We start from the raw sequence: 55,933 nt of genomic DNA, 5'->3' as shown, positions 1-55,933 counted from the left end.
GCCTCGCCGCCGCCCTGACCGCCGTCCTGGTCGGGGTGAGCGGCATCGCCGTACCGCGGACGGCCTCGGCCGCGGTGGTGGACCCCGACGCCTCCTACGTGCTGGTCAACCGGCACAGCGGCAAGGCGCTGGACGTGTACGACCTGGCCACCGGCGACGGGGCGCGGATCACCCAGTGGTCCCGCAACGACGGCGCCTGGCAGCAGTGGCAGTTCGTCGACTCCGGTGACGGCTGGTACCGGGTCAGGTCCCGGCACTCGGGCAAGGTCCTCGGCATCGAGGGCGGCTCCACCGCGGACCGGGCTGGACTGGTCCAGCAGACCGACCGGAACAGCGCCGGCCAGCAGTTCCGCCTGGCCGACTCCGACGGCGGCCATGTGCGCCTGATCAACCGCAACAGCGGCAAGGCGCTCGACGTCCTCGACTTCTCCACCGACGACGGGGCCGAGATCATCCAGTGGCCGGACACCGGCGGCGCCAACCAGCAGTGGCAGCTGGTCAGACCGGGCCCCGGTGCCGTCGGCACGTTCACCAACCCGGTCAAGCGCAACGGCCCCGACCCGTGGCTGCAGTACCACGACGGCCACTACTACCTGGCCACGACCACCTGGAACTCCACGGTCACCATGCGGCGCTCGACCACCCTGGCCGGCCTGTCGACCGCACCCGACACCGTGGTGTTCGACCTGTCCGGCAGGCCGAACGGCTGCTGCAACATGTGGGCTCCGGAGTTCCATCTCCTGGACGGCCCCGACGGCCCGCGCTGGTACCTGTACTACACCGCCGGGCAGAACGTCTCCGACTACAACCCCACCCAGCGGCTGCACGTGCTGGAGAGCGAGGGCACGGACCCGATGGGGCCGTACCGCTTCAAGGCGGACCTGGGGAACACCTGGGAGCTCGACCCGAGCATCCTGAAGACGAACGGCAGGCTGTACCTGCTGGGCAGCGCCATGGACGGCACGCAGAGCCTGTCCATCACCCCGCTGAGCAACCCCTGGACCCCCAGCGGCCCGCGCCGCACCATCAGCTCGCCGACCCTGCCGTGGGAACGGCAGACCGGTGCGGTGAACGAGGGCGCCGAACCGCTCCACCACAACGGCAGGACCATGCTCGTCTACTCGGCCAGCGCCTGCTGGGGCCCGGACTACAAGCTGGGCCTGCTCACCCTCACCGGCACCGATCCGCTCGACCGGGACCACTGGACCAAGTCGCCGAACCCGGTGTTCCAGCGCAGCGACGCCAACGGCGTCTTCGCGCCGGGGCACAACGGGTTCTTCAAGTCCCCCGACGGCACCGAGGACTGGATCGTCTACCACGCCAACGACTCGGCGAGCGGCGGCTGCGACATGAACCGGTCCACCCGGGCTCAGAAGTTCACCTGGAACGCCGACGGCACCCCCGACTTCGGCACCCCGGTCAGGACGGGCGTCCCGCTCACCGCGCCGTCCGGCGAGTAGGGAACCGTCCCGTCCTCATCCCCACACCGGAACAAGGAGACTCCGGCGGTGAACGACAACACCGGAACGACCGAAGCAACCGGAAGGACGGCACCGGCGGCGCCCGCGGGCCGGCCGGGTCCGCGCCCCGCGCCGCGCCCCCGGCGACGCCGGACCGGCCGGACCGTGGGAGCACTGCTGGCGGTGTGCGCGCTGGCCGCGACGTCCGTCGTCGGCACGGCCGGACAGCGGCCGGCGGCGGCCGGCACCGTCACCGTCGCGGAATACCCGGGTCCCGGCCACGTCACCGGGGACATCGGGGTGCACGACCCGACCTTCGTCAAGCGGCCCGACGGCGGCTACCTGGTCGCGCACACCGGCGACGGCATCGCCCTGAAGACCTCCACCGACCGCACCGCTTTCCGCGGCGCCGGGTCGGCCTTCCCCGGCGGAGCGCCCTGGACCACCGCCTACACCGACGGCAGCCGCGACCTGTGGGCACCGGACCTCTCATACCACAACGGCCGCTACCACCTGTACTACTCGGCCTCGACCTTCGGTTCCAACCGTTCGGCGATCTTCCTGGCGACCAGCACCAGCGGCGCCGCCGGCAGCTGGACCGACCACGGCCTGGTGGTCGAGTCCCGGGAGACGGACGACTTCAACGCCATCGACCCCGACCTCGTCGTGGACGACCGGGGCCGCTGGTGGCTGTCCTTCGGCTCCTTCTGGTCGGGTGTCAAGATGATCCGGCTCGACCCGTCCACCGGGAAGCGGAGCGGCACCGCCTTCCACTCCCTCGCCGGGCGCGGCGGCGGCGCGATCGAGGCCCCCACCATCGTCAGGCGCGGTACCCACTACTACCTGTACGTCTCGTTCGACCTGTGCTGCCGGGGCGCGTCCAGCACCTACCGGATCGTGGTCGGCCGCTCCACCGACGTCACCGGCCCGTACCGCGACCGCGACGGCGTGGCGATGACCTCCGGCGGCGGGACCGAGGTGCTGGCCGGTCACGGCGGCATCCACGGTCCCGGCCACCAGGACGTGTTCACCGACACCGACGGCGACATCCTCGGCTACCACTACTACGCGGACAACGGCGCGGCGTTGCTGGGTGTCAACCTGCTGGCCCATGACTCGGCCGGCTGGCCCTACGCCCACTGAATCCCGGGGCCCGGCAGGGCGCGGCACCGGTGTCATCGGTACGGACGGCGACCGGGCCACCGGCGACCGGAGGGCCCGACGGCCACACGCGGACCGCGCCCAGACCGCGGTGCGGGACTTCCCGAACGGATTCGGCGACACGGCCATCGCCCTGGCGGACTCCGACCGCGACCGCCTGTTCGAGGGCGCCGCGGTCCACCGGATCGGCTGCACCGGCGAGTACCTGCTGCTCCGGGAGGCCGTCGGGCCCGACGGCCGCCGCCTGGTGCCGGTCCTTCGCCTCCGACCGCGTCGAGGGCCCGTGGAGCCCGTCGGCCGACACCGAGTCCACCCCGTTCGCCCGGTCCGGCAGCGTGACCTTCCCGGCGTGGACACGGGACTTCGGCCACGGTGAACTGAACAGGGCGGACAACGACCAGACACTCACCATCGACCCGTGCCGTCCGCAGTTCCCCCACCGGGGGCTCGGCCCGAATGCCGGCGGAGACCACAGCGCACTGCCCTGGCGGATGGGGCTGCTCACCCAGACCGACTCCACCTGCCGATCCCGCCCGGCGTCCCCGCCCCTCGCGGGGGCGCCGGCCACATCGCGGGCGAGGACGTCAGGCGCAGGACGGGCACAGCCCGCGATAGGTGATCTCCGCCTCCGACACCGTGAAGCCGAACCGCTCCTCCGCCGGGAGGTCGGCCAGCGGGTCGCCGGTCGGGTGGACGTCGCGGATGGTGCCGCAGCCGGAACACACCAGGTGCTGGTGCGGACGGTGTGCGTTGGGGTCGTAGCGCTTGGCGCGGCCGTCGGTGGAGACCTCCGTGACCTCACCGAGGGAGACCAGCTCGCCCAGGGTGTTGTAGACGGTCGCCCGGGAGATCTCGGGCAGCCGCTGCGCCGCGCGGACGTGCACCTCGTCGGCGGTGAGGTGCACGTGGTCGCCGTCGAGGACCTCCGCAACGACACGCCGCTGGGAGGTCATCCGCCAGCCGCGTCCTCGCAGTCGCTCCAGCAGGTCGCTCATGTCGGTTCACCTATTCGGGGTTGGCGGGATGTCCAAAGTTTACAGTGGACGTCCGGGTTTCGACCAGATATGCGCCTGGCGCGTTTCTTGACTTGGACTCTGTCCATTGTAGGATCGGTTCCGGTGACAGCCAAGGGACAGGAAAACTCCAGTACGGCAGGGGAGAGACGTGACGGGACCACCGCCCGGGAGCTGCGCGGTGTCGGCCCGCGGATGACAGCCACCCGACAGCCACCCGTGCCACGCCGTCCGAGACCGCCCGGGGCGGCGACCACTCCGGCACCGGGGTGACCGTGCCCGGGCCGCCCGGGAGGGAGGCCGGGGCCACTCACTGGAGTTCGTACCTCGACCGTTCCACCACCCGCAGCTCCCGAGCCCGTGATCTGCCCAGTCCGGAAGGATTCCCAGTTGTCCGAGAACCATGACGCAATCGTCACAGACCCGAAGACGGAGGGCGAGACCGGCGGTTGCCCGGTTGCGCACGGACGCGCCCCGCACCCGACCCAGGGCGGCGGAAACCACCAGTGGTGGCCCGAGCGGCTCAACCTGAAGATCCTCGCCAAGAACCCGGTGGTGGCCAACCCCCTCGGCGAGGACTTCGACTACGCCGAGGAGTTCAAGTCCCTCGACCTCGCGGCCGTGAAGCGGGACATCGCGGAGGTGCTGACGACCTCGCAGGACTGGTGGCCGGCCGACTACGGTCACTACGGCCCGCTCATGATCAGGATGGCGTGGCACAGCGCGGGCACCTACCGGATCAGCGACGGCCGCGGTGGCGCCGGGGCCGGCCAGCAGCGTTTCGCCCCCCTCAACAGCTGGCCGGACAACGGGAACCTCGACAAGGCCCGCCGTCTGCTGTGGCCGGTCAAGAAGAAGTACGGCCGGCGGATCTCCTGGGCCGACCTCATGATCCTCACCGGCAACGTCGCCCTGGAGACGATGGGCTTCGAGACCTTCGGCTTCGCCGGCGGCCGTGAGGACGTCTGGGAGCCCGACGAGGACGTCTACTGGGGCCCCGAGACCACCTGGCTCGGTGACGAGCGCTACAGCGGCGACCGGAACCTGGAGAGCCCGCTGGCCGCGGTCCAGATGGGCCTCATCTACGTCAACCCGGAGGGCCCGAACGGCAACCCGGACCCGGTCGCCTCGGCCCGCGACATCCGTGAGACGTTCCGCCGGATGGCGATGAACGACGAGGAGACCGTCGCCCTCATCGCCGGCGGCCACACCTTCGGCAAGACCCACGGCGCGGGCCCGGCGGAGAGCGTCGGCCCCGACCCCGAGGCCGCCCCGATCGAGCAGCAGGGCCTGGGCTGGAAGAACACCCATGGCACCGGCAAGGGCGGTGACACGATCACCAGCGGTCTGGAGGGTGCCTGGACGGCCACCCCGACCCGGTGGGACAACAGCTTCTTCGAGACCCTGTTCGGTTACGAGTGGGAGCTGACCAAGAGCCCCGCCGGGGCGAACCAGTGGCGGCCGAAGGACGGCGCCGGCGACGGCACCGTCCCGGACGCCCACGACCCGGCCCGGAGCCACGCGCCGATGATGACCACGGCCGACCTCGCGCTCCGCTTCGACCCGGTCTACGAGCAGATCTCGCGGCGCTTCCTGGAGAACCCCGACGAGTTCGCGGACGCCTTCGCCAAGGCGTGGTTCAAGCTGACGCACCGCGACATGGGGCCGGTCGCCCGCTACCTCGGCCCGGAGGTCCCGGCCGAGACGCTGCTGTGGCAGGACCCCCTGCCCGAGCGGACGTACGAGCTCGTCGACGCCCAGGACATCGCCTCCCTCAAGGCCGACGTCCTCGCCTCGGGCCTGTCGGTGTCCGACCTGGTGTCCACCGCCTGGGCGTCGGCCTCGTCCTTCCGCGGCAGCGACAAGCGCGGCGGCGCCAACGGCGCGCGCATCCGGCTGGAGCCGCAGAACGGCTGGGAGGTCAACGACCCCGACCGGCTGGCGACGGTGCTGCGCACCCTGGAGGGCGTCCAGGAGGCCTTCAACACCGCCCAGACCGGCGGCAAGCGGATCTCCCTCGCCGACCTGATCGTGCTCGGCGGATGCGCCGCCGTCGAGAAGGCCGCCAAGGAGGCCGGCTTCGACGTCGAGGTCCCCTTCACCCCGGGCCGGGTGGACGCCTCGCAGGAGCAGACCGACGTGGAGTCGTTCGCCGCGCTCGAGCCGACCGCCGACGGGTTCCGCAACTACCTCGGCAAGGGCAACCGGCTGCCGGCCGAGTACCTGCTGCTCGACAGGGCGAACCTGCTCAATCTGAGCGCCCCTGAGATGACGGTCCTCGTCGGCGGCCTCCGCGTCCTGGACGCGAACCACCGGCAGTCGCCGGCCGGTGTCCTCACCTCGGCCCCCGGGACGCTGACCAACGACTTCTTCGTCAACCTGCTCGACCTGGGCACGGAGTGGAAGCCGGTGTCCGAGGACGCGACCACCTTCGAGGGCCGCGACGCTGCCACGGGTGAGGTCAGGTGGACCGGCACCCGCGCCGATCTCGTCTTCGGGGCGAACTCCGAGCTGCGCGCGGTCGCGGAGGTCTACGCGAGCGACGACGCGAAGGAGAAGTTCGTGACGGACTTCGTCGCGGCGTGGGACAAGGTGATGAACCTCGACCGGTTCGACCTCGCCTGACGCGCGACGCGCGACGCGCGACGCGCGACGCGTGACGTCTGACGCCTGACGTCCGGGCCGGCCCGCGCGGGCCGGCCCGGACGCCTCCGGCTGCTCCGGTCAGCGGTCCTGGAGCGCGTCCAGAGCCACGGCCTGCGCGATGGCGAGCCGGCGGTCGACGTCGGGCGAGGCGACCTCCAGCACGTAGCGGTCGCGCAGACCGAACTTCTTGTCCACCGACAGCACCTGCCTGCCGCCCAGCGTGAAGTCGAAGTGGTACGGCCACGCGAACGGCAGCAGATCGGTGAACGGGATCACGCCCCAGACCCGCCGCAGCACGGCCACGAAGCGGCTGCGCTCCAGTCCGGTCAGCTCCGCCCTGCCCGGCTGCTCCAGCTGCCAGGTCGAGCGCAGCAGGGAGGCGGCGAACTTCTTGCGGAACGACCCGATGACGTCGCCCGCCTCGTCCGTCACGTCGTAGACGGTCCCGAGGTCGAGGATCTTGCGGGCCTTGAAGGAGCACAGAACCCGCTGCCTGGACTCGTCGGTGTAGCAGGTCACCTGTTCCTTGAACGCCAGGCGCTTCTGCTGGGCGAAGGCGACGACCTCGCCCTCGGAGCCGTCCGGCTCCTCCGTGGTCACCACGTACCGGTTGACAGCGAAGGTCACCTTCTGCCGGATGTGGAAACGCTCCTGCGTCTGGAACCGCGAGTTGTCCACGAGTGTTCTCAGTCCTCATCTGGTGCCTGCGCACCGCTGTGCTGCCCGCTCCGTGCGGGTGCCCGGGGCCGCTGCCTGTCGTCCTCCGCGGACGCGCGGCGGAGACAGCCATCCCTCGGAACCTGTCACGTACCAGGATGCCGCCCGGTTCACACGGGCGGCGGACGGCTCCGCCGGCCGCCCGTGCCCCGCCGCCGGTCCCGGCATACGATTCCCTCCGCGCCCGCCGTGCCGTCCCCGCACCCGTGGCCGCCCCTCCGCCCGGCGGGGCGGACCGGCGCCGGACGCGGCCGGCATCCGCCGGATGCCGGAACACCCCGTGTGAGCGGGCGGCAACGGGGGCACCGGTCCTGCATGCGCATCGTGGTCACCGGGACGACAGGGAACACCGGCTCCGCCGTCGTGCGGCGCCCGCATGCCGGGGGCGGACACGCCCTCACCGGCCCGGCCCGGCGGTCGCCGGACGGCTTCACGGACCGCGGTGCAGGGCGGCGCCCGACCGGCCTCGGCACCGAAACCCGCCGTGAGACGTTCGCCGAGGTGCCCGTGCCGCGTCCCCGCACCGTGCGCGGCGCGCCCGGCGACGCGGTCCGCCGCGGGCCGGTCGCGGTGCGGCGGCGCCCGTGACCGCCGACACGGCCGGGACGCGCCCCGGACCGCCGCCCGCGCTCGCGCTGCTCGCCGCCGCCCACGGCGGGCCTGCCCTGGCCGTCGCCGCCATCGCGGGCCTGCTCGCGCTCCGCGGGGACCTGCGCCCGCTCGACGCCGCCGTCGTCACCGGGGCGGTGCTCACCGGCCAGCTCACCATCGGCTGGGGCAACGACCTGCGCGACCTTCCGCGCGACCGCGCCGTCGGCCGCGCCGACAAGCCGCTGGCCACCGGAGCGCTCCCGGTCGGGTGGGTGGTGCGTGCCCTGGTGGTGGCCGCGCTCGCCTGTCTGGTGCTGTCCGCGCTCGCCGGCTGGCGCAGCGCGCTGGTCAACATCGTCCTGGGCGCCGGCGCGGGCCACGCCTACAACCTGGCGCTCAAGTCGACCCGGTGGTCCTGGGTGCCGTACGCCAGCGCCTTCGGCACGCTGCCCTCGGTCGTCACCCTGGCCGGCCCCGCCCCGGAGTGGGCACCGCTGTGGATGACCGCCGCCGGCGCCGCACTCGGTGTCGGGGCCCACCTGCTCAACACGCTTCCCGACCTCGCCGACGACGAGCGCACCGGCGTCCGCGGCCTGCCGCACCGGATCGGCGAGCGCCCCTCGCGCGTCCTGGCCGCGGTGCTGCTGCCCGCCGCCTCGCTGCTCGCCGTGTTCGGCCCGGCCGGAGCCCCTCCGGGGTGGGCGTGGGCCGCCCTCGTACCGGTGGCCGTCCTCGCGGTGCTCACGCTGGTCGCCCGCGGCCGCACCCCCTTCCGCGCCGCGGTGGCCATCGCCCTGCTGGATGTCGTCCTGCTCGTGGCGGCCGGCTGATGGGGCCGGCACCCGCCCACTGGGACCTCGCGGTGGTCGGCGCCGGACCGGCCGGCGCCGCCACCGCCCTGGGGGCGCTGCACGCCGACCCCCGCCTGCGCGTCGCCCTCCTGGACCGGGCGGACTTCCCGCGGGACAAGGCCTGCGGCGACGGCGTGGCCCCCCATGTCCTCGATCTCCTCGCCGAGGTCGGTGCCACCGGTCTCGTCGAGGACCGGGTCCCGGTCGGCCGCCTCCGCATCGGCCGCGGCGGCCTGGCCGCCGAGCGGCGGACGGCCCGTCCGGCCTGGGTGGTGCCGCGCCGGATCCTCGACGCCCGGCTGGTCGACGCGGCGCTCGCCGCCGGCGCCCGGTTCCGGCGGCACCGGGTGCGCGAACTGCGGCAGCACACCGGCGCGGTGGTCCTGGACGGGGAGATCTCCGCCGCGGTCGTCGTCGGCGCCGACGGCGCCCACTCCGCCGTGCGGCGCGCGCTCGGCCGGCCCCGCGGTCCGTCGGCCCTGGCGCTGCGCGGCTACGCCCCGGTCGCGCCCGGACGGCGCGGCGCGCAGGTCATCGAGTTCGGCACCCGGCACCAACCCTCCTACGCCTGGTCCTTCGACCGCGGTGACGGACACGCCAACATCGGGTACGGCGAGGTCCTCCACACCGGCCGTCCGGCACCGACCCGCGCCCAGCTCCTCGAACGCCTCGACGTGCTCCTGCCCGGCGCGGCCGAGGGCGGGCGGGACTGGACCGGCCACCACCTGCCGCTGTCGACGGCACACTGGCGCCCGCCGGCCGGCCGCGTGCTGCTCGCGGGCGACGCGGCAGGCCTGGTGAACCCGCTGACCGGCGAGGGCATCTACTACGCGGTGGCCACCGGCATCGCGGCCGGCCGGGCCGCGGCCGCGGCCCGGCACGAGGGGCGGCCCGAGCGGGCGGGGGAGTGGTACGCCCGCGCCACCCGCCGGATCCTGCTGCCCCATCTGCGCCACACCGCGCTGGCCGCCCGCCTGGCCCGCGGCCGTCTCGTCCTCGCGGCCGGGCTGCGCGCCTCGGCCGCCGACCAGCGCGTCTTCGACGACCTCGTCGAGCTCGGCCTCGCCCGGGGCCGGCTCACCCCCACTGTCGCGTTCGGCCTCGGCCGGGCGCTTCTCGCACCCACCCGCCCGACCGGCCGATCCAGGGAGCCAGCATGACCATGCGCGTCCTCAGCGTCCGCGGCGTCCTGCCCGAGCACCGCCACCGGCAGGAGGAGATCACCGAGGCCTTCACCACCACGCTGGTCGAGGGCACGGTCGACCGCGGCGTCGCCGAACGGTTCCACCGCAACGCGTGCGTCGAGACCCGGCACACCGTGCTCCCGCTGGCGGAGTACGCCCGGCTGGAGGACTTCGGCCGGGCGAACGACGTCTTCATCCGGGCCGGCACCGAACTGGGCGCCCGCGCGGTCGTCGACGCGCTCAAGGGCGCCGGTCTGACCCCGGCCGACGTCGACTGCATCGTCTCGTGCACGGTGACCGGTCTGGCCGTCCCCTCGCTCGAGGCCCGTGTCGCGGCGGAGATCGGGCTGCGCCCCGACGTGGTGCGCCTGCCCCTGGTCGGCCTCGGCTGCGTCGCCGGCGCGGCCGGCCTCGCCCGCCTGCACGACCTGCTGCGCGGCCGTCCGGACGGGGTCGCGGTGCTGATGTCGGTGGAACTGTGCTCGCTCACCTTCCAGCGCGACGACACCTCCGTCGCCAACCTGGTGGCCGGCGGCCTGTTCGGGGACGGCGCGGCGGCGGTGGTCGCCGTCGGGCCCGAGCACCCGCTCGCGCGGTCCGGGGACCTCGCCCGCCCCGAGGTACTCGCCTCGCGCAGCCGCCTCTACCCCGACTCGGAGCGGGCGATGGGCTGGGACATCGGCTCCGGCGGGTTCAGGATCGTGCTCGACACCTCGGTTCCCGGTCTGGTGCGCCGCCACCTCGGCGACGACGTCCGCGGCTTCCTCGCCGACCACGACCTGACCGGCGACGACATCGGCTGGTACGTCGCACACCCCGGCGGCCCCAAGGTCCTGGAAGCGCTGCAGGACGCCCTCGGGGTCGGGCGGGACGCCCTGAGAGTGACCTGGGACTCGCTGCGCCGGATCGGCAACCTGTCCTCCGCCTCGGTACTGCACGTCATGGCCGACACGCTCGCCGCCCGGCCGCCGGGTCCCGGCTCGTACGGGCTCATGCTCGCCATGGGTCCGGGCTTCTGCTCCGAACTGGTGCTCCTGCGCGCCCCGGGAGGCGAGGGATGAGCGGCGAGGTCCTGTTCACCGTCCTGGTCCTGGCCGTCGGCCTGGAGCGGATCGCCGAGCTGGTGGTGTCCAAGCGCAACGCCGCCTGGAGTCTGGCGCGCGGCGGTGTGGAGTCCGGGCGGGGGCACTACCCGTTCATGGTGGTGCTGCACACGGGCCTGCTGGCCGGGGCGCTGGTGGAGGTGTGGGTGCGCCGGCCGGAGGCCGTGCCGGTCCTCGCCTGGACCATGTTCGCGCTCGTCGTGGCCTCGCAGGCGCTGCGCTGGTGGTGCATCGCCACCCTGGGCCGGCAGTGGAACACCCGGGTGATCGTCGTACCCGGCGCCCCGCGCGTGACCGGCGGTCCCTACCGGTGGATCCCGCACCCGAACTACGTCGCCGTCGTGGTGGAGGGGATCGCGCTCCCGCTGGTGCACTCGGCCTGGATCACGGCGGCCGTCTTCACCGTGCTGAACGCCTTCCTGCTCGCCACCCGGGTCCGGACCGAGGAAGCCGCCCTGGCGCGGCTGGCCTGACGGGACACGACGTGCGCGATGTGGACCTGCTCGTCGCCGGCGGGGGCCCCGCCGGCCTCGCCACGGCCCTGCACGCGGCCCGGGCGGGGCTGGAGACCACCGTTCTCGAGCGACGCGCCGGCACCGTCGACAAGGCGTGCGGCGAGGGACTGATGCCGGGGGCCGTCGCCGCCCTGGCCGCGCTCGGCGTACACCCGCCCGGGCGCGACCTGCGGGGCATCCGGTACGTCGCCGGGGCACGCCGGGCCGACGCCGCCTTCCGGGCGGGCCCGGGCCGCGGGGTGCGCCGCACGGTGCTGCACACGGCGCTGTGCGAGGCGGCGCTGGCCGCGGGCGTGGCGATCGAGCAGCACACCGTGCGCCGGGTCGCGCAGGATGGGGACGGTGTGGTGGTCGACGGCATCCGGGCCGGTCACCTCGTCGCGGCCGACGGCCTGCACTCACCGGTCCGTCATGCCCTGGGCCTGCACCGGCCGTGCCGGACCCGTCCGCGGCACGGGCTGCGGCGCCACTACGCGCTCGCCCCCTGGGGCGACCGTGTCGAGGTGCACTGGGCCCGCGACGCGGAGGCCTATGTGACCCCGGTGGCCGGCGGCCTGGTGGGCGTCGCGGTGCTCACCACCGTCCGCAGGCCCTACGACGAGCACCTCGCCGCCTTCCCCGGACTGCGGGAGCGGCTGGCCGGGGCCCGTCCGGCCGGACCGGTGCGCGGGGCGGGCCCGCTCCGCCAGACGGCGGGCGCGCGTACCGCCGGCCGGGTGCTGCTCGTCGGCGACGCCGCCGGTTACGTCGACGCGCTGACCGGTGAGGGCGTCGCGCTGGCGCTCGCGCAGGCGCCTGCGGCGGTACGGGCGATCATCGCCGGCGACCCGGGAGCGTACGAACGGGAGTGGCACCGGCTCACCCGCCGCTACCGCCGGCTGACCCGTGCGCTGCTCGGCACGGCGGGAGTGCCCTGGACCCGGGCGGCGCTGGTGCCCGCGGCGCAGCGGCTGCCGTGGCTGTTCTCGGCGGCCGTCGACGCGCTGGCGCGCCCGGTGGGGGAGTCCGCCTGAGCGGACCGGACGGGGCGGGGGTCAGACGTCGCTCTCCGTCCAGGTGTAGTCCGGGGGCCGGTAGTCGGCGCAGCGCTCCAGCAGGCGGTCCAGGTCCGGCTCCACGAGGAGCATCCGCCGATAGGGGGCGCGCAGGAATCCCTCGGCGACCATGTGGTCGACGAAGCGCAGCAGCAACATCGCCCACGCACCGTGCTGCGGCGGGGCCCACCGCCCGCGCCGTCCGCGGTGGCGGTCCGGCGCCGGGGCGGAGCCGGCCGGGGCGGTGCCCTCGCCCCTGATCCGGCGGACGCCGCCGGACGGCTTCGGCATCGTGTCCATCGTGTTCCCCTCCCTCGGCCGGCGCACCGCGTCGCGCGTCCGCCGCCGGTGAGCGGCTTCCCGTCCCCGCGCCGGTTCGTGAACGTAGTCCGGGACACGGCCGGGCACATGGGCCGTTCGGGCCTCCCACCGGCCCCTTCGCCCTCGCCGCCGGTTGGTGTCCCTCCGCGTGCGGGCTCGGGGAACGACTCGTCGGGGCACGGCAAGGGTGGGGCATCCGGCGGTGCCGCCCCGGCCGGAACACGGCCGTGGTGTTCCGTCAGCCCACGTGCCCCGGTGACCGGTGCTCTTCGTGCGCCGTCCCGTCCGCCGGGTTCCCGGGTTCCCAGCGCAGCAGGTCCCCCGGCTGGCACTCGAGCGCCTCGCAGAGCGCGGCGAGTGTGGCGAAGCGCACCGCCTTGGCACGGCCGTTCTTGAGCACCGCCAGGTTGGCGGGTGTGATCCCGACGCGGTCCGCGAGCTCGCCCACGGACATCTTCCGCCTGGCCAGCATCACATCGATGTCGACGGTGATCGGCATCAGATGACCTCCGCCAGTTCGGCGCGCATCCGCGTCGCCTCGACATCGCGTGCGACGGCCTGGGCGAGCAGCATCCGCAGCACGAGCACGACGAGCGCGACCCCGAAGACCGCCAGGGAGACCCCGCACAGCAGGAGCACGACCCCCGGGGCCACGGCCTCGCCCGGTGCGAGGACGACCGCGAGTGCGAACACCAGGAGCGCGGCCGCCGTGAACGCACCGATCACGATGTGCACGTACCGGAAGGCGGCATGGGAGAAGACGGTTCCGTGCCGCACCATCGTCACCAGCCGCCATACGCAGACCAGAACGACCTGGACCGTCACCACACCCAGGAAGAAGATCACGAGGATCGGGGTGCGCAGGTACGCGAACTCCGCGTCGAGTTCCTCCAGATCGATGGCCAGCAGCGGCACCATCACCGCCTGGACGAACACCGAACCGGCGAGCAGCGCCACGAGCACGGCCCGCAGCGCGAGCACCGTCAGCTTTCCCATCGTCTCTCCTTCAATCGAGCAACGATGGAAACCTATCGATATTCGATAGGTTGAGCAAGGGGTGGGCACGCCGAGGAAGGGAGCCCGGTACGGACGCGCGGCCTGGTGCCGACGGTGCCGGGCGGTGAACACCCCGCCGCGAACCCGCGGCGGGGGTCTTCCGGGAGCCGGCGGGTCTCAGCCGCCGCACAGCTCGGCGAAGCGCCGCGCGCTGATGTTGCCTCCGGAGAGGATCACCCCGACGCGGCGCGGGAGCCGTTCGAGGCGGCCGGAGAGCAGGGCGGCCAGCGGTGTGGCGCCGCTGGGCTCCAGGACGGTCTTCAGCCTTTCGAAGGCGAACCGCATCGCCGCGCGGATCTCGTCGTCGTCGACCAGCGCGATCTCGTCCACCAGGCGCCGGTTGACCGAGAAGGTCAGCTCGCCGGGGGCCTCGGCGGCCTGGCCGTCGGCGATGGTGCGCGGCACCGGGATGGTGACGCGCTCGCCCGCGGCCAGGGAGCGGCGGGTGTCGTCCCCCGCCTCCGGCTCGACGCCGATCACCCGGGTGGCGGGGTGCAGTCCCTTGGCGGCGGTGGCGCTCCCGGCCATCAGTCCGCCGCCGCCCACCGGCGCCACCAGGGCGTCCAGCTGCCCGGTCTCCTCGATCAGTTCCAGCGCGGCGGTACCCTGCCCGGCGATGACGTGCGGGTGCTCGTACGGCGGGATCAGCGCCAGCCCGCGTTCGGCGGCCAGCGCCTCGCCGAGGGCGGTCCGGTCGCCGGTGTAGCGGTCGTAGGTGACGATTTCCGCGCCGTAGCCGGCGGTGGCCTCCATCTTGGACTTCGGGGTGTCCTCGGGCATGAGGATGACCGCGGTGGTGCCCATCTCCCGGGCGGCCAGCGCGACGGCCTGGGCGTGGTTGCCGGAGGAGTAGGCGGCGATGCCCCGGGCCGCCTGTTCCGGGGAGAGCCGGGAGGCGGCGTTGTAGGCGCCGCGGAACTTGAAGGCGCCCACGCGCTGGAAGTTCTCGCACTTGAGGAAGACCTCGGCGCCCACCAGGGCGTCCAGGGTGCGCGAGTGCAGCACCGGGGTGCGGTGGGCGACGCCCTTGATCCGCGCGGCGGCGTCGCGCACGTCGTCCAGGGTGACCGGAGGCCGGTTCGTCATGGTTGCTCTCCTTGCGGGGCGGTGTGGCCGGACCCGGCGTCGTCCCGCGCGGACCGGGCGCGTACCTCGGCGAGGTAGTTGTAGGCGGAGGCGCGGGAGATGCCGAGCCGGGCGGCGACCTGCGGGACCGAGCGGCGCACGGCGAACACCCCCCGCTCGTGCAGGCGGGTGAAGAGATCCAGACGCTCGGTGCGGCTGAGGTCGGACCAGGGTTTGTTCTCCCGCAGCTGGTAGGTGTCGACGACGGCGTCCACCACGGAGCCGATGTCGTCACCGAAGGTCGTGGTCGGTACGGCGGCGGGGGTGGTGACACCGGCGAGACCGCCGATCAGGGCGTGGACCTGGTTGACCGCGGTGATGTCCAGGTTCACGCACAGTGCCCCGAACACCGTGCCGGTGGAGTCGCGCAGCACCATCGTGGAAGACTTGACCAGCTTCCCGTCGCGGGTCCGGGTGACGTAGTTGAGTTCGTCACGCGCCTCGTCGCCGCGGGCGAGTATCCCCATGCCGATCTCGCTCATCGAGCCGCCGACGGTGCGTCCGGTGACCGAGCCGGCGATGGCCGCCACGGAGCGCTCGGGGCGGCGGAAGTCGTGCACGACCACCTCGCAGAACGACCCCAGGGTCGCGGCGATCCCGTCGACCACCGGGGCCAGCGCGGCGATGATCGCGTCCTGCTCCCGGGCCGGCGCCTCACACGCCCCCCGGGACTTCCCGCACCCTGCCTCCGCCGGGCGGGAAGGCGGCACCGACGCACCGGGCCCGCCCGCTCCCGGCCACCCGTCGCCGGTGCGCCGCCCGCCGGGGCCGCGATCGGGGGACGGGCCGGGCGGCATCGGTCCTCCAGCTTGTCGGGGCCCCTCCGGGCCGAGGTCTTGGACGTAAAGTACATCGACTGGACGGAAAATCCAACCTGCTTCGCCGCGGTGCCGGCCCGGCTCGCCCGGGGCCCCGCCCGGCGGGGGAAACCCGCACCGGTGCCGCGGAGGACCTTGCGGAGGACCCCGCCGTCAGCGATCGGCGCCGGTGCCCGTGATCCGGATGTGGCCGATGCCCTCGTCCAGGAAGGCGGCCAGCTCCCGGGCCTCGGCGTGGACGGCTTCCTGTTCCGGGGCGGTCAGGGGGCGCAGCGGCGTGATGTCGAGCCGCCCGTCGCGTACGGTCCAGACGGCGGCCACCCGTCCGTCGACGAGGACGGCGCGCTGCCCGGCGACGGACAGGCCGAGGTGGGCTCTGTCGATGATGCGTCCGCGGTCGTGGTAGCCGAGGATCGCGTTGTCGAACGCGGGCAGGAACCGGACGGGCGCGGGGGTGTCCGGGTGCGGGCGCGGCGCGTCGGGCAGGTCCAGGAGTTCACGGCCGCGTTCGTCACGGAAAGCGATCAGTTCCCCGCGGACGGCCCTGACCGCGGCGGGCAGTCCCGCCAGACCGCACCAGGCGCGCAGGTCGGCGCTGGCGGCGGGCCCGTGGGCGGCGAGGTAGCGCCGCACCAGACGCTGCCCGACCGGGTCGGTCCCGTCGTCCGGGGGGAGCGGGTCGATGTCGCGACCGAGCCAGGCGGCCAGGGGCAGGTTGCGGACCCCCGCCCTGATGCGCCACAGGCCGCGGGGCGGGAGCTGGACCATCGGGACCAGGGCGGCGACGAGCAGCTCGCCCAGGGCGCGGCGCGGGAAAGCGGACCAGCGGTCCTCCAGGGCCCCGACGAGTTCGGCCATGGTGCGGGGCCGCCCGTCGGCCAGCACCGCCCGCCCGGCCGCGGTGAGCTCGTCCATGTCGATGCCCGCCAGTTCGCGGCGGTAGGTGGCCAGCACCCGCTGGCGCAGCATCGCGTCGTGGCGGGCCCGCCAGGCCAGCGCGTCACCGGCGGTGACGAGGTGGACGGTGCGGCGCATCAGGTGCGTGCGCACGACCTCGCGTCCGGTCAGCGCGTCGTCCAGTTCCCGCGGCTGGAAGGCGCGCAGCCTCGACCACAGGCCGACGAAGGGCTCCTGGGGTTCCTGGGCCTGCAGACCGCACAGGCGCGCCACGGCGTCGCGGACGGGTACGGCCGCGCGGTCGAGCAGCAACTGGCGGGCCAGGGTGGCGCGGTTGAGGGCGCGCGTGCCGAGCACGGTCATGACGGTGTTCTCCTCCCAGGCCGCCGCGCGACCGCGGCGGCCTGGTGTCGGCCGGCAGGTCAGCCGTTGTACGGGGCGGCGACGTCCAGGACCCAGGTCACGCCGAACCGGTCGGTGAGCATGCCGTACAGCGGCGCCCACTGCGCGGGCTCCAGCGGCCGCACGACCGTCGAGTCCCCGGCGGCGAGCTTGTGCCACAGGGCGCTGATCTCGTCGGTGTCGTCACCGCGCACGGAGACGAAGAACGGGTTCTCGCCCTGGTTCCAGGGCAGTCGCGAGGGCACGTCGTAGGCCATGACGTGGAAGCCGTTGCCCGCGGTCACCTCGCCCCACATCACCCAGTCCGCCTCGTTCTCGTCCTGCACGGCGCCGGCGTCCTTGTACGTGACGGCGACGGCGCGTCCGCCGAAGACGGACTGGTAGAAGTCCAGCGCTTCGCGCGCGGCGCCCCGGAAGTTCAGGTGGGTGGTGGTCGTGACGGACATGGTCCGCTCCTTGCCTTCGAATCGGTGAACGAGTGCCGCTGTGCCGGACGAGCCCACGGCGCGGCGGACCGTGTTCCAGGAGTGGTGCCTGCCTGGTGACCTGCGGACCAGCTTTCCACCGGTAGAGGACAGAGAGTGTCCTCTACCGCGCCGCGATGGACGACATGCGGAAGACCTCCTCGCGGCTGCTCGCGCTGCTCCGGACACGCCGCCGGTGGTCCGGCGAGGAAGTGGCCGAACGACTCGGCATCACCCCGCGCACGGTGCGCCGCCACATCGGCCGCCTGCGCGAACTCGGTTACCCGGTCGCGTCCCTCGAGGGGACCGGCGGGGGATACCGCCTCGACGTCCTCGGACCTCCGCGCCCGGCCGCCGCGTTCGGGGATCCCGCGGCCCGCTGTGCCCGGGCCGCACGGCCTCGACGCCCCGTCCGGTCGACGCCCCGTCCGCGGGGAAGGACCCCGGTTCCGGGCCCTGACGGCCACCGCAGACGGGCCGACCTGCCACGGCACCCGGTCACCCGCCGGGCGCCGACAGATGGGTGCGTTCCCCCTGCGGACCGAACAGGGTCAGCAGCTCCGCGGGCTGGTTTCCGGCGCTGCCGATCCAGTGCGGCAGACGGGTGTCGAACTCGGCGGCCTCCCCGGGACCGAGCCGGAACTCCTGCTCGCCGAGCACGAACCTGACCTGTCCGTTGAGGACGTAGAACCACTCGTACCCCTCGTGGGTCTGCGGCTTCATGGTGGGCGCCCGCCCCGCGGGCGGATAGACCACCTTGTACGCCTGGACGCCCCCGGCCCGCCTGGTCAGCGGCACCAGGACCAGCCCGGCACGCCGCACCGGCCGCAGATGGATGCGCGGGTCGCCGGTCGGCGGCGCCTGGACCAGATCGTCGAGCGGGACGCCGTGCGCCCGGGCCAGCGGCAGCAACTGCTCCAGCGTGGGGCGGAGTCTCCCGTTCTCGAGCCGGGACAGCGTGCTCGGCGTGAGGCCGGTCTCGGCGGCCAGGGCCTTCAGCGTCGTGCCCCGCGCCTGTCGCAGGGCGCGCAGCCGCGGCCCGACTCCCGCCAGGACGTCCTCTCCGGTTCTGCTCATCCGTCCATGGTGCGGATCCGCAACTTTTCTTGCAAGTGCGGAACGGCGCTGGTGATGCTGTCCGCGGAGGTGACCCCCTATGGTCGTGAGAGCAGCAACAGTTCACAGAAGCGGGACAGCCGCCGTCCGCGGGGCCGGAGCACGGTGGAGGCGGGGCGCGGGGACAGCCGTGGCGGCACTCCTTCTGGCGTCCGCGTGTGCGACGGGCGGCGGACAGCCGCCGGGTGAGGCACCACGCCGGCCGGCGGCCGAGGCCGCGACCCCGGCAGCTCCCGCCTTCGACTCCGCCACCCGCGGCGACGCCGAGTTCAACCGCCTGTTCCGCCACGAGTTCGCCGACGTCGACGGCGTGCGCATGCACTACGTCACCGGCGGGACCGGCGAGCCGCTCGTCCTGCTGCACGGCTGGCCGCAGTCCTGGTACGAGTGGCGCGGGATCATGCCGGAACTCGCCGAGCGGTACACGGTGTACGCGCTGGACCTGCCGGGGCTCGGCGACAGCGGGGGAGCGCCGTCCGGCTACGACAAGGCCACCCTCGCCCGCCATGTGCACGGCCTGGTCGCCGGCGAACTGGGCCTGCGCGGGATCAACCTCGTCGGACACGACCTCGGCGCCGGTGTCGGTTTCCAGTACGCCGCGCAGTACCCGGACGAGGTCGCCAAGTACGCCCACCTGGACTACCCCCTGCCGGGCCCCGCGCTCAGCGCCGACCGGTACCGGTCGCTGAGCTGGCACATGGCCTTCCACGACCAGGACGCCTTCCCGGAGACGCTCGTGGACGACGACGTGCGCGAGTACCTCGCGCTGTTCTTCCCGTACGTCGCCCACGGCGGGACGGCCTTCGGCGGGCCCGGCGCGAAGTCCCCGTTCACGAATGAGCAGATCGACGAGTTCGCCCGCACCTACCGCCGACCACAGGTCCTGACCGGCGGGTTCGAGCTGTACCGGACGCTGGAGAAGGACGAGCGCGACAACACCGCCGCCGCGCCGATCACCATGCCGGTGATGCTCATGACCGCCGAAGGCATGCTCGAGTCCACCCGGTCCACGGTCGAACCCCGCATGACCCGCATCACGCGGGCCGTCGAGGTGCCCGGAGCGGGCCACTGGCTGCCCGAGGAGAACCCGGAGTTCGTCACCGCCGAACTGCTGAGGTTCTTCGGCGGCCGAGCCGCCCGGTGACCGCGGGCCCGCGCACCGCGGCCCCGCCGGCAGGCGGACGACACCCCACGAAGGAGCCACCCCGAATGGACACCACCCGAAACGACCACGCACACGCCGACCCCGCGGGCGAGGAGGCCGGACTGTTCTGGGAGAAACACCACGCCGCCCGGCACGGCCGGAGCGACCGCGTGAACCCGCTGCTCGCCGAGACCGCCGGACCACTGCGCCCCGGCGCCGCCCTGGACCTGGGCTGCGGCGCGGGCGGTGACACCCTCTGGCTCGCCCGGCGCGGCTGGCAGGTCACCGCCGTGGACCTGTCCGCCACCGCCGTCGAACGGTTGCGCGGGCGGGCCCGCGAACTCGGCCTCGGGGACCGCGTCACCGCCGAACGGCACGACCTGGCCCGGACTTTCCCGGGCGGGGAGTTCGACCTCGTCTCCGCGCAGTACCTCCACACTCCGTTCCCACTGCCCCGTGACCGGATACTGCGCACCGCCGCACGGGCCCTGCGGCCCGGCGGCCTGCTGCTGATCGTCGACCACGGCTCCACCGCGCCCTGGTCCTGGAACCAGGACCCCGCCCCACGCCGTCCCACCCCCGCCGAGATCGCCGCCGGACTGGACCTCGACCCCGGGCAGTGGCGGGTCCTGCGCGCGGACACACCCCGGCGCCGGGCCACCGGACCCGCCGGCGAGACCGCCACCGTCACCGACCACGTCCTCGTACTGCGGCGGACCGCCGGATGAGCACGCGACCGCACGGCACACCCCGTGCCGCACGGGACACGGTGCCGCCCACCCGCACGCGGAAAGCCGCGTCACGGACGGGGGACGCCGGACCTCCGCGGACCGGAGCCGGCGAGAAGGCCACCCTCCTCGGCTTCCTCGACCACCTCCGCGACGCGGTCGCGGACAAGGCCGCAGGGGTGCCGGAACCGCAGGTCCGCACCGGCGGGGTGCCCTCGGGAACCAGCCTCCTGGGCCTGGTCAGGCATCTGGCGGCCGTCGAGCGGTTCTACTTCCTGGGCGAGGAGCCCGAGGACTGGGACCGGACCATGAGGCCGTCCCCCCAGGAGACGGCCGAGGACGTGCTCGCCGACTACCGGGAGGCCATCGCGCGGGCGAACCGGGTCATCGAGGCCTGCACCGACCTGACCCGCCCCGCGCCCCGGCCCCCGCGCCGCGGCTCGGCGCCGTCGATGCGATGGGTCCTGGTGCACATGATCGAGGAGACCGGCCGGCACGCGGGCCACGCCGACATCCTCCGCGAGCGGATCGACGGCTCCACCGGGCGCTGACGGCAGGCGGCAGGCGGGCGTCCCCTACGGAGTCCACCGCTCCACCGTCCTCTCCGAGGGGTCTGAGGAGGCAGCGGAGCCGTTGCCGGACCAGCGCCCAGCACCTCCGTCCGCTCAGCGGTGGGGCCAGATCGACTTCGTACGCGTGGAGCGACTTCTCGTCCGTGGGACGGAGCCCGAAGAAGCGCTTGCAAACGGCGGCCGCGCAGGACATCACCGGGCGGCGGGTCTGCCGAACGAGCGGCTCCGTCCCGTGATTCGGTGGTGTCTGTGGTGATCACGCGAGAAGGAAGCGGCGGCGCATTCGAGCGGATCGACACCCTGTCGAGCAGTCCGCGGACCTGCTGTCGGCGTTCGCGGGTGGTCCGGATATCCGTGGGTGGCGTCCCCGGCGCTGCGGCGGCCGGCGGCTCGGGACGCCGCGGCGTCAAGGGTTCGGACCCCGGACCACCCCAAGGGGGCTCTTGGCGGGAGGTGGGACGGCAAGTCGGCGACCGGCCGGACTGCCGACCCGCTCGGACCGGCTCCTGCGCTCCGGCCGCGGTGGCGGTCCCGCAAGGACGCCGTGCCGATCGTGGACGACAGGCCGGTGCCCACCTGCTACCGGGGCGTAGCGGCCTCCGGCAGGAGGAACCGCCGCCGCTCCACCGGCCATCAGGTCGTCACCGTCACCGTCACCGACACCGGCCTCCGGCCGGCCGTCGTCGTAGGGAAGCCGTGCCGGGCAACGCGGGGCGACTGCCGGGCCCGGGGAGCCCGGTGCGAGGACCGCCGTCGGCGCAAGGGCGGGAGCCTGCCGACTAGGAAGGGGGAGCACAGTGCCTCCGTGAGTTGCCGGGCGCCCCGGGAGGGTTCGGTGTGGATGGCAACGCCTTGCCGGACGTGGCTCGGCGAGCACGGCGGTGCGCCAGGGGGCCTGGACGTCACCGTGCATGTCCCGCCGCGCCGGGCAGGGGCTCACCCGGCCGCATCGGTGTCCTCGCCTCCGGCGGCGCGGGCCGATCGAGTGGCTGCGACGGCGAAGGCGCGACGGAGGGCCGGGCAGTCCACCACCTCGATGTCGGCGTCGAACCGCAGCAGCCATGCTGCCAGGCCGGCCCAGGACCAGGAGCCGACTCTGACACGGCAGCGGTCGGGCTCTGTCGCCAGGACGATGCCGTCCCCGATGAAGGGGAGGACCCGGCCGGGAGGAAGACCGATGACGACATCGGCCCGGCAGGGCCAGGCGCCGGTGTCCTGTGCGCCCTTGAAGCGGGCGGCCAGGAAGGACGCCACGTCGCCGCCGGGCAGCTCGCGGGGGGTGAAGCGGGGGCCGTTGGGGCTGCGTACCGTCATCCGGTCGACACGGTGGACACGCCAGTCCTGGCGTCCGGGGTCCCATGCGACGAGGTACCAGCGTCCGGCACGGGCGACGAGGTGATGGGGCTGCACCTGCCGGGGCGGCCGGAGGGGCTCGTGGTCCTCCGGCCGCCCCGGCGTGCGGTAGTCGAAGCGCAGCTCCTCACGGGTGCGGATGGCGGCGCCGATGGCCAGCAGCGCCCGAGGATCCGCCGGCCGGCCGTCCCCTTCGGTGTGTGCGACCGGGGTGACGTCGAAGCCGTCGACGCGGGCGCGCAGCCGGGCCGGCAGGACCTGGCTCAGCGTGACCAGCGCGCGTCCGGCCGCCTCCTCGATTCCGGCGCCGCTCACCACGGCCGTCCGCAGGGCGATGGTGAGAGCGACGGCCTGGTCGTCGTCGAAAAGCAGGGGCGGCAGCCGAGTACCGGCCCCGAGCCGGTAACCGCCGTCGGGTCCTTTGGTCGCGGTGATGGGGTAGCCCAGGTCACGCAACCGGTCGATGTCGCGGCGCAGGGTGCGCGGGCTGACGTGCAGGCGTTCGCTGAGGACCGCGCCCGGCCAGTCCCGGCGGGTCTGGAGCAGGCTCAGGAGGTCGAGCAGGCGCCGAGATGCTGCCGGTGCCGAACTGGTGGGCACATTCCCGTCCTCTCTCACGCTCCCCGGACTTGTCGACCACTGCCCCGCGGCAGGGCGCCGGTCCGGTCCGTCCCGGTGTCGTTCACCCCGTACCCGGTGGGTGGACCGGGTAAGGGCAGTACCCGCCGCGGGAGTCGTCTCCCCTCCGGCCGGGCGGTTCTCACCCGGCCGGGGCCGCCGCCCGCTCGGCGGCGGGACGGCGGCGCAGCGCGGGGTCCCGCAGCGCCGGCGGTCGGTAGGCGATGTCCATCGTCGCGACGTCGGTGCCGGGCGGGACGAGCGCGTCGATGCGGTCGAGGAGCGCGTCCTCCAGCACCACGCCCGCGCCCGCCAGCAGGTCCTCCAGGTGTGCGAGCGTACGCGGGCCGATGATCGCCGAGGTGACGTCCGGGTGGTTCACGGCGAACGCCATCGCCAGGTGGGTGATCGGCATCCCCGCTTCCCGGGCCAGGGCGATGAGCCGCTCGACCAGGTCCAGGGCCCGCTCGTCGGTCAGGTACTTCGGTACCCACTTCAACCGCCGGCTGTCCGTCGGCCGCCCCTTGCGGTAGCGGCCGGCGAGCATGCCCGAGGCGAGCGGGCTCCACACCAGCGTGCCGATGCCGTACCGCCGGCACACCGGCAGCACCTCACGCTCGATCGCCCGGTTGAGGACGGAGTACGTCGGCTGCTCGGTGCGCAGACGGGCCAGCCCGCGCCGCTCGGCGAGCCACTGCCCCTCCACGATCTCCGAAGCGGGGAGGTTCGATGAGCCGATGGCCCGCACCTTGCCACTGCGCAGCAGGTCGGTGAGCGCCGACAGCGTCTCCTCGAGGTCCGTACCGGGTTCGGGATGATGGATCTGGTAGAGGTCGATGTGGTCGACCCTCAGCCGGCGCAGGGAGTCCTCGACCGCGGTCATGATCCAGCGCCGTGAGCTTCCGCGCCGGTTCGGATCCTGTCCCATCACGCCGTTGAACTTGGTGGCGAGGACCACGTCGTCGCGCCGGCCCTTGAGGGCCTTGCCGATGATCTCCTCGGTCTCGCTGTACCCGTAGACGTCGGCGGTGTCGATGAAGTTGACACCGGCGTCCAGGGCCCGGTGGATGATGCGGGCGCAGTCCTCGTGGTCGGGATTGCCGAGTTTCCCGAACATCATGGTGCCCAGGCAGTAGGGGCTGACCTGGATGCCGGTCCGCCCCAGTGCGCGTGTCCTCACGTCCGTGGTCCCCGTGCCGTTCAGGAGGGGGCGTCGAAGGCCATGAGGTGGAAGCCCGCCGGCGAGGTCACCTGACCCCACGAGAGCCGGCCGGCCTCCTCCGGCTCGGTCACCGCCCGAAGGCCGCCGCAGGTGACGGCGACGAGGTCGCCACCGAAGACGGACCGGTGGAACTCCAGCGCTTCCCGGGCGTTGCCGCGCAGGTTGATGTGGGCGACGGTCTTGATGCTCATGCCGTTGGTCCTGTTCCTCTTCGCGGCCCTCGCGGGCCGCTGGGGCCGTGTGCCCCGGCAGGGGAGACATTCACAGGGGTAGAGGCCAGGGAATGGCCTCTACTCCGGGGATGATGTCCCACCTGCCGACAACTCTCCCCCGCCGGTCACCGGACGCCGCCGGCCCGCCCGTGCGCCATGTCACCGACGCGGAACGCCGCGCCCGGCTCGCCGTCCGGCACCTGCTGGTCCCTTCGTTCCGCGCCGGATCACCGCAGGACGTCACCCGGGCGATGACCGTCCTGCACGCCACCGAACCGGCCACCGTCCACCTCTCCTGCCACGCCCGCATGAACGCGCTGACGACCGCCGACGTGGACCGGGCTCTGTTCACCGACCGCGGTCTGGCCAAGCAGCTCGCCGTGCGCCGCACCCTGTTCGTCTTCCCCCGCGACCTGCTCCCCGCGGCCTGGGAACGACCCGCCGAGCCCCGCCGCCTCACCCCGCCCGGGTCCGCCGGGGGTTTCGCAACATCCGCGCGACGGGGCCCGCCCGGCGGCCGCACCGAAACCGTCCAAACCGGGCCCGGGACGGCCTCCCGGCTCGAAGGGCAAGCACCGGGCCAAGCGCCAGGACGTCGGCAAGACGGTCAAACGCGTCGAGTCGATCAAGAAACACCGAGCCCGCCAACGTTAAACGCCAAGCTCAGAGCCATGCGGAATCCGGCGTACCTGGGACCGCCGCAGCACACCCTGCCTGCGGCATGGGTGAGGGCTTCACCCGGTGCCGCCGGTCGATATCCCCGACTCGCCGGGCGCGATTGCCCACTGCCCGTGACCCGGCCCCACCCCGCGCAACTCGTGCACCCGGCCGGCGCACGCGGAGCGCGCCTGCCGAGAACCCGCGCCCGGCCCCGCGGCCGGGCCGTTTCCGCCGGGCCGGCCCGGGTGATCAGTCACGCCTGAACGGGCGTCCCGGGGACCGGGACGCCCGCGCCGGGATATCCGGAGTGACTTCTTCCTCCTTTTGAGGAGTGACATCTTCTCGGGTGTTCCTGGGGGAACAAGTTCGCGACACCTGGTCAGTGATCAGGCCATCTGCCTATCATGTCAGAGGAGTTACAGAATGGATTCGCTGGGACTCATCTGCCGAGAAGGAGCTGAAGTCAGGTCGTGTTCGAAGAAAAGAACAATTCCACCAGCCCGGCCGTCGCTCGTCCCCGCCGGGCATGGCGCGTGCTCGCCGGTGCCGCGTTAACGGCGCCGCTCGTTCTCATGGCCGGTCCGGCCACCGCCGACTCCTCCGGGGCGAGCGCCGCGGAGTGTCCTCCCGGCGGCTCTCTGTGCCTCTACGAGGGCACGGACTTCACCGGGGAGCGGTTCACGGTCAGCTCGCTCGGCCCGGGTGGCGTCTGTGTCAGCCTGGTGGACCACGGCTGGGGCGACCGCGCACGCTCGGCGATCAACACCCACAGCGGTCACGCTGCCATGTTCCTCAACGACGACTGCCTCGGCGGCCCCTACCAGGTGCCCGGCAACTCCAGTCTGGCCGACTTCGGCTCCTTCGTCCCCAAGAGCGTCTGGGTACCCGCCGACTAGGGGCTGCTGCGGAAACTGATCTTACTCGTCGGTGATCGTTCTTGTGGGGCATGGGGATCTGACGAACGGGCAGTGGACCCGGCTTGCGCCGTTGTTGCCGCGGGGCGTCGAGCCGGGCCGTCCGCCGGTGTGGACGCGGCGGCAGTTGGTGGACGCCATACGTGGCGGGCTCGGACTGGTGCCTTGCGGCGGGACGTGCCGGAGCATGACGGGCCGTGAAGCCGGGCTCATGGCCCTGTTCCGGCGCCGACGGTGCGATGGCACCCGGCAGGGAGTCCTCACACGGCCCCGGGCCACCTCCGGCCGAGCCGGTCGGACCATCCCAGGGTAACGACCGCTGTGGTGCGTGGACCTGCGAGTTCATGAGCGACGGCCTGGCCGCCGCCGATGCTGTCGGATGTGAGACAGAGCCGGACATCCCGCAGTCCCGGCTCAGTGGTTCACCTTGTGCCGAATCGGCCAATGTGCGCCAACTGGATAAACGGGATGGGCTGGGAGTACGGCGCCCGCCCAGTGCGCTGTCGTCACCAGTCTCCGGGGGCTCCTCATCGCCTGGTCGGTCGCCTAGCATGAGCGGACCATGAGAGGAGCGTTTTCGGCCGGCATCGGTAAACCCGGCATCGAGGCCGAAGTCGGCGGCGACACCGACCACGGCGCGCACGGCGGAAGCAGTGCTCCCGGGTCGGTCGGGGCCGGCCTTCGTCCCGGCGGGCTGCGCACCGAGGGCTGCGGCGCAGTCGCCGTCCAGGTGCGGCGCACCGCGTCCGGATTCGCCGCCAAGCTGTGGGAAAGGAGCGCACGTAGCCGGTTCCCCGTCCCGGCCGAGCAGGGCCACGCTCCACCGTCTCCGCTGCCTGCCTGCCGGGCGCACGTCTCGTGCGGACCGGCGCCCCGTCTCCCAGACCTCAGAGGGCCTCTCGCATGAACGCACTTCCCCTGCTCCTGATCGGCCTCGCGATGTTCGCGGGCGGGTATGTCCTGTACTCGAGATTCCTGGGCAACCGGGTCTACAAGCTCGATGCGTCCTTCCGGACGCCCGCGCACGAACTGCAGGACGGCGTGGACTACGTCCCGACCAACAAGTTCGTGCTGTGGGGACACCACTTCACCTCGGTCGCGGGCGCAGCGCCCATCGTCGGCCCCGCAGTCGCCGTCATCTGGGGCTGGCTGCCCGCGTTCCTGTGGGTCACCCTCGGCACGGTCTTCTTCGCGGGCATGCACGACCTGGGTGCCCTGTGGGCCTCGGCGCGCAACAAGGGCCGCTCGATCGGCACGCTCTCCGGCCGCTACATCGGCGGCCGGGGCGCCAATCTCTTCCTCGTCGTGATCTTCCTGCTGCTCCTGATGGTGGTCGCGGCCTTCGCGGTGGTGATCAAGAACCTGCTGATCTCCACGCCCACGGCGGTGATCCCCGCCTGGGGCGCGGTCGCGGTGGCGCTGCTGATCGGTCAGGCGGTCTACCGCTACAGGATGAGCCTCGGCCTGGTCACCGTGGTCGGTGTCGCGGCGCTCTACGGCCTGATCCTCCTCGGCGACGCCGTCCCGGTGGAGCTGCCCGACCCGGTCCTGGGCATGTCTCCGGCGACCTTCTGGATCGTCGCCCTCTTCGTCTACGCCGGCATAGCCTCCCTGCTGCCCGTGTGGGTGCTGCTCCAGCCCCGTGACTACATCAACGGCGTCCAGCTCTTCGTCGGACTCGGCATCCTGTTCGTCTCCGTGCTGCTGAGTGCTCCGACAATCGTCGCCCCGGCCTTCAACGACGCCGTGCCCGCGGGCACCCCGGATCTGGTGCCGCTGCTCTTCGTCACCGTCGCGTGCGGCGCGATCTCCGGCTTCCACGGCATGGTCTCCTCCGGCACCAGCTCGAAGCAGCTGGACAAGGAGACCGACGCCCGTTTCGTCGGTTACTTCGGCGCGGTCGGCGAGGGCCTGCTCGCGCTCGGCGCGATCATCGCCGCCACCGCGGGCTACCGCACCCTGGCCGACTGGGAGGCCGTCTACAGCGCCTTCGGCGAGGGCGGCGTCACGGCGTTCGTCGAAGGCGGCGGCGCGATCCTCAACAGCGGCCTGGGCCTGCCCGTATCGCTGAGTTCCACGGTCCTGGCCACCATGGCGATCCTGTTCGCCGCCACCACCATGGACACCGGCGTGCGTCTGCTGCGCTTCGTCGTCCAGGAGGCCGGCGAGGTCGCGAAGGTGAGGATCAACAATGTCGCCGGCACCCTCATCACGCTCGCCGTCGGTATGGGACTCACCTTCAGCCAGGGCGCCGGAGGCGAGGGAGGTCTGCGCATCTGGCCGCTGTTCGGCACCAGCAACCAGCTGCTGGCCTCCCTGACGCTGTCCATCGTCGCCGTCATGCTGATCCGCAAGCGGCGCAATCCGGCGCCTGCGCTGATCCCGCTCGCGGTCGTGTTCGTCATGGCGTTCTGGGCCGCGGTCGTGCAGCTCGGCGACTTCTACGACGCCCGGGACTGGCTGCTGCTGATCATCGACCTCGTCATCATCGTCGCCGCCCTGTGGGTCGCCTTCGAGGCGGCCGTCGCGATGCGGCGGGCGTCCCGGGAGCCGCCGGAGGCTCTCGACGCCGATGTGACGGAGAAGACCGAGCTGACGAAGTGACGTCCCGCTGGGCCTCGCTCCGGGCCGGACTGGAGGAGTTCTACGCCGGTCCCTACCGGCGTACCCTCGCCCGCGCCCGGCGCGAGGAGGACGACTTCTTCACGATGGTGGTCCTCGCGGAGGCACTGGGCGTACCGGACCCGGCGGCGTACTACACCGCCGAACTGATGCCCGCCCTCTACGAGGACTTCCACGGCTGGCACCGCCGCATGGGCATGGACCGCTCGCCACTGGAGCATGTCGGGTGCTGCTAGACCTCGTCACCGCGCGCAGGACCGTCTTCGTCGGCGGCAAGGGCGGAGTCGGCAAGACGTCCGTCGCCGCGGCGCTCGCCCTCGGCCGTGCCCGGTCGGGCGCCCGCGTGCTGCTGGTCTCCACCGACCCCGCACACAACCTCGGCCACCTCTGGGGCCGCCCCGTGGGCGACGAACCCGTGCGCCTGGTCGGCCCCGAGGATCTCGTCTCCGGGAGGGGGACGGGGACGGGGACGGCCGGCCACGTCGACGGGCTGGAGGTCGACCCGGAGCGCACGGTCGAGCAGCACCTGTCCGCGGTCGCCGAGACGATGCGGCGGCTGCTCCCCGAGCGGATGCACGCACCGGCCGCCCGGCACCTCCAACTGGCCCGGCAGGCGCCCGGCACCCACGAGTCGGCGGTACTGGAGCGGATCGCCGAGGCGGTGGAACTCGGGGAGGAGGCCTACGACCTGGTCGTCTTCGACACCGCGCCGTCCGGCCACACACTGCGGCTGCTCGCGCTGCCCGAGCAGCTCGTCTCCTGGACCGAGGCCCTGCTCGCCAACCGCGACCGGTCCGAGCGGTTCGGCGCCGCGGTGCGCGGTCTCGGCGGCGGCAGGGAGACCGGCCACGACGCCGAGCTGCGCCGCGTCCTGCTCCGCCGCCGCAACCGCTTCTCCCGGCTGCGGGAGGTGGTGACGGACCCGGCACGCACTGGATTCGTGCTCGTACTGACCGCCGAACTGCTCCCGATCGCCGAGACCATGGAGGTGTACGAGAAGCTCACCGGCCTCGGTGTCGACGTGGCCGCACTCGTCGCCAACCGCCGTTCTCCGGCGGACGCCGGTGAGCTGCTCGACCGCCGCCGCAGGCAGGAGGACGAGCACCTCGTCCGGCTGCGGCAGCGGGTCCCGGACGTCCCTCTCCTCGACGTGCCGCTGCTGCCGGGGGAGCTGGTGGGCACGCAGGCCCTTGCCGCGCTGGCGGACCGGCTCGGGCCCTCCCCTTCCTGAGATCCCGGACTTCCCGCCGGCCCGTGGCGCGCACCGAGCACCGGCGGCTTCGCGCCGCAGGTCAGCACCCACCCGACGGCGGCCCCCGCCCCGGGCCGCCAGACGTTCAGCGACCCGGACAAGTCCGACCACTTCGAGGGCCGAGGGGCCCAGGACACCACCGAACACCCCGGGGGACGGCCGTACGACGGCCGTCCCCCGGTCGCGTTGTGAGGGGCGTTGTGAAGGGGAGGCGAGCAGACGGAACGGGAGGGGACGACCGGCGGCACCGCCGCCGGGAGCGGAACGGAGACCGAAGGACTCGCAGGCGTCCGCCGGGCTCTGGACGTGCTGTCCCCGCTGCTGGCCGCGGAACCGGGCTCGGTCGCGGTCTCCGCGCGCACCGGGGACGGTATCGAGGCACTGCGGGACTTCATCGACGTCCTGCTGCCGCGTCCGGAGGTGGAGACCGAGGAGGCCATGGCGCCCTGCACCCCGGGCGGCCTGGTCTCCCGGGCCCACAGGGAGCGCGAGTGCCCGGCGCCCGCGCGGACACGGCCACCGGGCGCTCGCGGGCGTGACAGGTCGTGTGGCAGGCGCCTGCCACACGGGCCGGTGGCCGCACTCGCCCGCGCTGTGTGGGGATGCCGGCCGCGTACGCGGCCTCGGGCCGGTCAGCGGAGGTCGGCGAGTTTGTCCTCCAGCACCGATCGCTCGCTTTTGTTGCCGCACCGTCGTATGGCGAGGTCCAGCTCGGAGCTCGCCTCGTCGGTGCGTCCCAGGCGGGCGAGCAGCTCCCCGCGGACGCTGGGCAGCAGGTGGGAGTTCGACAGCGCCTTGGCGGTCCTCAGCCCGTCCACGATGGACAGGGCCTCGGCCGGCCCCTGCGCCATGCAGACGGCCACCGCCCGGTTGAGGTCGACCACCGGTGAGGGCGCGAGCCGGCCGAGCGCCTCGTACAGGAGCACGATGCGCTCCCAGTCCGTCGCCTCGACCGAGGGGGCGACGGCGTGGCACTCGGCGATGGCGGCCTGCAGGCCGTAGGGGCCCAGGCCCCGGCCGGCCCGCTCGGCGCGGGCCAGGGCGGCTCGTCCCCGGTGGATCGCGGCACGGTCCCAGCGGCGGCGGTCCTGGTGTTCCAGCAGCACCGGCCGGCCGTCCGGCCCGGTGCGGGCGGGGAAACGCGCCGCGGTCAGCTCCAGCAGCCCCAGCAGACCGTGGACCTCGGGCTCGCCCGGCACCAGCCGGCTGAGCACCCGCGCGAGGCGCTGTGCCTCGCCGGCGAGGTCGAACCGGATCAGCTCTTCGCCCGAGCCGGCCGAGGACCCCTCGGTGAAGATCAGATAGAGCACGCTGAGCACCGAACCGAGCCGCTCGGTCCGCTCCCCGGCCGGTGGCACCCCGAACGGCACCCGGGCCGCCTTGAGGGTCTTCTTCGCCCGGGTGATCCGTGCCTGCACGGTGGCGGTCGGGACGAGCAGCACCCTGGCGATCTCGTCGCTGGTCAGGCCGCCGACCACCCGCAGGGTGAGCGCCACCTGCGCCTCCCGTGACAGTACGGGGTGGCAGGAGACGAACATCAGCGCGAGGGTGTCGTCGTCGATCCGGTCCGGATCCCACAGCACCTCCTCGGCGTCCCGGACCGGATCGGCCGGCGTCCTTCCCGAGACGGCGCCGCCCTCACCGAGGCCGTGGGTGAGGGCGGCGTACTTCTCGTCGAGGGTGGAGCGGCGGCGGAAGGCGTCGATGGCGCGGCGCCGGCCGACGGTGAGCAGCCACCCGGCCCGGTCGCGCGGCACGCCGTCGCGCGGCCAGGTCACCAGAGCCTCGGCCAGCGCCTCCTGGGCGCAGTCCTCGGCCAGCGCGAAGTCGCCGGTGTACCGGGCGAGGGCACCGACGATCCGCGCGGACTCGATCCGCCAGACGGCGGCGACGGCCTCCCGGCCGCTGTGATCAGTCATCTCCTGCAGACTCCGCTCAGAGCTGGCCGGTGGCCTCGCGCCAGGCCCGTTCCTTCCGCACCCACTGGTTGTCCTGGGGGAACTCGTCGATCGTGGTGACCCGGCGGATCTCGGTCCTGAAACCCGAGCCGGTCATCGGTGACCGCTTGGCCCACTCCACGGCCTCCTCCTTCGAGGCCACGTTGAGGATGTAGAACCCGCCGAACAGTTCCTTGGTCTCACCGTACGGGCCGTCGGTGACCACCGGCGGCTCCGAGGAGTGGTCGACGACCACGCCCTCGGCGGCGTCGTCGAGTCCCTCGGCGGCGACCAGCACGCCGGCCCGGATCATTTCGTCGTTGTACCTGCCGACGGTCTCCAGCATCTCGGCGAAGTCGGTGCCCGCCATCCCCGCGAGGGCCTCGTCGGTGGCACGCATGATCAGCATGTACTTCACGGCGCTGTCTCCCTGGATGCTCCGGGCCCCTGTCTTGGACCCTCTCACTCCCAGGTCGAACGGGACATGCCGCGGATCGACACGGCCGCCGAATCTTTTTCCGGGCACCGTGCTCCGCGGACGCCCCTGACCGAAGTGGTGACCTGTCCTGCCCGGTACCTCCATACCCGCGCCCGCCTCGGCTGTGCCACTCCTGGGGACCCACCGGCAGTCTCACGAGTCCTCCGGTCCCGTCCCGCTCGCGGTCGCGCGAGCCCGGCCGTCCCGTCACCGGCAATCGTTCCCCATGTCGTAAATGGCGTGAGTGAGGTGTGCTCCGGGAGTTGCCGGCGGCCGGGAAGGCCAGGTCGGCGCGGGTACGCCGGGCGGCGCGGTACGCCCCGGTGGGCTGACGGTGCCGAGGATTCTCCCTGGCCGTTGAGTGCCGGAGTCTTACGACGAGACGGTGGGGAGCCGGCCACCGTGCGACTGCCGCGCGAGCGGGTGTGTTCACACCAGGAGCGCAGGAAGCCCCGTCGGGGCAGGGTGACCAAACGGGTCCCCTGCCCCGACGGGGCTCGGTCGGCCGGGCGGCGGGTTACCGGCGCCCGGCAGAGGTCGGTGCCGTGTGCGGCGCTCTCCGGCTCAGCCGAAGTTCACGTCGCTGCACCACATGTAGGCCTGGTCGAGGTGCGAGGCCTGCCAGATCACGAACAGGATGTGGTGTCCGGTGTAGCCGGAGGTGTTGACGTTGAAGCTGATGTCCTGCGCCGGGGCGAAGCGGCCGGTCTGCGTGATGAAGTCGAGGTTGCCCCAGCCCAGGGTCTGGGTCTTGGGGTCGAAGCCCTGCTTGCTCACGTAGACCCTGAAGTAGTCGGCACCGTGGGACGCCTGGTCGTGCAGCCGGACCGTGAAGTTGTTGCTGACGTTGGTCGTCTTCCACGCCCCGGGCCTGTTCAGGCTGGCGTTCCTCGAGAGGTTGTTGCTGCAGAGCGTCCCGTCGGGGGTCCGCGCCTGGAACTGACCACCGAGGCCGTCGCGGAGCGCGCTCATCCAGTTCCACATGGTGTCGGTGTTGGCCTGGAACGCCTGGTAACACATGGGGTCTTCGGTCTGCATGGCCGGGCTCGTGTGGTTGCTGCCCCACGTCTTCCAGCACTGGTAAGCGCGGGAGGCGGGGTCGACGATGGTGCCGTGAGCCTGGGCGGGAGCCGACCAGGTCAGTGCGCCGACAACCATGGCGAACAGCATGACGAGTGCCTGGAGAGGCCGGCGGAGGGCCGACCGGGAACGCCCGGTCGATGGGTTCTGCTTGCGCATGTGGGGGGAACTCCTTCCAGCTGCGAAGCATTATGGGAGCGCTCCCAACGGTACGACTTCTGAGTGAAATGTCAACGAAACAAACAGAGTTGATTACAAGGGCGGGCGGCGAGCAGGGAATCCGCCGAGAGCCGGGAGCCAGACCCCTTCCCGCAGCCGGAAAGCGAGGGCGCGGCCCGGGCCGGCGTGCGGGGCGATGCCGGGGAGGGATGTTCGCGGCACGGCAACGGGACCTGGTTCTGGCGTGGGGGCTGTCTGGTTCCACGACACGCGAGATCCCGGGGCCCGTTGGTGCGGTTCCGTACATCCGAGTCGGCCTCGCCGGGCAGGTTGCCTGGTGGGGAGCTGTGACTGTGTGGCGCATCGGGCGGGGAACGCGGCCGACGGCACGCATGCGTCGGCCGGCTCACCTTCGCTGAGCCAGAATCGAGCCGGCGAACCCTGCCACGGCGACACCGGGAACAGGCCTCACCAAAGAAGCCCAACCGTCACATCCGGAGGGACGACGGCGTACCATGACGCCGCGCCAATTCGCGGTCTTGCAGATCCGGACCAGCAGGGGAGGCTGCCCCTACGACCGGGTCCGCCCGGTCCCCGGCAGCACCACGCCAAGCAGGTCGGTCCCCCGTCACTCCACCGAGACGAGGTCTCATGAACCGAAACCGGGCCACCGTCAGCGCGGTCGCCGTAACCCTGTTCACCGCCGGCCTCGCCGTCGGCCCGGCAGCCGCCGCCACCGCCGCCGAGGCGAAGGCCCGCGTCGGAGCCGACTGGGCGACTCAGTCGATCGTCCTCACCGCCGCCGCAGGACAGACCAACGACCTCGACATATTCTCCATGTACACCAGCGACGGGATCCGGCGGATCGGCTTCAGCGACGTGGTCCCGCTCGAACCGGGCGACCACTGTGCGTACTCCAGACCCGAGGACACCACCTCCGTCGTCTGCGAACTGCCCGCCGACAGCCCCCGGCCCGACAGGATCGATGTCTTCCTCGGCGACGGCAACGACACGATCGCCGCCTTCACGCCCGGGATCGGCACCGTCAGCGGTGGCCCCGGCGACGACGAACTGCACGCCCACACCGCACGCACGGTGCTGGGCGACGCGGGGAACGACATGGTCATGGGACCCGCAGCCCTGCACGGCGGCGACGGCATGGACCACCTGATGGGTGACGGCGGCAACCAGCAGATGTGGGGCGGCCGGGGCGACGACATGATCGAGGGCTACGGCGGTGACGACACCGTGCACGCCGGCCCCGGCGACGACCACGCCATGGGCGGGGACGGCCGCGACATCATCCTCGGCGGTCCCGGCAACGACACACTGGACGGCGAAGGCGGCGACGATCTCGTCTGCGGTGGCACCGGAAAGGACACCCTCGAAGGCGGGCCCGGCCGCAACATCGTCCTTCCGTAACAGGTCATCTCATGTGGCGAGCCGGCGGTAGCAGATGAGGGTGGGCTGATGGCTGTTCTCGACCCGGTTGTTCAGGCCCTGAGGGGAGCGGTGCGCCACGGAGGGCATGACCTGGCCGGTGGGCGGCGCCGTGGGAACGGGGCTCGTCGGTGACGATCACCCGCGGGACCGTGCCCGTCTTCTTCCGCAGGCGGCGGAGGAATCCCCGGACGGCGGCCTTGTCCCGCCGGCTCTGCACGAAGGTGTCCAGCACGGTGCCGCCGGCGTCGAAGGCCCGCCACAGTACTTCAGCTTCCCGTTGATCTTCACGAACGCCTCGTGCGGATGCCCCTCATCCCCGGGCCGCGGCCGACGGCGGCGCAGTCCGTTCGCACAGGCCCGCCCGGACGTGGCGCACCACCGCCGGACCGTCCCATAGGAGACGGTCCGGCGGTGGTGCGGCATCAGCTCCTCCACCCCGCGGAAGCTGAGCGGGAAACGAAAGTGCAGCCAACACGCAGTGGGGGAGCACCTCGACCGGGTACCGGTGCCCCTTGTACGACGGTGACGCGCTGTCCGCAGAGGCCGGCAACCCGTCACGTGCAGCACGCGGCAGACGAACCGCCCACCTCGCGACTTCTCGAAGACCCTGGACCCCGGCCCGCGCAGCGTCCGTACCAGCGAGCCGACGTCAGTGCCAACCCCTAGCCTTCGCATGTGAGTTCAACGACCCAGTCCTATGCCTACGTGCGCGCGTCCGCCGTGCGCGATACCCAGGCCGGGCGCTCCCTCACCCTGGAGACCTCGGGCGGTGCCACGCCGGACGGCGAGGCGGCCAATCCGCGGTTCTTCGACGGGTTCCTGACCGCGCCGGCCGCCGCGGCGACGGCGCTGCTCGCGGTCGCCGGCGTCGCCGCCAGCCGCTACTACCAGCCGCGGCCGTCGGCCTTCCTGGACCCGGTCGTCACGGCCGGCGGCGACCGGTTGCGGCTGGAGTCCTTCTCCGCCTGCTGCGGCGTCCACGCGCGCCTCGACGTCCTCGCCCCCGGCCTCGACGGTGACGATGTCGGCCACGGCACCACCAACGTCGACATCGGCCCACCGCTGCGCCTGGCCCTCGCCAGGATCGGCGGCCTGGACCCGCTGCACCTGCGGGTGGGGCCGGACGGGCTGGCAGCCACCACCTTCGACGGCCGGTTCGTGGAGAAAAAGGTCCCGCTGCCGGAGCGCTGGCTGCGCGGCTTCGCGGAGGCCCAGGTGATCGCGGCGGGCCTCGTCCCGCGCGCCGAGATACCCGCCGCGGAGGCGGCCGCCGTCCTGCGGTCGCTGCCGCGGCCCACCCAGCGGTCCGGCGCGCACACGACACGCTGGGTGGTTCCCTCAGGCCGCACCCTGCGCCCGGCGACCAGGCCGTCGCCCGGTGCCGTGTGCCTGCCCGGCTGCGAGCGACTGCTGAGCCTCCAGCAGGTACTGCGGCACGCGTCGACGGTGCGGGTGTACGCCCCGGAGCCCGAGCGAAGCCATGACGAGTGGAGCTGGGCCCAACAGGACCCGACCGCGCCCGTCGCGTGGGAGGCCGTGCTGCCCGGCATGCGGCTGACGCTCCTGCTCTCCCCGCACGCCTCGCGCGGCTTCTCCGGCGAGGGCGGCGTGCTCGACGACCTCGCCACGGGACCGGCGGCGCGGGACACGGACCGGGTGGCGGAGCTGCTGGCCTGGGAGCCGAAGATCGACGTGGCCGACCTGTCCGCGCAGTCCGGCCTGGAGCCCGGACGCGTCCGCGCGGCCCTGACGGTGCTGGGAACCTCTGGGCAGGTCGGCTACGACCTCGCGGAAGAGGCGTACTACCACCGGCACCTGCCCTACGCCGCGGGCGCCGCCGGGACCCGCAACCCGCGGCTGCGCGGAGCGAAGGCCCTGGTCGCTCAGGGCGCGGTCCGCATCGACGGCGCGCTGGCGTGGGTGGGGAAGGACGAGCACGCCTACCTGGTCCGCATCGAGGACGGCGAGCGGATGAGCTGCACCTGCCTGTGGTGGGCGAGGTACCGGGGTGGTCGCGGACCGTGCAAACACGTACTCGCCACCCGCATGGTCCGGAACACGAAGAGGGAGTCGGCACGTTGAGACTGATGGCACTCGTGGAGGCCGGTGACGTCCCCGGCGTGCTCCGGGCCCTGGGCGAACTCGGCGCGGAGCGGCGCGCGGCCCAACTGCCGGAGCTGACCGCCCGCTACGAGGAGCTGGGCTTCCCGGGCTGGCTGAAGCTCACCTACGAACAGCGTGTGGCCCTGGCCAGCGCACGGCTGGGCTGCCAGGTGACCCCGGACGCCGCGGCCCGCCACCTCCACTCGGGCGGACGCTACGTGCCCGCGCACGACGACTGGATGGTCGACGTCGTGGACCTGTTCCCCGTCGCATGGCGGACCGAACTCGTGGCGCGGCTCGACGAGCAGGTGCGGGAGGGCAGCGGTTCACAACGCCTCTACCTCGTCGTCGACCACATCGTCCGCACCACCGGCTGCCCGATGCCGGAATCCGACTACTTCGTCCGGGGCTGGCTGCGCAAGCACTCGTGCGCCCCGTCGGGCGGTCTCCTGGAGCGGTTGCGCCAGGACCCCCTGGCCCCCGCGCTTCTTCCACTGGTCCTGGAACGGTCGCCCAGATCCCTCACCAGCCAGGCACTGTCGGCCCTGTGCACCCTCGCCGCCGAGGGGATGGTGGACCGTGCCGCGCTCGTCCGCTGTACCTTCGCGATCGTGGCCGGCCAGCATCCGGCCGCCGCCATCCACTTCTGGCAGGCCGTCCCCCTCACCGCCGACGAGCACGCCCGGACGGCACCCGAACGGGCTGCCCTGACCGAGAAGCTGCTCGTATGTCTTCTCCAGGACGGCGGACCCAAGACGATCACGCCTGCCGTGGCGTTCCTGCGGGCTCTGGCCCTCACGCCAGCCGAAAAGGCTCCCTTCCTCCGGGACTACGTGGCCATGCTCGACCTGTCGTCCCCGGTGGCCTCCTACGGCCAGGAGGTCCTGCGCGAACTGGACGAGGCGGGGCTGCTGGAGGATGACGTGCTGAGCGAGGCGTGCGAACGTGTCCTGCTGCGCCCCGAGAAGAAACTGGTGCGCGCACAGCTCTCCTGGCTCGACCGGGTGGCACGGCGGGTGCCCGCGCGCGCGGACCGGATGCTTGCCGACGCGGCGCTCGCCTTCGGGCACCCGGACGTGTCCGTGCAGGAGCGCGCCCTCCGGCTCGTCGCCCGCCATCTGAAGAACGCGGGGGACCCGGTGCGGGCGGAGCTCCGGACGGCTGCCGCGTCGCTCGGGCCGGGGCTGTCCGCGCGCGCCGCGGAACTGCTCGGCACGGAGCACGGCACCGGCGCCGAGCGGTCCGCCGAGGCCGAGGTGCTGCCCTTCCTGCCCGGGCCCCGGCCGGTGCGGGGTCCCGCCGGGACGGCCTCCGAGGTCGCCCAGGAGCTGGCGGTGGTCCTCACGGACGACGACGTGGTGGCGTTCGAGCGCGCGCTGGACGGGCTGGTCCGCCATGCCCGGCTCGACCGTGCGGCGCTGTGCCGGGCGCTCGAACCGGTCATGCGCAGGGAACCGGGTGCCCACCGTGATTGCGGGCAGAGCGATCTGTACGACGTGGCGGCGGCCGTGCGGGGCGACGAGCCGAGGAAAGCGTACGGTCTTCCCCACCGCCGAATCAGTCACGGCGAGGCGATCTCCCCGCCCGGCAAGTTGCTCATGGCGCGTCTGATGGAGGCCCTCGATGTGATCGAGTCCGGCGCGCAGCCGTTCCTACTTGCCCTGCCGACCCACGTCACCGGCGCGGTGGACGCGGGCGTGCTGGTGGAGCGCGTCGCCGAGTTGGAGCGTATGCGGGTCGAACCGGCACCGGTCGATCTGGCGCAGGCACTGCTGCGGGTGACCCCCACAGCGGATGAGCAGGTGCGGCGCGCCGCGGGTGACCTGCGGTCGGACGCCGGCCGGCGTCTGGCGAGCTGGCTGCGCGAGGGTGGTCTGCCGCACCAGGACTCGACTCCGGAGAAGTGGCCGGCCGCCGATCCGGCCGACGCCCCGCCCGGACGGTGGGAGCCCGCGCACCCCGGGCCGGATCATGACATTCCGCTTCCGCCGGTCGCCGCGGCCGTGTTCGGTACATACGAACGGGACCGTTCCCCCGAAGGCAGCTACGGCCCCTACGACGCCTACGCCGCACCGTACTGGGTCGCTCAGCTGCCACATCACCGCGACAAGGTGGCCGCACACGCCAAGGACTCGGTGAACGGCCGCATGCTCGCGCGTCTGGCCGAAGCGGACGGCCCGGCGGGGTACGCCCTGCACTGGCAGATCGCCTGGAAGATCGGCTATCCCTGGGCCGGCCGCGACCGTGACGCCGCGGTGGACGCCCTGCTCCTGCTCGCCGCCCAGGGGCAGCTGGACGGCCGGCTGCTCGCGGGGCAGTTGCAGGCGTTGATACGCAACGGATCGAGCTCACCGAAGCGGGTCGTCGACGGACTGCGCGCGGCGGCCGGGACCGGCGCGTACGCCACGGTCTGGTCCGTGCTGGAGGCCGCCCTGCCCGCGCTGCTGCGCGGCACACCGGTCCGGGAAGCCGGGGCACTCCTCGCGCTCGCGGTCGAGTGCGCTTCGCGCTGCGCGGCCAAGGGCCGTATCCCCGAGGTCGAGGCGGTGGCCGCGCGCACCGGATCGAGCCAGACGGTAAAGCACGCCAGACTGCTGCGAGACGTCCTGAGCTGAGACCACCGGCCCGGAGCAATGCTCATGACCTGTGGATCGGCCTCGGACTGGACGCGAGGGGCGTACCTTCCCGAGTGATCGGCTTCTGGTCATCGAGTAGGCCGACGTTGCACCGTCGGCCGGGAAGGCACGCCCGTGCTGGGCGTAGTGAATGCCGATGGAACAACCGAGACCGGCTCCCTGATCGACGACATCCTCCGCGACGGCGCGAGGCGAATGCTGGCCGCTGCCCTGGAAGCCGAAGTCAACGCCCACACAGCCGAGTTGACTGATCAGCGTGACGAGCACGGGTATCGCCTGGTGGTCCGCAACGGCTGCCACCGGCCGAGGAAGGTCACCACCGTGGCCGGAGCGGTGGAGGTGAAGGCCCCGAGGGTGAACGACAAGCGCGTCGACGAGGCCACCGGCGAGCGCAAGCGGTTCTCCTCGGCCGTCCTGCCGCCCTGGGGCCGTAAGTCCCCGAAAATCAGCGAGGTGCTGCCCCGGCTCCATCTCCATGGCCTGCCCTCCGGCGACTTCGTGCCTGCGCTGGAGCGGTTCCCCGGCTCGGCGGCCGGCCTCTCACCCGCGACGGTCACCCGGCTCACCCGGCAATGGCAGGCCGACCACCAGGCGTTCGGCGAGCGCGACCTGTCTGCCAGCGACTACGTCTACGTGTGGGCCGACGGCATCCACCTGCGCATACACCTGCGGGAGGCCAAGTCATGCGTGCTCGTGCTGAGGGGCGTTCGCGCGGACGGCACCAAGGAACTGATCGCGATGAGCGACGGCTACCGCGAACCTGCCGACTCCTGGGCAGATCTCCTGCGCGACTGTGCTCGGCGAGGGACGCGCGCTCCCCTTTGCGCGGTCGGCGATGGTGCGCTTGGCTTCTGGAAGGCCCTGGCCGAGGTCTTCCCCGGGACGCGCCGTCAAAGGTGCTGGGGTCACAAGATCGCCGATGTCGCGAACGCCCTGCCGAGGTCTGCCCAGCCCGGTGCGGAGAAAGCCTGCAGGAGATCTGCGACGCCGAGGACCGTGAGCAGGCCGTGAGAGCGGCCGGAGCGTACGCCAAGACCTGCGGGGCGGGGTTCCCCAGGGCCGTCAAGAGGATCACTGACGACGTGGACGAACTGCTGCCGGCGTTCTATGACTTTCCCGCTGAGCACTGGATCCGTCTGCGGACCATGAATCCGGTCGAGTCGGCCTTCGCCACCGTCCGTCTGCGCACGAAGGTCACCCAGGGCGCCGGCAGCGCGGCCGCCGCCCTGGCCGTGGTCTTCAAAGCTCGTCGAGTCCGCCCGGACCCGCCGGCGGGCCGTAAACGCACCTCACCTCGTCGCCCTCGTCCGCGCCGGGGCCCGCTTCGAACACGGCCACCTCACCGAACGCCCGGAAGCCCACGCAGCCTGGACTACCCCACGATCCACAGACTCTGACTACTGATCTCGCACCACTTGAGGATCAGGCTTTCGCGGAGAGGAACCCGGAGGCCGTCGCAACGTTCGACGACAAGTCGGTCACCGTATCCAGCACCAACCGGTGATCGGCCCATGAGGCGAATCCCTCCCGCAGCCGTTGCACGGCCTCCCACGTCGGCTCAGCGAAGCCCTCGATCCCCCTGGACCGGTTCTCCAACCGACGGCGGTGCACCAACGGATCCGAGCACACCACCTCGATGAACACCGCCGGCACACCATGACGAGCCGCCAGCGACCGCCACTGTCCCCGCGCCGCTTCCACGGCGTTGACCGCATCGACGATCACGGTTTGGCCCATGCCGAGCACACCATCGGCCACGGCCTCGGCCACGACATACGCCGCCAGGCCCGTGGGCTGGTCACGGGCCACCCCCGCACGCCACATCGCCGCCTCGATCGGGTCCACGGACACGACCGGAGCAGCCAGCTTGCGCCCCAACGCCCCGGCGACCGAACTCTTCCCCGCACCGGGCAGACCCGCCATCGCGATCAACATGACGACACCCTCGCACGCCCGGCCGAACCGCCGGCCATCAACGCCCGGACGGCGTAGGCGTCCGCCTCCCCGGTCATCACGTCACGCGACGACATCCACAGGAATTGACAAGCATTCCCGGCGCCCGGTCCCGCCCCCGTTGCGTTTTCCGCGGTCCTGCAAGAGGGCCACTGGCCTCCGGGCCCGGCATGACTGGGTCCCCCTGTCGAGCGGATGACAATGCCGTTGCTTGTGTTGATATCGCGACTGGAGCGGCTGGGGTTGCCTCGTTGTTGCCCGCAGAGCCGGGCACGGCCGGCAGCATCCTGTCCGGGGCCGGCACCCGCAGCCCTCGCTCAGTTGGTCAGTGCCTGCTTCTGAAATCTGTGTCAGCAGGTCAAGGGTGTCAGTGGTGAGCCGGCGCCCCCGGGCCGCTACCGGACGAGGTAGCTCTCGATGTGGTCGAGCACCGCTGACACGGCCTGCCGGTAGGCGGTGCTCGACCGGCGGACCTGGGAGAGCAGCATGCCGCCCTGGATGGCGGCCAGCAGAGCGGTGGCGAGCGCGGCGGTGTCGGCGCGCTCGCTCAGCTCGCCCCGTTCCTGCATGCGTGCGAGTCCTGACCTGATGGGGTCTTCCCACCGGTCGAAGGCGGAGACGAGTCTGGTCCGCGCCGACTGATCGCTGTCGGCGAGTTCGCTGGCGAGCGAGCCGATCTCGCAGCCGCCTTCGCATCCTCTTGCGTCCTGCCGGTTCCCTGCCCTGTCGCACCACTCGCGCAGGGCCTCGATGCTGTCCAGGCTGTCCAGCAGCGGACGCTGCCGGGCGAGCTGGGTGTCCGTCTGGTGGTCGATGACCGCCAGGACCAGGCCCTGCTTGTCGCCGAAGTAGTGGTAGATCTGCGATGCGCTGACCCCGGCGGCCGCCTGGATGTCCGGGATGCTCGTGCCTCCCGCGCCGCGGTGGAACATCAGTTCCGCGGCGGCCTCGATGATGCGTTCGCGGGTCTTGCGGCCGCCCTTGGTGAGCCGCTGCCTCTTCGACTCCCCGGCCTTCGCTGGTGCGTTCATATGCCCACGCTACCCAAGTTGGAATTGACATTCCAGCTATGCTCCGCCGATGATCCTGGAAAGGTCATTCCATCCCGGGTGGCCGTCTCTTCAGAACAGGTGAGTGCCATGCCCCTGGATCCCCAGATCGAGAGCCTGCTCAAGCAAGTGGCCGCAGCAGGCGGACCGGCTCCCGAGACCCTGACGGTGGCGGAGAACCGCGCGTTCGGGCGCGCCTTCGGCGCCCTGGCCGGCGCTCCCATACCGGTCGCCGACGTCCGGGACACCACGGCCGCTGCCGACGGCCGCGGCATACCCGTCCGTATCTACCGGCCCCTCGCCGAGCCGGACGCCGGGCCACTGCCCGTGACGCTCTTCTTCCACGGCGGCGGGTGGGTCTTCGGCAACCTGGACACCCAGGACAACATGGCCCGCACCGTGGCCGGCCGCTCCGGCACGATCGTGGTCTCCGTGGACTACCGGCTGGCACCCGAGCACCGCTTCCCGGCCGCGGTCGACGACGCCTACGCCGCGCTGACCTGGGTCGCGGACAACGCCCCCGGCTTCGGGGGCGACGGAGAGCGCATCGCCGTGTTCGGCGAGAGCGCCGGCGGCAACCTTGCCGCGGTTCTCGCACAGGAATCCCTGCGCCTCGGGGGACCCCGCATCACGCTCCAGGTGCTCGCCTACCCGGCGGTCGACCGGTTCGACGACAGCCCCTCAATGTACGAGAACATGACGGGCCCGGTCCTCTCCCGTTCCTACCTCGAGTGGTTCTGGGGCGCCTACCTCAGCACCCCGGACCAGGGCGCCGACCCGCGGGTCTCGCCGGCGCGCTGTGACGAACTGGCCGGACTCGCTCCTGCCGTCGTCGTCACCGCCGAGAACGACCCCCTGCGCGACCAGGGCGACCACTACGCCCGCAAGCTGGCCGACGCCGGCGTGCCGGTCCAGCACCTCCCGGTCGAGGGAGCCGTTCACGGCTTCCTCTCGTTCACCGGCTCGGTGCAACTCTCGCGGGACGTACTGAACCAGCTCTCGGACGCCGTGGCCACAGCCTTCAACTGACCTGTCCCGCACGGCCTCGCCGACCGCCGATCCTCTGCCGCACGCAAGCAGGACAGCGACCACCACGGTGCCGGCCCTCGCTGTGAAGCGGCCGGTCCGGGGCTGCTCGGACCGGCCGCTTCGGCTGCGGCAGCTCGTGGCCATCCCGACCGATGAGCCGTTCGGCAACCGGTCACGGTGACCGTTCACCGAGCGGCAGGCCCTCACGCCCAGAGCGCAAGAACGGACCCCGACCAGCCCAGAAGGAGGTCCAGGAGCAGGCACTGAGCTTGGTCTTTGACGTCCAGCGCCGAATGGCGCCTCGAACCTGATCACTCGCTTCGGTGTCCGGCGGACACCGAAGCGGCCTTCGTACGAACATGTGCTCCGGTCAAGGAGCACACGTCCAGCACGAAGGCCGTGAGGATGAGTCTGCTGCACCGCGACGTCCGGCCGGAGGCTCTGGCGCAACTGTCATGCTTCCGGGGCGAGTTCCACTCCTGTCTCATCGCTCGTTCGGATGCGTTGTCCGAGCCGGCCGACGCTGTCCTGTGTGGTGACGGGCCGGTCAGGTCACTGGCCGAGCTTTCGCTGGTGGGCGAACACCGCCGCGGTCACGGGGGGCTCTGTGCGGCGGTGGCCCGCGGAGAGATCGATGCCGGCCGGCTGCGGCGGGCCCCGGTGCTCCAGCAGCACCGGCCGGCCGTGGACCTCGGGTTCGCCCGGCACCAGCCGGCTGAGCACCGGTCCGACCGGCTCGGCACCGGCCACGACCTGTTCCACCTGGGCGCCGTCGACATGGTGGAACCAGAGGTCACGGAGGAACGTGTCACCCATGGTCGTTCATGATCGTGGTTTCGGTGACCGTCCGTGGTGCTGGCACGGAAAGTGAGCCAGAACCCGGATCCTGGCCACCACCGGTGTGGACGCGACGGTGCGCCGATGGTCGGTGTCGCATTCCGGTCCCGTCCGTGAACTGCCGGTTCTCATGGGACACACCGACAGTGTCGATACGCTGGCGTTCAGCCCCGACGGGCGCACCTTGGCCACTGGCAGCAGGGACCAGACCGTACGGTTGTGGGATCAGCCCGGGCCGGTGATGGCCGGCCACGCAAGCTCGGTCTACTCCGTGGCCTTCAGTCCTGACGGGCGGATGCTGGCCACTGGCAGCTACGACCAGACCGTGGGTCTGTGGAGCCCGGCCGCCGGTACGCCGCCCCCGGGTGCTGGCTCGGCTCACGGGCCATACCGGTTCGGTCAACTCGGTGGCGTTCCGGCGGGACGGGCGTCCGCCGGCCGCGGCAGCGCGGCCTGCTGGACCGCCTCCAGACGGACAGCCTCCTCGAAGCGGCCGTGGTGCACGGCTACTTCCCGTGCGTCTCCAAGGACGACGACCTGATCGTCCTGGACGAGGCGGGCAACGAGCGCACCCGCTTCACCTTCCCGCGCCAGCGCCGCGGGCGACGGCTGTGCCTGGCGGACTTCTTCAGAGCCGAGGAGTCCGGGGAGAGGGACGTCGTCGGCTTCCAGGTCGTCACCGTCGGCTCCCGCATCGGCGAGGAGACCACCCGCCTCTTCGGGGCCGACGCCTACCGCGACTACCTCGAACTGCACGGCCTGTCCGTCCAGCTCGCCGAAGCCCTCGCCGAGTACTGGCACGCCCGCGTCCGCACCGAACTCGGCATCGCGGCGGACGACCCGGACTCGCTGGACGGCATGCTGCACACCGAGTACCAGGGCTGCCGCTACTCGCAGGGCTACCCGGCCTGCCCCGACCTGGCGGACCGGGCGAAGATCGCCCACCTGCTCCGGCCGGAACGCATCGGCGTCCACCTGTCGGAGGAGTTCCAGCTCCACCCCGAGCAGTCCACCGACGCCATCGTCGTCCACCACCCCGAGGCGAACTACTTCAACGCGGGAGGCCGCGCGTGACGACCTTCTCCTTCGAGTTCTTCCCGCCGAAGACCGCCGCCGGCGAGCGGACCCTGTGGCAGGCGATCCGCCGGGTGGAGACGCTGCGCCCGGACTTCGTCTCCGTGACCTACGGCGCCGGCGGCTCCTCCCGGGACCGGACCATCGAGGTCACCCGGCGCATCGCGGCGGAGACGACGCTGCGTCCGGTCGCGCACCTCACCGCCGTGGGCCACTCGGCCGCCGAGCTGCGGCAGATCATCGGCGCCTACGCCGACGCCGGCATCAGGGACGTCCTCGTGCTGCGCGGCGATCCCCCCGGCGACCCCCGAGGACCGTGGGTGCCGCACCCGGACGGCTTCACCCACACCTACCAGCTGGTCGAGCTCGTCCGTTCCCTGGGGAACCTCACCATAGGCGTCGCCGCCTTCCCCGAACGCCATCCCCGCTCGCCCGACTGGGACACCGACATCCGGCACTTCGTGGCCAAGTGCCGCGCCGGCGCCGACTACGCCATCACGCAGATGTTCTTCCACGTCGAGGACTACCTGCGGCTGCGCGACCGGGTGGCGGCGGCCGGCTGCGACATCCCGATCGTCCCCGAGATCATGCCCGCCACCGACGTACGCCAGATCCGCCGCTTCGCCGAACTGAGCGACGCCGCCTTCCCCGAAGACCTGGCCCACCGTCTGGAAGCCGCCCGCGACGATCGCGCCGCGGGCCACCGCATCGGCGTCGAGTACGCCACCGCCATGGCCGGACGCCTCCTGGCGGAGGGCGCGCCCGGACTGCACTACATCACCCTGAACAGGTCCACCGCGGCCCTGGACATCCACCGTAACGTCATCAGTTCAAGGAGCATTCGTGTCGCCTGAGTTCGCGGATTTCAAGGTCGCCGACCTGTCGCTGGCCGCCTTCGGCCGCAAGGAGATCACCCTCGCCGAGCACGAGATGCCCGGCCTGATGGCGCTCCGCAAGGAATACGCCGGTGCCAAGCCCCTCGCCGGCGCCCGCATCACCGGTTCCCTGCACATGACGGTGCAGACCGCCGTACCGATCGAGACCCTGGTGGCCCTGGGCGCCGAGGTCCGCTGGGCGTCCTGCAACATCTTCTCCACCCAGGACCACGCGGCCGCCGCGATAGCCGCCGCCGGCATTCCGGTCTTCGCCTGGAAGGGCGAGACGCTCCAGGAGTACTGGTGGTGCACGGAGCAGGCCCTGACCTGGCCCGACAGCCCCACCGGCGGCCCGAACATGATCCTGGACGACGGCGGTGACGCCACCACCCTCGTCCACCGGGGCGTCGAGTACCTCAAGACCGGCGAACTGCCCCCGGCCGACAACGAGGAACTGGCGGCCGTGGCCGCCCTGCTGAAGGCGAGCACCGTCGACTGGACCGGCATCGCCGCGCAGATCCGCGGGGTGACGGAGGAGACCACGACCGGCGTCCACCGCCTGTACGAGATGCACCGCGAGGGTTCTCTCCTGTTCCCGGTCATCAACGTGAACGACGCGGTGACGAAGTCGAAGTTCGACAACAAGTACGGCTGCCGCCACTCCCTGGTCGACGGCATCAACCGCGCCACGGACGTGCTGATCGGCGGCAAGACCGCGGTCGTGTGCGGCTACGGCGACGTGGGCAAGGGCTGCGCGGAGTCCCTGCGCGGCCAGGGCGCCCGCGTCGTCGTCACCGAGATCGACCCGATCTGCGCCCTGCAGGCGGCGATGGACGGCTACCAGGTCACGACGCTGGACGAGGTCGTCGACAAGGCCGACATCTTCATCACGACCACCGGCAACAAGGACATCATCATGGCCTCGGACATGGTCAGGATGAAGCACCAGGCGATCATCGGGGACATCGGCCACTTCGACAACGAGATCGACATGGCCGGGCTGGCGAAGGTCCCCGGCATCGTCAAGGACGAGGTCAAGCCGCAGGTCCACACGTGGACCTTCCCCGGCGGCAAGAAGATCATCGTGCTGTCGGAGGGCCGTCTGCTGAACCTGGGCAACGCCACCGGCCACCCGCCGTTCGTGATGTCCAACTCGTTCGCGGACCAGACCCTGGCCCAGATCGGGCTGTTCACCAATCCCGACGCGTACGGGACGGGCGTCCACGTGCTGCCCAAGCACCTGGACGAGAAGGTCGCCCGCCTCCACCTCGACGCCCTCGGCGTCAAGCTGACGACGCTGCGTCCGGAGCAGGCGGCGTACATCGGCGTCGAGCCCGAGGGCCCGTACAAGCCGGACCACTACCGCTACTGACGACACTGGGCGAAGGCCCGTCGCCGCTGTCAGGGAGACAGCGGCGACGGGCCTTCGTGGACGGGGGCGTTCGTTGTGTGACGTTGCCGGCGGGGGTGCGGGCGGGGCGGCCCGCGCTGTCGCGGGGCGGATTACTTCCCGTCGCGGTTGAAGGTCGACGTGGACCAGAAGTAGCCGAGGACGGTCAGAGCCAGGCACCAGACGACGGCGAGCCAGCCGTTGTGGCCGATCTCGGTGCCCAGGAGCAGGCCGCGCAGGGTCTCGATGGCCGGCGTGAAGGGCTGGTACTCGGCGATCGGCTGGAACCAGCCCGGCATCGAGCCGACCGGCACGAAGGCACTGGACAGGAGCGGCAGCAGGATCAGCGGCATGGCGTTGTTGCTGGCGGCCTCGGCGTTGGGGCTGACCAGGCCCATGCCGACGGCGATCCAGGTGAGCGCCAGCGTGAAGAGGACGAGCAGCCCGAAGGCCGCCAGCCACTCCAGCGCGGTGGCGTCGGTGGACCGGAAGCCGATGGCCACGCCGACGGCACCGACGAGGACCACGCTCAGGATCGACTGCAGGACGCTGCCGGCGACGTGGCCGACGAGGATGGAGGGCCGGTGGATGGCCATGGTGCGGAAGCGGGCGATGATGCCCTCGGTCATGTCGTTGGAGACGGAGACCGCGGTGCCGATGACGGTGGAACCGATGGTCATCAGCAGCAGACCGGGGACGATGTAGGCGATGTAGGCGGAGCGGCCGCCGCCGCCGATGCCCGCGCTCATGGTGTCGCCGAAGATGTAGACGAACAGCAGGAGCAGCATGATCGGCGTGAGCAGCAGGTTCAGGGTGAGCGAGGGGTAGCGGCGCGCGTGCAGCAGGTTGCGGCGCAGCATCGTGTTCGAGTCGCGCGCGGCGAGGGACAAGGAACTCATCGGGCAGCCTCCTTGGGCTGGGTGGGGACGCCGGCGCCGCTGGTCAGGGCGAAGAACACGTCGTCGAGGTCGGGGGTGTGGACGGTCAGTTCGTCGGCCTCGATGCCGGCGGAGTCCAGCCAGTCCAGGATGGAGCGCAGCTCGCGCTGGCTGCCGTCGTTGGGGATCTGCAGGGCGAGCGCGTCGTCGTCCCGGGTCGCCCGGTCCAGCGCGAGGGCGGCGGCCTGGTAGGCGACGGGGTCGGTGAAGCGGAGCCGTACGTGCCCGCCGGGGACGAGGCGCTTGAGCTCGGCGGCGGTGCCCTCGGCGGCGATCCTGCCGTCGTTCAGTACCGCGATGCGGTCGGCGAGCTCGTCGGCCTCCTCCAGGTACTGCGTGGTGAGGAAGACGGTGACGCCGTCGGAGACCAGCTCTCGGATGATCCCCCACATGTTGTGCCGGGAACGCGGGTCCAGACCGGTGGTGGGCTCGTCCAGGAAGATGATCCGCGGGCCGCCGACCAGCGTCATCGCGATGTCGAGGCGGCGCTTCATGCCGCCCGAGTACGTCGAGGCGGGCTTCTTCGCCGCCTCCACCAGGTCGAAGCGCTCCAGCAGTTCGGCGGTCACCCGCCGGCCCTCCTGCCGGGACAGGTGGTGCAGGTCGGCCATGAGGAGCATGTTCTCCTCACCGGTGATCAGACCGTCCACGGCGGAGAACTGCCCCGTGACACCGATCGCGGCACGCACCGCCTGCGGGTCCGCGGCGACGTCGTGACTGGCGACCTGGACCTGCCCGCCGTCGGCGGCGGTCAGCGTGGACAGGATCTGCACGGTGGTGGTCTTGCCGGCCCCGTTCGGGCCGAGCAGGGAGAAGACTGTTCCCCCGGGGACGATCAGGTCGACGCCGTCGAGCACGGTCTTGTCGCCGTACGACTTGCGCAGCCCGTTCGCTGCGATGGCCGGCTTGGTCATGAGAAGAGCTCCTTCTACAGGCTGCGGGCGGTGATGTCGCCGTAGGCGGTGGTGGCGTGGATGGTCAGGCCGGCGTCGGGTCCGTCGGTGTTGGTGAGGGTGTTCTCGATACGTCCGTGGGTGGTGCCGGCGTCGAGGGTGGCGGAGGTGCCGCGGGCGGCGCCGACGGTGATGTCGCCGTGCTCGGTGCGCAGGGTGAGCGTGCCGCGTACGGCCTCGGTGATGCGCAGGTCGCCCTTTTGGGTGCTGATCTCGGCGGGGCCGTTGAGGCGGTGCACGGTGATGTCGCCGACGGCGAGGGTGAGGCGGGCGGTCGCGGCCTCGTCGAGCTTGACCGCACCCTGCGCGCTGTCGAAGACGACGTCGCCGAGCCGTCCGGTGCCGTGCAGCCGGATGTCGGCGGCCTTGGCCTCGACGCGGGAGCCGGCGGGCAGCTGGACGGTCACCTCAAGGGCGCCGGAGGATCCGAAGGCCTGGTTCTTCGCGGCGGGGGCGTCGATGCGCAGGGTGCCGTCGGCGTAGACGACCGTGGTCTGCTCCGCCGCCTTCACGTCGCGGCTCCTGGAGGCGTCGGCGGGCAGGACCTCGACGGTGGTGTCGGCCTGGTCGGCGGCGATGAACCGGACGCGTCCCGCGGGGATGTCGAGGACGGCCGCGACGGGGGCGGGGGTGTCGAACCTCTGCGTCGCGTTCTTGTTCCGCTGCATCGTGCACTCCTTCGGTCCGTTGTTTCTACCGATGGAAACGCTACGTTGCGTTCATGAAAGTGGCAACACGCTCGTCGCGTGAGAGAGTTATTTTCGCAGGCGAGAGGCGAGAAAACGTAGCAATGGCCATAAAGCTAATGCAACATCCCTGGCTCTGTTCGTTGCAATAGATTGAGATTGAACGCTATGGTGGAAGCCACGATGGCGGGAGACACCACGGACCATGTGAGGAGACCGCGATGCCGGGAGGCAGGCTCACCCAGCAGGAACGCCAGCAGATCGCGCTGGGACTGGCCGACGGCCTCGCCTACGCGGAGATCGCCAGACGCCTGGACCGCCCCACCTCGACGATCACCCGCGAGGTGATGCGCAACGGCGGCCCCACCTCCTACCGCGCCGACCTGGCCCACCGTGCCACCGAACACCGCTCCCGCCGCCGCCGGCAGACCACGCCCCGCAACCTCGGGACACCGGCGCAGCCCCACGGGCGCGACGCCGAGGCGGTGCGCGAGTACGAGGAGGTGTTCACCACCGTCGTCATGGCCTCGGGCATGCCCAAGATGATGGCCCGGGTGCTGGCCAGTCTCTGCCTCACCGACTCGGGCAGCCTCACCGCGTCCGACCTCGCCCAGCACCTCCAGGTCAGCCCGGCGTCCGTCTCCAAGGCGATCGCGTTCCTCGAGAGCCAGGGCTTCGTCCGCCGCGAACGCGACGAACGCCGCCGCGAGCGCTACGTCGTCGACGACGACGTCTGGTACCGGTCGATGATGGCCAGTGCCCGGTCCATCGCCCAGGTCGTCGAGACCGCACGGCAGGGAGTGGGCGTCCTCGGCTCCCACACCCCGGCCGGCTCCCGCCTGGAGAACATCGCCCGCTTCCTCGACTTCGTCTCCGAGAGCACCGCCCGCGCCGCGGAACAGGCCCGCGACGTCCTCTACAGCAAGTCCGAACACACCACGTCCGAGACGGCCTCGGACGGCGCCGCCTGAACCACCTCCCACCCGCACCCACCCCTGACCAGCAGCACCTCCGGCACCTGCGCGATCACGGGCGCGCCCGACGCCCCGGTGCGGCGGTGCGCGCGCCCGCGACGCGCACGCTCGCCGGGCACCGTCCCAGGGGCCACCGGAGACCCGCCGGAAACCCGGTGGAGGCTCGCCCGAAGCTCGTTGCAGAACCTGGGGAGCTCCGCTCGCCGCTCCCCGAGGGCGGGCCCGGTCGGCTCCACCGGCCCACGAGTTCGCCGACCTACCCTGCGGGCACGGCGCGCACCGGCGTACACGACCGGGGACCGGTGCGCCGGGCCGCCACTCCCGGACGAGGGGGAACGACCACCGTGTCCCGTGGACCTGGACTGCCCGCGGTCTCGCGCGACGACCGGCACACCGTCCCTGCCCAGCGCCGCCGGCACCGCATTCTCGCTCTGCTCCAGGACGACCCGACCCACCTGTGGAGAGTCGCACAGATCGCCGCCCGCTTCGGCGATATCCAGCTCGACACAATGTATCGGCAACTCTCCCGACGGGCTGACAGCGGACTCATCCACAAGATCGGCCCCGGCCTCTACGCAGCCACGGCTTGGACATCAACTGCCTTGCGAACAGCGGGTGACCACTAACTTCCCGGCCTTGGGACAAGGCCCGCTCTCCACCGCCTCGGGCAGGCCGATGGTGGTGTCGCTCGTCCGGCGTCTCCCTGATCGTCGGATCCGCCGATCATTGAACACTCCCCGCACTTGGAGGCTCTGGCCGGACGGGTCGCTCCCCGCAGCCGCCTGCACCGCGCCTACGACCTCACCCACCCCCAACCCGTCCCTCCCACGCCCTGCGCCGAGGCTGCCGTCGGCATGGTGAACCCGGGGTGACCACTCTCTGCAACAGAGCTGCGAATCCCCGCCGGTGCCATGCAGAACGGGGAGTGCCCAATGATTGGCGGATCCGATGATCAAGGAGACGCCAGATGAGCGACACCACCATCGAGTAGATACCGGGTAGTGAGCCGGCGGCGGCCGTGCCGGCGAGTGGTGAGCAGTTGGTCGCGATGCTCGTGGACCGGGCCCGCAGTGAGGGTCTGCAGTTGACCGGGGAGGGCGGGCTGCTCCAGCAGCTGACCAAGCGAGTCCTGGAGTCCGCCCCGGGGGCGAGATCACCGATCACCTCGGATACGAGAAGCACGACGCCGGGGGCCGGGCAGCGGCAACTCCCGCAACGGGACGCGGGCGAAGACGGTGTTCACCGATGTCGGGGCGGGAGTTTCAAGAGCGCCGGAGCGCGGTCCGGGGCGGTCTGTCTGCGGCCCCTTCACGTTCAGCGCCGAGGTTCCCACAAGGGACGCGGCGGGATGCGCGGAGGAGTTGGCCGGTGTGCAGCTCGCCGGCGCCGGCCATGTCGAAGTCAGCTGCCAGCAAAGGCGGAACCGGCCGCGAAGGGGGTCGGTGAGGTGCGGCAACTGCGCCTCACCGGCTCCTCTCCGCCTTCATCTAATTTTTGTCTATTTTATGTCCAGTAAGTGTCTACTTTTCGTGTAGCATAGGGTCATGAGTGGTGACCTTGGAGGCGTTGAAGCCCTGCTGGCGGAAGCCAGGCTGGCGGCGAAGTTCGCCGACCCGAAGGAGCGGCAGCGGCTGCGGCGGGCGGCGAACCTGTCACTGGCGGATGTGGCCAGTGCCATCGAGGTGAAGAGCCGTCAGACGGTGGTGAACCTGGAGACCCGCAGCCCACTGCCGTCCTCATCGGCGCGGATGAAGTACCTGCGGTTGCTGGAGGGTCTGGCTCAGATTCACCCCGCCCCCGCAGGGCCCGTCCCTGGCTCGGTGTCTGCCGGTGCCGCGGGGGCGGGTGCTGCTCCCGAGACCCGGCCAGAGCCCGTCTCCACCGGCCCTGCCCGGCCGTCGCAGCACTCCGCCGTGCCGGAGCGGTACACCGAGAGCCCGGTGGCGAAGGCGGCCCGCGCCGGGCATGCCCGCCAGCAGGCCCGCCGTCGTACCTCTTCCGCGGAGCAGGTGCGCGCCGAGTTGCGGGAGACCATCGCCGCCGCGGTGGAGGGGGAGCTTCAGCGTGCGGGCGGAGACGCGGACGCCGCCACACAGGCGCTGGTCAAGCGGGCGATTCCGGACGTGATGGGCTTGTTCGCCCGGACCCGGGCCGGGGCCCGGTATGAGTACACCGCCTATCCGGCGCTCCCGCCGGTTCTGCGCAAGCCCAGCAAGAAGGACCCGGATCTGGTCTGGGAGGCCCGCCCGTCCTGGCGCCACCCCGGTTACCGCCGCACCCCCGACGGCGAGCTGACGGTCACCGCGCTGGATGTGAACGCCGCGTACCTGTCGGCGATGAAAACCTGGCTGCCGATCGGCAGGCTGGAGCACTCCACCGGCGCCGAGCACGACCGCAAGCGCTCCGGGGTGCACCTGATCACCCCGCCCACCTGGGACCACCCGCACCTGCCCAGTCCGCTGGGAGACCGGGAAGAGGAGGGGCCGTTGTGGGTGACCGAGCCGACCCTGCGGCTGCTGCTGCGGATCTCCGGCCCGGCCCACCGGCTGTGCGAACCACCGGTGATTCACGAGTCGTGGACCAGTTCGGCGACGGAGAACTTCCTCGATGCCCTGCGCCAGCTCCTGGCTGGGGCGCGTGAAGACGCCCTCCAGGCGGGGGATGAGGTCACCGCCGCCTACGTGAAGGCGATGTACTCCAAGTTCGTCTCCACCCTGGGGGAGTCTCCCCACAATCGGGAGATCGTCCGCCCGGACTGGGCGCACCTGATCCGCTCCCAGGCCTTCGCCAACCTGTGGAACCGCGCCTACAAGGCCCACCAGGCCGGACTGGTCGTCATCTCCGCCATCGGCACCGATGAGCTGCACCTGGCCGGCGGCGACTGGCGCCGCGTCTGGGAGCAGGGCCGGGGCCTGGGGGAGATGAAGGTCAAGACCGACCGCGACGGCGCACCCGTCCTCTACACCGTCACCGGGGGCCGCTGATGGCCGGCCGCTGGATGCGCCTAGGCCTGTACGGCGCCGACGGCATCCCCGGCGCCGACGCTCTCGGGGCGGGCATTGAGCAGATGGTCACCGGCATCACCTCCCCACCCGACACCCAACGCGGTATCGCGGCCCGCCTGCGCTACCTGACCACCTCCCCGGCCGGATACGCCGCCATGGACCGCACCGGCCTCACCGTCACCCCCCGCACCCTGTACGCCTGGCTGGCCGAAGAACGCCTCCCCACCCCCGCCAACCGCCGCAAACTCGACGACGCGTACTGGGACCTGCGCCGCCGCAACGTCGCCGCCGATCTCAAACGCCGCCTGAAGGCCGGCGGCGGCACCCGCATCGAGATCGACCCCGTCGACCAGTCCCGCGTGGCCGCCCCCCACCGCAGGGATGTCCAGGTGCGCCGCTTGACCGTGCGCCCCCGCGTGTGGGAGGCGGCCGTGGACGCCTGGCTCGCCGACGACCACGAGGCGCTCGACGCGATCTGGGACGATCTCATCCAGGATCTCGGCTCCGACTACGACGCCTACTCCTATGTCTCCTCCCTCGGCTGGAACGCCTGAACCCACCCGCACCACCGACGGGACCACCCGGAACCAACCCCGCCACCTCAGGACCTGCGAGACATCACATACGGGAACCACAGCAGTCCCCACGAGCCCGACGAGCACCCGGGAAGCGTCCAGGTTTGTTGGTGGCCTCGGCCAGGAGCCGGCCCGCTGCCCTGACACTGGCCGACACGCCGCCCCACAGCCGACGCCCGCGAGCGCCGGCGGGATCACTCCAGGTCATCCCACGTCCACGATGGGGCGGCGCCTGTGCGGCGGAGCGCCCTCTGTGCTGTCGGTGTCACCACCGCAGTGTGGGTTGAACAGCCCGCACCGGCCGGAATGTGGCTGGGTCGGCCGGGGTGCTCAGGCATGCGCTGCCGCGGACGCGGTGCCGGCGGTGGGTGGTCAGGGCCTGCGGTGCACGGAGACGGCGTACTGCCCGCCGGTGTAGGGATTCTGGGACCAGGTCGCGTATCTGGCTTCGAGGGCGAGTCCTGCCGCCCGGCAGTGGGCGTCGTAGTCGTCCAGTGTGTAGTTGCGGTCCAGGCAGAACCCGGCGACCAGACGGCCGGTCGGCCGGACGTGGCCCGCGGCCCCGGCCACCAGGTCCGCTTCCGTGCCCGGTGGGGTGAACAGGGGGACGTTGCCTGCCATCACCACGACGTCGAACGACTGCCTGAGATCGAGTCCCACCAGGTCGCGCCGGTGCCAGCGGATCTCCGGCGCCCGGCGCCGGGCGGTGGCGAGCATCGACTCGTCGACATCCACGCCCACCACGGTGATTCCGTGGCGGGCCAGTTCGGCGGCCACCCGTCCGGTGCCGCAGCCCGCGTCGAGGACCGTGGCCGGCGCGAAGGAACGGACCAGCGCGGCCTCACCGTGGACATCCTTCCCCTGGGCGGCGATGCGGTCGAACCGAGCCTGGTACTCCTCACCGTTCCACGTCATGCGAGCACCATGACACACCCGCCACGCCGGTCCTGCCGAAGACCGTTTCCCGGTGCCTCCGTCAGCCACTGCG

Annotated in this window: 50 protein-coding genes and 7 pseudogenes (1 of these 57 cut by a window edge); 33 read left to right on the top strand and 24 right to left on the bottom strand. The window is 72.1% G+C overall.

Features of this window, described 5'->3' with window-relative positions; genetic code table 11:
- The 3 genes and pseudogenes from CUT44_RS13580 to CUT44_RS34870 all read left to right on the top strand — a co-directional run.
- Positions 1 to 1,460 carry the 3' portion of a family 43 glycosylhydrolase gene (locus tag CUT44_RS13580; RefSeq protein WP_100202222.1) on the top strand. Its footprint begins 55 nt before the window's first position, so only the last 1,460 of its 1,515 coding nucleotides appear in the window; its start codon lies beyond the left edge, outside the window; it ends in the stop codon at positions 1,458 to 1,460.
- 165 nt (positions 1,461 to 1,625) lie between these two features.
- Positions 1,626 to 2,603 (top strand): arabinan endo-1,5-alpha-L-arabinosidase, encoded by a 978-nt coding sequence (locus CUT44_RS13575; protein ID WP_199185702.1) that lies wholly within the window; start codon positions 1,626 to 1,628, stop codon positions 2,601 to 2,603.
- A gap of 29 nt (positions 2,604 to 2,632) precedes the next feature.
- Positions 2,633 to 3,031: pseudogene (locus CUT44_RS34870) on the top strand (non-reducing end alpha-L-arabinofuranosidase family hydrolase); the annotation flags it as partial.
- Positions 3,032 to 3,205: 174 nt separating this feature from the next.
- On the opposite strand, the gene CUT44_RS13565 reads toward CUT44_RS34870, so the two are convergent.
- On the bottom strand, positions 3,206 to 3,616 hold the full coding sequence (locus tag CUT44_RS13565; protein ID WP_100202221.1) for a Fur family transcriptional regulator: 411 nt from the start codon (positions 3,614 to 3,616) through the stop codon (positions 3,206 to 3,208).
- Between the two features lie 408 nt (positions 3,617 to 4,024).
- Between CUT44_RS13565 and katG the strand changes: the two genes are divergently transcribed.
- A complete protein-coding gene (gene katG / locus CUT44_RS13560) occupies positions 4,025 to 6,259 on the top strand; it encodes a catalase/peroxidase HPI (protein WP_100202220.1) in 2,235 nt (744 codons plus the stop codon).
- 99 nt (positions 6,260 to 6,358) lie between these two features.
- On the opposite strand, the gene CUT44_RS13555 is transcribed toward katG, so the two are convergent.
- A complete protein-coding gene (locus CUT44_RS13555) occupies positions 6,359 to 6,958 on the bottom strand; it encodes an LURP-one-related/scramblase family protein (protein ID WP_100202219.1) in 600 nt (199 codons plus the stop codon).
- 354 nt (positions 6,959 to 7,312) lie between these two features.
- Here CUT44_RS13555 and CUT44_RS13550 point away from each other — a divergent pair, with 354 nt between their 5' ends.
- Genes CUT44_RS13550 through CUT44_RS13525 form a run of 6 tightly spaced genes read left to right on the top strand, consistent with a single transcriptional unit; the run spans position 7,313 to position 12,254 of the window.
- On the top strand, positions 7,313 to 7,585 hold the full coding sequence (locus CUT44_RS13550; protein ID WP_100202218.1) for a hypothetical protein: 273 nt from the start codon (positions 7,313 to 7,315) through the stop codon (positions 7,583 to 7,585).
- A complete protein-coding gene (locus tag CUT44_RS13545; RefSeq protein WP_100202217.1) occupies positions 7,582 to 8,418 on the top strand; it encodes a UbiA family prenyltransferase in 837 nt (278 codons plus the stop codon). Before CUT44_RS13550 ends, CUT44_RS13545 begins: the two co-directional genes overlap by 4 nt.
- The gene (locus tag CUT44_RS13540; protein ID WP_100202216.1) at positions 8,418 to 9,599 is read left to right on the top strand and encodes an NAD(P)/FAD-dependent oxidoreductase; all 1,182 of its coding nucleotides are present in this window, start codon (positions 8,418 to 8,420) and stop codon (positions 9,597 to 9,599) included. Before CUT44_RS13545 ends, CUT44_RS13540 begins: the two co-directional genes overlap by 1 nt.
- A complete protein-coding gene (locus tag CUT44_RS13535; RefSeq protein ID WP_100202215.1) occupies positions 9,596 to 10,684 on the top strand; it encodes a type III polyketide synthase in 1,089 nt (362 codons plus the stop codon). Before CUT44_RS13540 ends, CUT44_RS13535 begins: the two co-directional genes overlap by 4 nt.
- The gene (locus CUT44_RS13530; RefSeq protein WP_100202214.1) at positions 10,681 to 11,199 is read left to right on the top strand and encodes an isoprenylcysteine carboxyl methyltransferase family protein; all 519 of its coding nucleotides are present in this window, start codon (positions 10,681 to 10,683) and stop codon (positions 11,197 to 11,199) included. The genes CUT44_RS13535 and CUT44_RS13530 overlap by 4 nt, the downstream gene beginning before the upstream one ends.
- A 20-nt stretch (positions 11,200 to 11,219) precedes the next feature.
- Positions 11,220 to 12,254 carry an NAD(P)/FAD-dependent oxidoreductase gene (locus CUT44_RS13525; RefSeq protein ID WP_100202242.1) on the top strand — a complete coding sequence of 345 codons (1,035 nt, stop codon included), beginning with the start codon at positions 11,220 to 11,222 and terminating at the stop codon, positions 12,252 to 12,254.
- A gap of 21 nt (positions 12,255 to 12,275) precedes the next feature.
- Here CUT44_RS13525 and CUT44_RS13520 read toward each other — a convergent pair whose 3' ends face one another.
- The 7 genes from CUT44_RS13520 to CUT44_RS13490 form a co-directional block, all read right to left on the bottom strand.
- The gene (locus tag CUT44_RS13520) at positions 12,276 to 12,575 is read right to left on the bottom strand and encodes a hypothetical protein (RefSeq protein ID WP_100202213.1); all 300 of its coding nucleotides are present in this window, start codon (positions 12,573 to 12,575) and stop codon (positions 12,276 to 12,278) included.
- 259 nt (positions 12,576 to 12,834) lie between these two features.
- Positions 12,835 to 13,095 carry a helix-turn-helix domain-containing protein gene (locus CUT44_RS13515; protein WP_100202212.1) on the bottom strand — a complete coding sequence of 87 codons (261 nt, stop codon included), beginning with the start codon at positions 13,093 to 13,095 and terminating at the stop codon, positions 12,835 to 12,837.
- Positions 13,095 to 13,592, bottom strand: a complete 498-nt coding sequence (locus CUT44_RS13510) for a DUF2975 domain-containing protein (protein ID WP_100202211.1) — start codon at positions 13,590 to 13,592, stop codon at positions 13,095 to 13,097. Before CUT44_RS13510 ends, CUT44_RS13515 begins: the two co-directional genes overlap by 1 nt.
- Before the next feature lie 177 nt (positions 13,593 to 13,769).
- On the bottom strand, positions 13,770 to 14,738 hold the full coding sequence (locus CUT44_RS13505; protein WP_100202210.1) for a pyridoxal-phosphate dependent enzyme: 969 nt from the start codon (positions 14,736 to 14,738) through the stop codon (positions 13,770 to 13,772).
- Positions 14,735 to 15,406, bottom strand: coding sequence for a helix-turn-helix transcriptional regulator (locus tag CUT44_RS13500; protein ID WP_233221391.1), 672 nt, complete (start codon positions 15,404 to 15,406; stop codon positions 14,735 to 14,737). The genes CUT44_RS13505 and CUT44_RS13500 overlap by 4 nt, the downstream gene beginning before the upstream one ends.
- Before the next feature lie 342 nt (positions 15,407 to 15,748).
- Positions 15,749 to 16,855: a winged helix DNA-binding domain-containing protein gene (locus tag CUT44_RS13495; protein ID WP_100202208.1), complete on the bottom strand. Its 1,107-nt coding sequence runs from the start codon at positions 16,853 to 16,855 to the stop codon at positions 15,749 to 15,751.
- 59 nt (positions 16,856 to 16,914) lie between these two features.
- On the bottom strand, positions 16,915 to 17,340 hold the full coding sequence (locus CUT44_RS13490) for a VOC family protein (protein WP_100202207.1): 426 nt from the start codon (positions 17,338 to 17,340) through the stop codon (positions 16,915 to 16,917).
- Between the two features lie 155 nt (positions 17,341 to 17,495).
- Between CUT44_RS13490 and CUT44_RS13485 the strand changes: the two are divergent.
- Positions 17,496 to 17,669: pseudogene (locus tag CUT44_RS13485) on the top strand (helix-turn-helix domain-containing protein); the annotation flags it as partial.
- Positions 17,670 to 17,856: 187 nt separating this feature from the next.
- On the opposite strand, the gene CUT44_RS13480 reads toward CUT44_RS13485, so the two are convergent.
- Positions 17,857 to 18,435 (bottom strand): helix-turn-helix domain-containing protein, encoded by a 579-nt coding sequence (locus CUT44_RS13480; RefSeq protein WP_100202206.1) that lies wholly within the window; start codon positions 18,433 to 18,435, stop codon positions 17,857 to 17,859.
- Positions 18,436 to 18,604: 169 nt separating this feature from the next.
- Here CUT44_RS13480 and CUT44_RS13475 point away from each other — a divergent pair, with 169 nt between their 5' ends.
- The 3 genes from CUT44_RS13475 (at position 18,605) to CUT44_RS13465 (ending at position 20,897) form a co-directional block, all read left to right on the top strand.
- Entirely contained in the window at positions 18,605 to 19,618 is a 1,014-nt protein-coding gene (locus tag CUT44_RS13475) for an alpha/beta fold hydrolase (protein ID WP_233221388.1), read from the top strand.
- A gap of 65 nt (positions 19,619 to 19,683) precedes the next feature.
- Positions 19,684 to 20,346, top strand: coding sequence for an SAM-dependent methyltransferase (locus CUT44_RS13470; protein ID WP_100202204.1), 663 nt, complete (start codon positions 19,684 to 19,686; stop codon positions 20,344 to 20,346).
- Positions 20,343 to 20,897 (top strand): DinB family protein, encoded by a 555-nt coding sequence (locus CUT44_RS13465; protein WP_100202203.1) that lies wholly within the window; start codon positions 20,343 to 20,345, stop codon positions 20,895 to 20,897. Before CUT44_RS13470 ends, CUT44_RS13465 begins: the two co-directional genes overlap by 4 nt.
- A 957-nt stretch (positions 20,898 to 21,854) precedes the next feature.
- Here CUT44_RS13465 and CUT44_RS13460 read toward each other — a convergent pair.
- The 3 genes from CUT44_RS13460 to CUT44_RS13450 all read right to left on the bottom strand — a co-directional run bounded on the left by CUT44_RS13460 (position 21,855) and on the right by CUT44_RS13450 (position 24,302).
- Positions 21,855 to 22,871, bottom strand: a complete 1,017-nt coding sequence (locus CUT44_RS13460) for a helix-turn-helix transcriptional regulator (protein ID WP_100202202.1) — start codon at positions 22,869 to 22,871, stop codon at positions 21,855 to 21,857.
- 160 nt (positions 22,872 to 23,031) lie between these two features.
- Positions 23,032 to 24,069, bottom strand: a complete 1,038-nt coding sequence (locus CUT44_RS13455) for an aldo/keto reductase (RefSeq protein ID WP_100202201.1) — start codon at positions 24,067 to 24,069, stop codon at positions 23,032 to 23,034.
- 20 nt (positions 24,070 to 24,089) lie between these two features.
- Complete coding sequence (locus CUT44_RS13450; RefSeq protein WP_100202200.1) at positions 24,090 to 24,302, bottom strand: VOC family protein; 213 nt, start codon at positions 24,300 to 24,302, stop codon at positions 24,090 to 24,092.
- A 92-nt stretch (positions 24,303 to 24,394) separates the two neighbouring features.
- On the opposite strand from CUT44_RS13450, the gene CUT44_RS34015 reads away from it, so the two are divergent.
- From CUT44_RS34015 to CUT44_RS13425, 5 genes are all read left to right on the top strand, one after another.
- The gene (locus CUT44_RS34015; RefSeq protein WP_332888262.1) at positions 24,395 to 25,246 is read left to right on the top strand and encodes a DNA glycosylase AlkZ-like family protein; all 852 of its coding nucleotides are present in this window, start codon (positions 24,395 to 24,397) and stop codon (positions 25,244 to 25,246) included.
- A gap of 309 nt (positions 25,247 to 25,555) precedes the next feature.
- Positions 25,556 to 25,879, top strand: coding sequence for a peptidase inhibitor family I36 protein (locus CUT44_RS13440; RefSeq protein ID WP_100202199.1), 324 nt, complete (start codon positions 25,556 to 25,558; stop codon positions 25,877 to 25,879).
- A gap of 921 nt (positions 25,880 to 26,800) precedes the next feature.
- Positions 26,801 to 28,501: a carbon starvation CstA family protein gene (locus CUT44_RS13435; RefSeq protein WP_100202198.1), complete on the top strand. Its 1,701-nt coding sequence runs from the start codon at positions 26,801 to 26,803 to the stop codon at positions 28,499 to 28,501.
- Positions 28,498 to 28,755, top strand: a complete 258-nt coding sequence (locus CUT44_RS13430; RefSeq protein ID WP_100202197.1) for a cory-CC-star protein — start codon at positions 28,498 to 28,500, stop codon at positions 28,753 to 28,755. Before CUT44_RS13435 ends, CUT44_RS13430 begins: the two co-directional genes overlap by 4 nt.
- Positions 28,746 to 29,750 (top strand): ArsA family ATPase, encoded by a 1,005-nt coding sequence (locus CUT44_RS13425; RefSeq protein WP_100202196.1) that lies wholly within the window; start codon positions 28,746 to 28,748, stop codon positions 29,748 to 29,750. The genes CUT44_RS13430 and CUT44_RS13425 overlap by 10 nt, the downstream gene beginning before the upstream one ends.
- Before the next feature lie 653 nt (positions 29,751 to 30,403).
- Here the strand turns inward: CUT44_RS13425 and CUT44_RS13420 are convergent.
- The 3 genes from CUT44_RS13420 to CUT44_RS13410 form a co-directional block, all read right to left on the bottom strand.
- Positions 30,404 to 31,690 (bottom strand): RNA polymerase sigma factor, encoded by a 1,287-nt coding sequence (locus CUT44_RS13420; protein ID WP_100202195.1) that lies wholly within the window; start codon positions 31,688 to 31,690, stop codon positions 30,404 to 30,406.
- Between the two features lie 16 nt (positions 31,691 to 31,706).
- On the bottom strand, positions 31,707 to 32,117 hold the full coding sequence (locus CUT44_RS13415; protein ID WP_199185703.1) for a YciI family protein: 411 nt from the start codon (positions 32,115 to 32,117) through the stop codon (positions 31,707 to 31,709).
- Between the two features lie 633 nt (positions 32,118 to 32,750).
- The gene (locus CUT44_RS13410) at positions 32,751 to 33,356 is read right to left on the bottom strand and encodes a lytic polysaccharide monooxygenase auxiliary activity family 9 protein (protein WP_100202241.1); all 606 of its coding nucleotides are present in this window, start codon (positions 33,354 to 33,356) and stop codon (positions 32,751 to 32,753) included.
- A 720-nt stretch (positions 33,357 to 34,076) separates the two neighbouring features.
- Between CUT44_RS13410 and CUT44_RS13405 the strand changes: the two genes are divergently transcribed.
- The gene (locus CUT44_RS13405) at positions 34,077 to 34,847 is read left to right on the top strand and encodes a calcium-binding protein (protein ID WP_100202193.1); all 771 of its coding nucleotides are present in this window, start codon (positions 34,077 to 34,079) and stop codon (positions 34,845 to 34,847) included.
- 39 nt (positions 34,848 to 34,886) lie between these two features.
- Here the strand turns inward: CUT44_RS13405 and CUT44_RS13400 are convergent.
- Positions 34,887 to 35,418 (bottom strand): annotated as a pseudogene (locus CUT44_RS13400) (IS6 family transposase); the annotation flags it as partial.
- A gap of 125 nt (positions 35,419 to 35,543) precedes the next feature.
- Here CUT44_RS13400 and CUT44_RS13395 point away from each other — a divergent pair.
- From CUT44_RS13395 to CUT44_RS13385, 3 genes and pseudogenes are all read left to right on the top strand, one after another.
- The gene (locus tag CUT44_RS13395) at positions 35,544 to 36,950 is read left to right on the top strand and encodes an SWIM zinc finger family protein (protein WP_408646740.1); all 1,407 of its coding nucleotides are present in this window, start codon (positions 35,544 to 35,546) and stop codon (positions 36,948 to 36,950) included.
- Positions 36,951 to 36,955: 5 nt separating this feature from the next.
- A complete protein-coding gene (locus CUT44_RS13390; protein ID WP_100202191.1) occupies positions 36,956 to 39,586 on the top strand; it encodes a DUF7824 domain-containing protein in 2,631 nt (876 codons plus the stop codon).
- 135 nt (positions 39,587 to 39,721) lie between these two features.
- A pseudogene (locus CUT44_RS13385) lies at positions 39,722 to 41,011 on the top strand (IS256 family transposase).
- Between the two features lie 18 nt (positions 41,012 to 41,029).
- Here CUT44_RS13385 and CUT44_RS13380 read toward each other — a convergent pair.
- Both CUT44_RS13380 and CUT44_RS13375 read right to left on the bottom strand, forming a co-directional pair.
- Complete coding sequence (locus CUT44_RS13380; protein ID WP_100202190.1) at positions 41,030 to 41,542, bottom strand: AAA family ATPase; 513 nt, start codon at positions 41,540 to 41,542, stop codon at positions 41,030 to 41,032.
- A 413-nt stretch (positions 41,543 to 41,955) separates the two neighbouring features.
- Positions 41,956 to 42,591 (bottom strand): TetR/AcrR family transcriptional regulator, encoded by a 636-nt coding sequence (locus tag CUT44_RS13375; protein ID WP_100202189.1) that lies wholly within the window; start codon positions 42,589 to 42,591, stop codon positions 41,956 to 41,958.
- A gap of 108 nt (positions 42,592 to 42,699) precedes the next feature.
- Here CUT44_RS13375 and CUT44_RS13370 point away from each other — a divergent pair, with 108 nt between their 5' ends.
- Positions 42,700 to 43,638: an alpha/beta hydrolase gene (locus CUT44_RS13370; RefSeq protein WP_100202188.1), complete on the top strand. Its 939-nt coding sequence runs from the start codon at positions 42,700 to 42,702 to the stop codon at positions 43,636 to 43,638.
- A gap of 405 nt (positions 43,639 to 44,043) precedes the next feature.
- Positions 44,044 to 44,295, top strand: a pseudogene (locus CUT44_RS34705) (NF041680 family putative transposase); the annotation flags it as partial.
- On the opposite strand, the gene CUT44_RS33110 reads toward CUT44_RS34705, so the two are convergent.
- The gene (locus CUT44_RS33110) at positions 44,191 to 44,454 is read right to left on the bottom strand and encodes a hypothetical protein (RefSeq protein WP_158239610.1); all 264 of its coding nucleotides are present in this window, start codon (positions 44,452 to 44,454) and stop codon (positions 44,191 to 44,193) included. The pseudogene CUT44_RS34705 and the gene CUT44_RS33110 overlap by 105 nt on opposite strands.
- Positions 44,455 to 44,605: 151 nt before the next feature.
- Between CUT44_RS33110 and CUT44_RS34865 the strand changes: the two genes are divergently transcribed.
- The 4 genes and pseudogenes from CUT44_RS34865 (at position 44,606) to ahcY (ending at position 47,796) form a co-directional block, all read left to right on the top strand.
- Positions 44,606 to 45,016 carry a WD40 repeat domain-containing protein gene (locus CUT44_RS34865; RefSeq protein WP_233221390.1) on the top strand — a complete coding sequence of 137 codons (411 nt, stop codon included), beginning with the start codon at positions 44,606 to 44,608 and terminating at the stop codon, positions 45,014 to 45,016.
- A pseudogene (locus CUT44_RS13355) lies at positions 44,911 to 45,549 on the top strand (vitamin B12 dependent-methionine synthase activation domain-containing protein); the annotation flags it as partial. The gene CUT44_RS34865 and the pseudogene CUT44_RS13355, both read left to right, overlap by 106 nt.
- The gene (gene metF / locus CUT44_RS13350; protein WP_100202240.1) at positions 45,546 to 46,403 is read left to right on the top strand and encodes a methylenetetrahydrofolate reductase [NAD(P)H]; all 858 of its coding nucleotides are present in this window, start codon (positions 45,546 to 45,548) and stop codon (positions 46,401 to 46,403) included. The pseudogene CUT44_RS13355 and the gene metF, both read left to right, overlap by 4 nt.
- Entirely contained in the window at positions 46,393 to 47,796 is a 1,404-nt protein-coding gene (gene ahcY / locus CUT44_RS13345; RefSeq protein ID WP_100202187.1) for an adenosylhomocysteinase, read from the top strand. Before metF ends, ahcY begins: the two co-directional genes overlap by 11 nt.
- A 131-nt stretch (positions 47,797 to 47,927) precedes the next feature.
- Here the strand turns inward: ahcY and CUT44_RS13340 are convergent, their stop codons facing one another.
- The 3 genes from CUT44_RS13340 to CUT44_RS13330 are packed head-to-tail and all read right to left on the bottom strand — an operon-like array spanning position 47,928 to position 50,373.
- Positions 47,928 to 48,713 (bottom strand): ABC transporter permease, encoded by a 786-nt coding sequence (locus CUT44_RS13340; protein ID WP_100202186.1) that lies wholly within the window; start codon positions 48,711 to 48,713, stop codon positions 47,928 to 47,930.
- Positions 48,710 to 49,666 (bottom strand): ATP-binding cassette domain-containing protein, encoded by a 957-nt coding sequence (locus tag CUT44_RS13335; protein ID WP_100202185.1) that lies wholly within the window; start codon positions 49,664 to 49,666, stop codon positions 48,710 to 48,712. The genes CUT44_RS13340 and CUT44_RS13335 overlap by 4 nt, the downstream gene beginning before the upstream one ends.
- 14 nt (positions 49,667 to 49,680) lie before the next feature.
- Complete coding sequence (locus tag CUT44_RS13330) at positions 49,681 to 50,373, bottom strand: DUF4097 family beta strand repeat-containing protein (RefSeq protein WP_100202184.1); 693 nt, start codon at positions 50,371 to 50,373, stop codon at positions 49,681 to 49,683.
- Between the two features lie 239 nt (positions 50,374 to 50,612).
- Between CUT44_RS13330 and CUT44_RS13325 the strand changes: the two genes are divergently transcribed.
- The 4 genes and pseudogenes from CUT44_RS13325 to CUT44_RS13305 all read left to right on the top strand — a co-directional run bounded on the left by CUT44_RS13325 (position 50,613) and on the right by CUT44_RS13305 (position 54,924).
- Positions 50,613 to 51,362 carry a GbsR/MarR family transcriptional regulator gene (locus tag CUT44_RS13325; RefSeq protein ID WP_100202183.1) on the top strand — a complete coding sequence of 250 codons (750 nt, stop codon included), beginning with the start codon at positions 50,613 to 50,615 and terminating at the stop codon, positions 51,360 to 51,362.
- A 1,051-nt stretch (positions 51,363 to 52,413) separates the two neighbouring features.
- Positions 52,414 to 52,618 (top strand): annotated as a pseudogene (locus CUT44_RS34005) (transposase); the annotation flags it as partial.
- A gap of 291 nt (positions 52,619 to 52,909) precedes the next feature.
- Positions 52,910 to 54,349, top strand: a complete 1,440-nt coding sequence (locus tag CUT44_RS13310; protein WP_100202181.1) for a DNA-binding protein — start codon at positions 52,910 to 52,912, stop codon at positions 54,347 to 54,349.
- Complete coding sequence (locus tag CUT44_RS13305; RefSeq protein ID WP_100202180.1) at positions 54,349 to 54,924, top strand: transcriptional regulator; 576 nt, start codon at positions 54,349 to 54,351, stop codon at positions 54,922 to 54,924. Before CUT44_RS13310 ends, CUT44_RS13305 begins: the two co-directional genes overlap by 1 nt.
- 393 nt (positions 54,925 to 55,317) lie before the next feature.
- Here the strand turns inward: CUT44_RS13305 and CUT44_RS13300 are convergent, their stop codons facing one another.
- Positions 55,318 to 55,860 (bottom strand): class I SAM-dependent methyltransferase, encoded by a 543-nt coding sequence (locus CUT44_RS13300; RefSeq protein ID WP_100202179.1) that lies wholly within the window; start codon positions 55,858 to 55,860, stop codon positions 55,318 to 55,320.
- Between the last annotated feature and the right edge of the window lie 73 nt (positions 55,861 to 55,933).

It is taken from the genome of Streptomyces carminius (assembly GCF_002794255.1).
GTDB lineage: Bacteria > Actinomycetota > Actinomycetes > Streptomycetales > Streptomycetaceae > Streptomyces > Streptomyces carminius.
The sequence above is the reverse complement of the archived record's forward strand: the minus strand, read 5'-3'. Positions and strand labels throughout refer to the sequence as shown.

Coding starts and splice junctions, on each gene's coding strand:
- CUT44_RS13565 (WP_100202221.1), bottom strand. CDS start 3,616: ATGAGCGACCTGCTGGAGCGACTGCGAGGACGCGGCTGGCGGATGACC.
- CUT44_RS13550 (WP_100202218.1), top strand. CDS start 7,313: ATGCGCATCGTGGTCACCGGGACGACAGGGAACACCGGCTCCGCCGTC.
- CUT44_RS13540 (WP_100202216.1), top strand. CDS start 8,418: ATGGGGCCGGCACCCGCCCACTGGGACCTCGCGGTGGTCGGCGCCGGA.
- CUT44_RS13535 (WP_100202215.1), top strand. CDS start 9,596: ATGACCATGCGCGTCCTCAGCGTCCGCGGCGTCCTGCCCGAGCACCGC.
- CUT44_RS13530 (WP_100202214.1), top strand. CDS start 10,681: ATGAGCGGCGAGGTCCTGTTCACCGTCCTGGTCCTGGCCGTCGGCCTG.
- CUT44_RS13520 (WP_100202213.1), bottom strand. CDS start 12,575: ATGGACACGATGCCGAAGCCGTCCGGCGGCGTCCGCCGGATCAGGGGC.
- CUT44_RS13515 (WP_100202212.1), bottom strand. CDS start 13,095: ATGCCGATCACCGTCGACATCGATGTGATGCTGGCCAGGCGGAAGATG.
- CUT44_RS13510 (WP_100202211.1), bottom strand. CDS start 13,592: ATGGGAAAGCTGACGGTGCTCGCGCTGCGGGCCGTGCTCGTGGCGCTG.
- CUT44_RS13505 (WP_100202210.1), bottom strand. CDS start 14,738: ATGACGAACCGGCCTCCGGTCACCCTGGACGACGTGCGCGACGCCGCC.
- CUT44_RS13495 (WP_100202208.1), bottom strand. CDS start 16,855: ATGACCGTGCTCGGCACGCGCGCCCTCAACCGCGCCACCCTGGCCCGC.
- CUT44_RS13490 (WP_100202207.1), bottom strand. CDS start 17,340: ATGTCCGTCACGACCACCACCCACCTGAACTTCCGGGGCGCCGCGCGC.
- CUT44_RS13480 (WP_100202206.1), bottom strand. CDS start 18,435: ATGAGCAGAACCGGAGAGGACGTCCTGGCGGGAGTCGGGCCGCGGCTG.
- CUT44_RS13470 (WP_100202204.1), top strand. CDS start 19,684: ATGGACACCACCCGAAACGACCACGCACACGCCGACCCCGCGGGCGAG.
- CUT44_RS13465 (WP_100202203.1), top strand. CDS start 20,343: ATGAGCACGCGACCGCACGGCACACCCCGTGCCGCACGGGACACGGTG.
- CUT44_RS13450 (WP_100202200.1), bottom strand. CDS start 24,302: ATGAGCATCAAGACCGTCGCCCACATCAACCTGCGCGGCAACGCCCGG.
- CUT44_RS34015 (WP_332888262.1), top strand. CDS start 24,395: ATGGCCTCTACTCCGGGGATGATGTCCCACCTGCCGACAACTCTCCCC.
- CUT44_RS13440 (WP_100202199.1), top strand. CDS start 25,556: ATGGCCGGTCCGGCCACCGCCGACTCCTCCGGGGCGAGCGCCGCGGAG.
- CUT44_RS13435 (WP_100202198.1), top strand. CDS start 26,801: ATGAACGCACTTCCCCTGCTCCTGATCGGCCTCGCGATGTTCGCGGGC.
- CUT44_RS13420 (WP_100202195.1), bottom strand. CDS start 31,690: ATGACTGATCACAGCGGCCGGGAGGCCGTCGCCGCCGTCTGGCGGATC.
- CUT44_RS13415 (WP_199185703.1), bottom strand. CDS start 32,117: ATGCTGATCATGCGTGCCACCGACGAGGCCCTCGCGGGGATGGCGGGC.
- CUT44_RS13410 (WP_100202241.1), bottom strand. CDS start 33,356: ATGCTGTTCGCCATGGTTGTCGGCGCACTGACCTGGTCGGCTCCCGCC.
- CUT44_RS13405 (WP_100202193.1), top strand. CDS start 34,077: ATGAACCGAAACCGGGCCACCGTCAGCGCGGTCGCCGTAACCCTGTTC.
- CUT44_RS13390 (WP_100202191.1), top strand. CDS start 36,956: ATGGCACTCGTGGAGGCCGGTGACGTCCCCGGCGTGCTCCGGGCCCTG.
- CUT44_RS13380 (WP_100202190.1), bottom strand. CDS start 41,542: ATGTTGATCGCGATGGCGGGTCTGCCCGGTGCGGGGAAGAGTTCGGTC.
- CUT44_RS13375 (WP_100202189.1), bottom strand. CDS start 42,591: ATGAACGCACCAGCGAAGGCCGGGGAGTCGAAGAGGCAGCGGCTCACC.
- CUT44_RS13370 (WP_100202188.1), top strand. CDS start 42,700: ATGCCCCTGGATCCCCAGATCGAGAGCCTGCTCAAGCAAGTGGCCGCA.
- CUT44_RS33110 (WP_158239610.1), bottom strand. CDS start 44,454: ATGGGTGACACGTTCCTCCGTGACCTCTGGTTCCACCATGTCGACGGC.
- CUT44_RS34865 (WP_233221390.1), top strand. CDS start 44,606: ATGGGACACACCGACAGTGTCGATACGCTGGCGTTCAGCCCCGACGGG.
- CUT44_RS13340 (WP_100202186.1), bottom strand. CDS start 48,713: ATGAGTTCCTTGTCCCTCGCCGCGCGCGACTCGAACACGATGCTGCGC.
- CUT44_RS13335 (WP_100202185.1), bottom strand. CDS start 49,666: ATGACCAAGCCGGCCATCGCAGCGAACGGGCTGCGCAAGTCGTACGGC.
- CUT44_RS13330 (WP_100202184.1), bottom strand. CDS start 50,373: ATGCAGCGGAACAAGAACGCGACGCAGAGGTTCGACACCCCCGCCCCC.
- CUT44_RS13325 (WP_100202183.1), top strand. CDS start 50,613: ATGCCGGGAGGCAGGCTCACCCAGCAGGAACGCCAGCAGATCGCGCTG.
- CUT44_RS13310 (WP_100202181.1), top strand. CDS start 52,910: ATGAGTGGTGACCTTGGAGGCGTTGAAGCCCTGCTGGCGGAAGCCAGG.
- CUT44_RS13305 (WP_100202180.1), top strand. CDS start 54,349: ATGGCCGGCCGCTGGATGCGCCTAGGCCTGTACGGCGCCGACGGCATC.
- CUT44_RS13300 (WP_100202179.1), bottom strand. CDS start 55,860: ATGACGTGGAACGGTGAGGAGTACCAGGCTCGGTTCGACCGCATCGCC.